The organism is Mycobacterium timonense (assembly GCF_025821985.1).
Lineage (GTDB): Bacteria > Actinomycetota > Actinomycetes > Mycobacteriales > Mycobacteriaceae > Mycobacterium > Mycobacterium avium.
The window spans coordinates 1-42,808 of sequence record NZ_JACKSY010000036.1; the positions used below are offsets into that span (position 1 = coordinate 1).

Consider the following 42,808-nt stretch of genomic DNA (forward strand, 5'->3'; position numbering starts at 1 on the left):
CTGCCTGGCGCGACGCCGTACCAACGTCCTTTACGCCCTCATCCGTGACAACCGCACCTGGCAACCCGAATCACCCCCGATCACCAAGTCGGCGGCTTGACATCTTCATTGAGAGTCCTTTCGAAGGGCCGGCGGCCGCCGGATCAGGTATTGCGGCGTTCGTCGCGGGGAATGACGAGGTCCATTGCGTCGAAGTCCCAGGTGTCGGAGGTGACGCCACTCTCGATCAGCTGGAACTTCAGGACCCGACCCATGTGGTTACGGGGCAACTCCGCGCGGATGTCGAGGTAGCGCGGGATGGCGAAGTAGGGCAGGTGTGTGCGGAAGAACTCGAAGAGCTCCTTCGGCTCCAGCGGCGCAGCTCCCGCCCGCGGCACGATGCAAGCCTTGATGTCGTCCTCGCTGAGCTCTGACTTCACGGCGTGTACCGCGACTTCGGCGACGTCGGGGTGGGCGAGGATCGCCTGCTCGAGTTCCATGGACGAGACGTTCTCCCCGCGCCGGCGCAGGGAGTCCTTTTTGCGATCGACGAAGGTGAGGTAACCGTCGGCGTCGGCGCGCGCCGAGTCGCCGGTGTGGTGCCACAGGTTGCGCCAGCTGTGGGCGGTGGCCTCGGGATTGCGCCAGTACCCCGAGAACATGCCGAACGCTCGCCGGGGACGGACCGTGATCTCGCCGACGTTGCCGAGCGGGAGCTCGCAATCTTCGTCGTCGACCAGCCGCACGTCAAAGTACGGCGATATCTTGCCGGCAGTACCAGGGCAACGCCTGTCGGACAGCCGGGTCATCGACGGGATGAGCACCTCGGTCTGGCCGTAGGTTTCCGACGACACCTGTGTGGCGAATCGCGACTCGAACTCGACCTGCTTCTCAGCGGACATCGGCAGCCACATGGCCAGCCGCAGTTTGTTCGCCGCGTCGTCCGGATGCGGTGGCTGGGCGAGGATCGCCAGGCCCATCGCGCCCGATCCGTAGATGACCGTCGCGCCCGTCTCGCGCACTCGCGCCATATGTCTCGAGGCGCTGAACCACGGCTCGAGCACCAGCGACGCACCAACGTTCAGCACGTTGGTCACCCCATAGATTTGCCCGCTGGTGTGAAACAGTTGGTAAGCGGTCAGCAGCACGTCGTCGTGCCGGATCCACTCGGCTTCGATGAGCTGACGGCTGATGTTGAGGTAGTAGCCGTTGCTCATCATGCAGCCCTTGGGTAGGCCGGTCGTGCCGGAGGTGTACATGATCGAGCAGAGATCGCCCGGCGCCAGCGGCGTCTCAACGGGCGGGTCAGCGTGCACCGTGAGCGCTTCGTAGGAAACAACCTGGACGCCGCTGCCGGGCCGCGGATCCTGCCCGGCGCCGGTGGAATCGAGTAGCACGATCCTTTGCAGCTCGGGCGACGGCTCGCGCAGCTCGCGTATCTGGTCGATACCCGCGCCGTCGGTGACCAGCGTGCTCGCACCGGAGTCGGCGAGCTGGTGCCGGAGAAATTCGCCTTTGAGGTAGGGGTTCAGCGGCACCTGCAGCACGCCCAGCTCGGCCGAGGCCAGGAACAGCAGCACGAACTCCAGGCGGTTGGGCAGCAGGAACGCGATCTGTTGGCTTTTCGCCACGCCGAGCCGCTGGAGGTTGCCGGCCACCGACTGCACCTGTTCGTATACCTGGGCGTAGGTCAGCCAGTCACCACCGCATTGCAGGAAGTTCTTCTCCGGCTGCACCTTCGCCCAGTGGCGCAACCGGTCGCGGACTGTCTGGTCCTCGACCATCGCCGTGTCGTCGATCATATGCCGGCTCCCGCTACCTGGATCTGGATGCCCGTCTTGTCGTGCACGAGCAGACCGCGATCGGCGTCCGGCGTGAACCCCGCCGCGTCCGCCGAGGCGACGACACCCGCCGGGTCCGTCACGGCGAAAGTGGTGAGGTACGTTCCCGGCCCCTGGTCGGCGAAGTAGCGGCCGGCTGGCGTGCCCGGTCTCGCTTGTGCCACCACTAGTTCCGCACTGCCCGCGTGACCGAAGGCATACCGTGCGCCGTCGAGGCCGAGAACGTCGTCGCGCAGTTTCCCCGAAGGGCCGCGGCCGAGTACCTGCGTCAACTGCGCCACCGTCACCTCGAGGTCGGGGACCACAACGGTGCGAGCGGCGACACGCACCGGAGAGTCCAGGGCGCCCGGCGCATGGGCGTCGGCGTCGCGTACCACCGACGGGAAGACCTCAAGGGGAATGAACTCCAGGAACAGCCCACCGTCGACGTCAGGCTCACGCTTGCGGCCGCCTTCACCCCAACCCAGCCATATTCGGGGGTACGGCAGGTGCTCGCAGGGGTGTTCCAGGTAGTACGGCGCCTCCGTGCCGTCCAGCCAGGCGACGGTTTGCTTGAAGTTGCGCACCGCGAGCACTGTGCCGTGAACCCGCTGGAGGCGACTCCGCCCCTGCGCCCGCTGCATCGGATCAAACGGGGCCACCCAGCACGGCTGGCCCACGGGAATCACCGGGTCGGAGAGGACGACCAGCTGCACTCGGGTGGGCAGTAAGCCCATCGACAGCGGGCTGCGATAGAAGACCGTGTCGAAGCCATGCTCTGGCAGGTGCAGCTCGCCGGTCATCGTGAGCCCGGGCAGCAGCGCCGCGAGATCGGCCGCGGTTGCAGGCAGGTCATCGACGACCCAGTCGACAGCGTTGAGCAGGGCGATGTCCGGAGCGATCATCGCGGCAGCTCCGAGGTGGCGGCTTCCGCATGAATATTCAGCTGCGAACGGTACTTGAGGAGCTCCGAGACCTGCTGTTCCATCTGGTATCCCTCCGATACACGTAGGTTTTCGACCACGTCGAGTGAGCGCTTCACCAACTCCACGGCGGTACGGTCCTTGCCCGCAATGCAGCGGGCGATGTCGAGGGCGTCAGCATCGGCGTCATCGACGAGGAACGTGATGAGCCCGCGCAGCAGTGCTTGCTCTGCCCCGAGCCGGCGCCCGGTCAGCGCCATCCACCGGACGGTGCCCTGATCGAGGTGGCGCATCAGATGCCGGGCCCCGCCCGCGCGGCCGACGTCGATTTCGGCCAGCGCGAACGACGCCGCGCTGGTCGCGACGCGGATGTCACACTGCGCGACCAGCGAACAACCGCCGCCAACGACCGGGCCGCTGAGCGCCGCGATCACGGGCACCGGGCAGGCAGCGTAGCTGGCGAGCGTGGTAGTGACCAGCCGTTGCCGGGTCTCGAGGGCAGCGGCCTCACTGAGGGGCTCTTTGAGGTCGAGGCCGGCGCAGAATATCGTCGGCAGCGACGATCGCAGCACGATGGCGTGGGGCTTGGAGGCAACGGCGTCGGCCAGTGCCTCGGACAGCTCGGCCCACGTCTGGGTGCGCAACGCGTTGACCGGCGGGCGCTCCAGACTGATCGTCGCGACGCCGTCCTGGTGGGTCGCGTGCACGTCCTCGCCCGAGAACACGACGGATGCACGTCCGTCCATGACGCTCACAGCGCCACGTCGCCCTTCAGCAACCGGTCGAGGACCTGCTTCCGCAAGATCTCGTCGGTACCGTCGGCGACGCGCAAGGTACGCAGCATCTGCCACGCCTTGGGCAGGCCGGTCTCGTTGGTGAAGCCCGCCGCACCGTGGCTCTGGACGGCACGATCGACGGCCGCTAGCCCGGCCGTGGTGGCCGCGACCTTGGCCATCGCGAGCTCTTTGCGGGCCGGCCGGCCGGCGTCGAGCCGCTGCGCAACGTCGAGGGCAACGAGTCGGGCACCGTGAAGTTCGATCGCGGAGTCGGCAAGGCCGAAGCCGATTGCCTGATGTTCGGACAAAGGGCGGCCGAACGAGTGCCGGAGGGGCGCGTAATCGAGCGACGTGCGCATTGCCCAGGTGCCGATGCCGATGGCCTTGGCGCAGTTGTAGACGCGGCCGAAACTCACTCCCTCCATGGCGACGGTCAGCCCTTTCGCCGGGTCGCCGATGACGTGACCCTCCGGCAGGAAGACGTCGTCGAAATGCAAAGTGGCCTCGTCCGAGCCGATCGTGCCGAACATCGGGTTCACGCCGGCACGAACAAAACCGGGTGTAGTGGCGTCAACGAGGAAGGAGCCGACACCACCACGGCGTGCCGCGACAGCAGCCGGGTCAGTGACTGCCACCACGATCGCCCAATCGGCGTTGGTTCCATTGCTGATCCATTGCTTGGCGCCGTTGATCCGCCAGCCGCCCTCGACGCGCTGAGCGCGGGTTCTCAGCATCCACGCGTCGCTGCCCGCCTCGGGCTCCGACATCGCGAAGCACATGCTCTGGTTGCCCGAGATCAGTCCGGGCAGCACAGCGTCTCGCACGGCCTGCGGAAGATGGCGCAGAAGTGGATTGGGCCCCTTTGACCAATGCGCCAGCGCGTAGTGCCCGAGCCAGCGCTTGGGTCCACAGTGCAGGAACAACCGCTCCCAGGCCAGGAAGGCGCCAAGGAAGCCGAGGTCGGAACCGCCGATGATCGACGGCAAGGCCATCGTGTAATAGCCCGCCGCAGCAGACCGGCCGCGCACGTGGCGCACTAGCTCCAAGACCGCGGGCGTGTAGCGGCCTTGCCGGTCGTAGACTTCACGCTGGTCATCGAGCCAGGCGTTTTCTTCGTGAAGCTGGTCGACCTCGCTGACCAGGAAGTCCTCGAGGCCATCCAGGACGGGCCCGAGGCCCCCCGCGTCGGCGTCGGAACTCATTTGATGTAGAACCCCGCGTCGACGCGAAAGTCCATGCCGGTGACGAACCGGGCGTCGTCCGAACACAGAAACGCGGCAGCATTGGCAATATCCTCGGGCTCGACCAGGCCGGCGCCAGGCAGCAGGACCGACTGGTCAAACCACACCCGCGCGTCGTCGATGGTCGGGTCATCGAGCTCAGGACGCAGCGCCCGCCAGAACTCCTGGTACTGCACCATCGGCGTGTTCACCGTCGACGGGAGGATCGCGTTGACCCGGATGTTCTTTGGCCCGAGTTCCTGCGCGAGGGTCTTCATGATGCCGAGCACGCCGTGCTTGGCAGCGACGTAGTTGCCGTACGTCGGGTAACCCTTCACACCGGCGACCGACGAGGTCATGACGATCGAGCCGCCGCGATCGGCCTCGATCATGGCGGGTACGGCGGCCTTCACCGCGTTCCAGACACCGTTGAGGTTGATGTCAATGGTGGCGTGCCATTCCTCCTCGGAGAACTCCCACATAAAGCGCGGGACTGCCATCACCCCGGCCTGAGCGATGATGATGTCGATGCGGCCGAACGCATCGAGGCCCTTGTCGACGGCGGCCTGCACCGCCACGAGGTCACGAACGTCGCCCTTATGCGTGACGACACGCCGGCCCTGCTTCTCGACCAGGTTCACCGTCTCGTCCAGATCCTCCTGGCGTGCGCCTTGGTTCCGGACGGTCGGGATGTCTTCAAGGATGTCGATGGTGACAATGTCAGCGCCCTCGGCCGATAGCTTGGCGGCATGGGCGCGGCCCTGGCCGCGCGCCCCACCGGTGACGAAGGCGACCTTGCCTTCGAACTTTCCCATCGGGCCCTCCTTCCCTGCGGTTATGGATGACCGCCACGAACGCGGCGACCCGGTGGCCGGATGACGCGCCCTGGCGTCGGGGCCTCAGTTGACTCCGGTGAGCGCGGCGGTGTTTCGGTACATGACCTTGCGGATCGACTCCGCATCATCGAGCTCAGCGGCCACCTTTTCGTAGTGCCGCGGTTCGGCGAGACCCTCAGGGTGCGGGTAGTCGGAGCCGAACAGGACCCGGTCGACGCCGATGTGCCCCACGGTTTCGAGCAGGTCGTCCTCCCAGAAGGGAGCTACCCAAACATGGTCCTTGAACTGCTGCACGGGATCGGATGCGAAGTAGTTGGGCCGCTGAAAGCCGGCGCGGTTGAGCCCAGCCAGCAGCAGCGGCAGGAACTCGGCGCCGTTCTCGACCGATGCGACGCGCACGTTGGGAAACCGCTCGAACACGCGATCGCAGGTGATCGCGCCCAGGTAGTTGCCGATGGGGCGATCGTGACCCACGGCGGTCTGCAGCGCCGGTTCGGCGACGTTGATGATGTTGCCCTGGTAGGGCAGGTATTTGTCCAGACCGGCGCCTGAGACTTCTGCGATGTGGACCACCAGCGTCACGCCGGCCTCGTCGAGTCGAGCCCAGATCGGGTCGAAGTAAGGATCGCCGGGAGATTTCCAACCGTCCGGCGTGTGCACCGCCTGCGGGCGCACGACGAAGATCTTCGCGCCGTTCTCCAGACCGAATTCGATCTCCCCAACGCACGCCCGGACGTCACCGAAGGCAAGGTAGGGCGCGGTGTAGATGCGGCGCAGGTGATCGAAACCCCAGTCGTCCAACAAGTAGCGGTTGAACGCTTTGAATGCCACACCGGCGGCCTCTGGGTCGTCCTCCAGGCCAGCCTCTATGCCCATGCCCAACGTCGGCAGCATCCACGTCCGGTCGATCTGCTGTTCGTCGAGTTTGACGATGCGCGCGTCACGGTCGATGTAGTAGTCGGGCAGCGGCTCGCGCTCGGCGAGGTACTCGCGCAACTCCTTCCTCGCCGGGTTTCCGCGGAAAAACTGCTCCATGACGCCCGGTTTGACGATCGGGTCGAACGTCGGGTTCGAGACCGTGTAGTCGACTCTCCCGGCGACGACATAGCGAGTGCGGCCGTCGATCGTGGCGACCTGGACGGTCCGCTCGCCCCAATCTTTGGGCAAGTGGCGCGTGAACGCGTCGACCGGCTCGTAATAGTGCTGGTCACAGTCGAAGAAGGCCAGTTTGTCGCCGGAACCCATATCAGCCTCCAAGAGAGTGGTGCGCCTTGTGGCTCGCGGGCGCGGACAACAGATAGTTCGTCGTGGTGATTTTCAGCACTCTAGATCGCATTCAGGTGTCCTGTCTAGACGCAACGATAGGCCCGGCGGCTAACCGCCGGGGCACGCCGCACGATCGTCCGACCGCGACATGCCATGAGGTAGATCATGGCTGTGAACTGGAGTTTTATCCTGCTTCAGCACGCCTCGGCGTGCCCGCGTCGCACCACCCTAACGGTGGGCCGATCCGCGGAGAACCCGACGCGCTGACCCAGTGATAGTATCCTATTTTAGGATATTGTGACGAAGATCCCAGGGCGTGCGCGTTGGCCGGGTAGGGGTTCGACGTCGGTCGGCGCGACATGACTTCGAAATGACATCGAAAAGACATCGAAAGGCGGCAACGCATGGCGAGGTGGTGGCCGGTGCCGTCAAAATCGGGGTCATTGGCGCGCTATCGCCCGGGCGTCAACAGGGCGCCGACCGGGACGCAATGGGCCTGTCCCGCCGATAACTTGAAGCCGGCATCCCGGGGCGGGATCGCTCCTCTGAACCAGTTGACCTGACGGCCAGAAGGTCAATGTGCCTAGCCTGCGATCCCTGCTGAACGAGCAGGGCCCCCTAATCGTCGTCGAGTGCCACGACGTCCTGTCGGCCCGCATCGTCGCGGCCCGCGGCTATCGAGCTACCTACTTGGGCGGCTCGACGGTGGCTGCGCTCAACGCTGGACTGCCCGACCACGGGCTAGTGTCCACGCGGGAGATCCTCGACCAGGCAGCCCACATCACCGCCGCAATCGACATCCCCTTGATCGTCGACGCCGACCAAGGCGGCGAGACGATCCTCAACGTGCACCGGTGCGTGCGCGACTTCGAGCATGCCGGCATCGCAGCGATCCACCTCGAGGACACCACCAACCCCAAACACCTGTTCACAGGCGACGACGAGCTCATCCCACTCGACGTCATGCGCGCCCGGATCGGCACCGCGGTTGCCGCGCGGCGCACCGACGAGTTCCTGATCATCGCCCGCACCGACGAGCGGGTCAACAAAGGCGGCATCGACGAGACGATTCGGCGCGGGCAAGCCTTCGCCGACGAGGGCGCCGATGTATTCATGGCTCCGGCGATCGGCCGCGTCGATGACCTGCGCGCGGTCATCGACGCGGTGCCGATCCCGGTCCTCGACATCAACGTGCCCGTCGAGCGCGCCCGCGAGGCGGGGCTCGCCGTCGACCTGTTCGCGGGCATCTCGCTGCCCGGACTCATGCGTGCCCAGCACGAGCTGATCGACTGCATCGAGAGCCGCGGCCGGGTCGGACGCGACGCCTACGGTGAGCCGGAAGGCTTCGCCGACCTCGTGAGCGACGCTACGTACCGTCACCTGGCGAACCGCTGGCAGACACTTGAACACTGACTGACAACCCGAAACAAAGACCCGAACAAAGAAAGGTCTCTTGCCAATGGACACCATCCTTGACGCACCGCGCGAGCTGACGTTCGACCGCCCGTCCGACGGCGTGCTCCGGCTGACACTAGACGCGCCCGGCTTGAACTCAGTGACCGCGAGTGTGCACCGTGAACTTGCCGACGTCTGGCCGGAGATCGACGCCGACCCGCTGACCCGCGTCGTACTGATCCGCGGGGCGGGCAAGGGCTTCTCCTCCGGGGGCAACTTCGACTTCATCCACTCACTGACGACTAGCGCCGAGGCGAGGACGCGTGTCATGCGCGAGGCCCGCGACCTAGTGCTCAACATCATCAACTGCAGCAAGCCGATCGTCTCGGCCATGCACGGCCCGGCGGTCGGCGCTGGTCTGGTCCTCGGCATCATGGCCGATGTCTCCATCGTTGGGAAGCGCGCCCGGCTCGTCGACGGCCACACCCGACTTGGCGTCGCCGCCGGCGATCACGCCGCCCTGGCCTGGCCATTGATGTGCGGAATGGCCAAGGCGAAGTACCTGCTACTGACCTGCGACCCGCTCTCCGGGGAGGAGGCCGAGCGCATCGGTCTGGTCAGTCTGTGCGTCGAGGACGACGAGGTGCCTGCCCGAGCGCTCGCGACCGCGCAACAGCTCGCCGGCGGCTCCCAGGACGCAATCCGGGCGACCAAGCAGGTGCTCAACCATTGGTTCCGCGCGCAAACGGGGATATTCGAGGCCAGCCTGGCCTACGAGTTCCAGCAATTCGCCGGCCCGGACGCCGCGGAAGGGCTGGCATCACATCTGGAGAAACGTAGCCCGGTTTTTCCATCGGCCGGGCGCGTCGGCGTCAGCCCGACGGGGTAGCGGCGCCGGACCTCACACGTACTCCTGGTGGGCCAGCCGCAGGCCAGGCCGTGGCCACTCGATGGCCACCACCCGTCCGCTGGCCGCAAGCGTGACGAACGCCGTGCGCAGGCCCGGGCCGCCGAAGCAGAGGTTGGTGACCGCCGGGTCGTCGACGTCGACGAACGTCATCAGCCCGCCGTCCGGGGATACCACAGCTATGCCGGTGTGCTCGCCCATCGTCGCGACGTTCACGTTGCCGTGCGCGTCGACGGCGAGCGAATCGAACAGGTGGTAGCCGCCCATACCGTGCAGTACCCGCCCGCCGTAGCGCGGCTGCCGGTGCGCGGCGTGCCGTGCCGGGTCGAGGACCCCGGGTTCGGACAGCGCGAATGCCCACAGACGGGCCGGGTTGGTTTCGGCGACGTACAGTGCTGTGCCGTCCGGCGCCAGGCCGATGCCGTTCGGCGAGTCCATGCGGGGCAACACCTGGGTCAGCGAACTGCCGTCCGCCCGCGCATAGTAGACACATCCCCACTCGCGTATCTCACCGTAGCTGTGCCCGTGATCGGTGAACCAGAAGCCGCCGGTGCCGTCGAAGACCAGGTCGCACGGCGCCCGCAGCCGGCGTTCCTGAAATGCGTCGTAGAGGACGGTGACTGCGCCGCTGGCTGGGTCGACACGCTGCACGCTTCCACCTGGCCAGTCCGTAGCGCGATCCCCCGGGAACAACCAGCCCCGCGCGGGCACCTCGCTAAAGGACAGCCCGCCGTTGTTCGCGACGTACAGCGCGCCGTCCGGTCCAAAAGCGACCGCATTCGGACCACCACCGCATTCCGCGACCACCGAGATGGCGCCCTCTCGTACCGAGACAACCCGTCCCGATTCGATCTCGACCACAACGACAGCGCCGTCCGGGCACCACAGCGGACTCTCGGGGAATCGAAGGCCCACAGCGAGTTCGGTGCCAGCCTGCGGACCAGTCATCTATGCCGCATGTACACGGTCTTTGTCTCGGTCATGGCGTCGATGCCGCCGGCGCCGAGTTCGCGGCCCAGCCCGGACTGTCTGACTCCACCGAAGCCGACGTTGCTCTGCAACTCGGCATACGTGTTCACCCAGACCGTCCCGGCGTGGATCGCCGCCGCTCCACGCAATGCACGATCCACATCGCGTGTCCATAGGGCGCCGCCGAGGCCGTAATCGGTGTCGTTGCCGATCGCGAATGCCTCCTCTTCGGTATCGAAGGGGATCACCGAGAGCACCGGGCCGAAGATCTCCTCGCGGGCGATGCGCATGTCATTGCGGACGCCGGCGAAGATCGTCGGATTCACGAAGTAGCCACGATCGCCCCAGCGGTCGCCGCCGAGAGCCAGCGACGCGCCCTCCCGTTTGCCGAGCTCGATGTAGCCGCAGACCCGCTCGAGCTGCGGGGCTGAGATTAACGGGCCCATGGTGGTGTTGGGGTCAAAGCCGTTGCCGAGCGTGATGCCGGCCTTGGTGTAGGTGATCAGTTTATCCAGCAGCGCGTCGTGCACCGGGCGTTCCACGATCAGACGTGAACCGGAAATGCAGGTCTGGCCGCTGTTGGCCCACGCGGTAGCCAGGGCGCCCTGAGCGGCTGCTTCGAGGTCGGCGTCGGCGAACACGATGTTCGGCGACTTGCCGCCGAGTTCCAGCGTCACCCGCTTGAAGCTGGCTGCGGCCGCGTGCAAGATCGCCCGTCCAGTGGCCGTCGAGCCCGTGAACGTGATCTTGTCGATGGCTCGATGCTCGACCAGGGCGGCGCCGGCGACCGCACCGGCGCCTTGCACGACATTGAACACCCCGGGCGGTACACCCGCCTCGATCGCCAACTCGGCGAGGAACAACCCTGACATCGGCGTGTGCTCGGCCGGTTTGAGGACGACGCTGTTGCCTGCAGCCAGCGCGGGTGCGACCTTCCACAGCGCTGATGTCGCCGGCCCGTTCCATGGCACGATGGCCGCGACGACGCCCACCGGATTCTTCTTCGTGAATACGAGTACGCCGTCGTCGGACGGGTGCACCGTGCCGTCGAGCTTGGACGGCCACCCGGCGTAGTAATTGAGTACCTCGTCTTGCAGACTGACGTGGTACTCGGCGACGACGCGCGGCATGCCGTTGTCAACCATGTCGAGGTCCATGAAGACTTCGCGGTTGGCCCCAACCAGTTCAGCGAACCGGCGCAGCACCGCCTCCTTCTGAAACGGTGGAAGTGTCCGCCAGCGACCGTCGTCGAACGCCGTGCGAGCCGCCGTGGCGGCGACATCGACGTCCCGCGGCCCGCTGTCGGAGGCTTCAGCAACAGCTTCTCCGGTCGATGGCTCGATGACCGGCATCGTCTTTCCGCTGACGGCAGGGCGGATCTCGCCGTAGATGAAATTCCCGATATGACGGTTCAGCTTCTCGCGCGACGCGTCGGCGATCGGCAGCGCACCGGCAATAGTGCTTGTCACAAGCGGGACCTTCCCGAACCAGAAAAGAAAACTAGTATCCTCTATTTTTGGCCTATGCTTCGCCGCTGCGTCGGGCATGTCAACGAGGGAAGCCAGCGGCCTGTGCGCCGAGCGATCAAACGCAAGACGCTCAGGTGGGCTTGAACCCCAGCTTGCGGGCAATCAGCTGGCGCTGCATCTGCGACGTGCCGGCCGTGATCGTCGCACCCCGCGCCGCCCGGAAGTGACGTTGCATCGGAAACTCCATGGAGTAGCCGTAGCCTCCTAGGATCTGCATCCCTTTATTAGCGACGTCCATAAATGTCTCCGAACCAAAGAGCTTGGCCATGGAGATATCAATCAGGGCGTCTCCTCCGCGGTCGTAGGCCCAGGCAGCCCGCAGCATGAGCACGCGTGCCGCCTCGACCACTGTGTGCATATCGGCCAACATGTGCGAGATGGCCTGAAAATCACCGATCCGCTTGCCGAACTGGACCCGATTCTTTGCGTAGTCCACGGCGTAGTCGACAACCGCGCGCGCATTGCCCACATACGCTGCCGACGTAGCGAGCCGCTCGAGCTGCAGCCCCGAAAGCAATACGTCCCAGCCGCCGTTCACAGCGCCGAGCACCTGGTCAGCGGGGATCTCGACATCCGTGAGAAGTATCTGGGTCGTGGGATACAGATGCCGACCGAGCGTCTCTATGGGGCGAATCTGGAGGCCAGGCGTGTCGTTCGGCACCAGAAAGCAGGTAATACCCTCCTGGTGGCGCACTCCCGGTGCAGTCTTCGCATAGAGACACACGGTCGTGTTCTCCACGCCGGCGCCACTGGCATAGACCTTCTCGCCGTTAAGACGCCACACGCCGCCATCATGCACTGCCGTCGTCCGCATCGCGCCGGCATCGGATCCAGCTCCGGGCTCGGTCATTGCGACGCTGAACCGACGTTCACCTCGCAGCAACGGCGACAGCCAACGCTCCCGTTGCTGCTCAGTCCCGTGATGCAGCACGTTCAGACCCATGAACAACGGAGTCCCGTAGACGCCGATCATGTCGTAACCCCAATAGCCCATGACCTCGGCGACCAGGATGAAGTCCATCACCGAGCCGCCCTGCCCGCCGTACTCTTCCGGGAAGGGCAGGCCCAGCAGGCCGGCGGCAGCCCATTCCTGCCACAACTCGTACGGATACGCACCCTCGCGGTCGAGGCGACTGATGTACTCCTCGGTAGCGTGCCGATCCATCAGCTTGCGCACCAGCTCAACAAGCGCCTGCTGCTCGTCGCTCGGCATGAAGTCGATCATGTTGGACCACCCAGGGGAATTCAGCGTCCGGTCACCTTTCCACGAAACAGTACCCTATTAAAGGGGGCTCATAGTGTGACGGCCATTGCGTTTCACGCTCCACAAGAGGCTGTTGCCACAACCTTCTTCTCTCAGTGCGGCGGACCTTTGTCCGCCTCACGGCCGTCAATGGTTGGTGCCGTGGTCTGCGGCGCCGTTGAACGTCGGGCTCCTTACGCCCATTCGGGCGGTCGGCGCTCCTGGAACGCCTCCATCGCCTCGGCGACATCTCCCGTGTACGTGCTGAGCACCTGAGTTCTGTTCTCCAGCTCCATTCCCGCCCGTAGGCTCCCCACCTCCAACTGGGACCACATGACTTGCTTAGTCATCCGGACCCCCCACGGGCTGTTCGCCGCTATCAGCGCGGCGGTCTCCAGCGCTTCGTCAAGTAGGCGATCCTGTGCCACTACGCGATTGGCCAGCCCGATCCGGACGGCCTCGTCGGCATCGACCTTGCGGCCCGTCAGCATCAGCTCGAAGGCCCGTCCGGTACCGACCGTCCGCGGCAACAGCCAGGACAATCCCAGGTCGCATCCCGACAAACCGACCTTGATGAAGGCCACGTTGAAGGTCGCGCGGGTGCTCACGATGCGCATGTCTGCGGCGACCGCCAGCGCCATCCCGCCACCGGCCGCAGGACCATTGACCGCGGCGATGACCGGTACGTGCAGATCGGTCAACGAGGTCACCGCGGTGGCTAGGTGCTCCTGGACCGCGTAGTTAAGCCGCAGCTTACGGGGGTCTTCCCAGCCGCGCGGCGTGCCGTATCCCTCGAGATCGGCCCCGGCGCAGAATCCGCGACCCGCTCCGGTGAGCACCACAGCACGGCAGTGCCGGTCGCGACGGACGGCATCGACCGCGTCGAGTAGACAGTCGATGAGCTCGCTGTTGATGGCGTTGAGGCGCTGAGGGCGGTTGAGTCGTAGCACGGTGACCCCGTCGGCGGGATACTCGATCAGCACCGCGGCGTTGGACTTTTTGCTGGCCGGCTCGTCGCCGAGCTCAGTGCTTGACATCAGACATCTCTTTGAGTGCGGCGACCAGACCCGCCCAACGTTCGGGCTCAGGTCGATAGGGCGCGTAGAGCGAGACCCGATCGATGATGTCTCCATAGCGGTCCGAGATGATCGAGGGCAGCTCGTCCACCGCGCCCCGGACCGCGAAGGCCTCGACAAGCTCGGAGGGCAGTTGCGCGCCCATCTCCTTCCACCGCCCGTCCTTGGCGAGGATCTGCATCTGCGGTTGGATCGCGCCCCATCCGTGAAGTTCGAGGACCGATCGATAGGACGGCGTCGCGGCGTAGAAGGCGATTTGCTCGCGCACCGCCGTGTCGGCCTTCTCGAGTTCGGCCTCGTCCTCCCCCGTAATCACGAACAGCGGGTACGAGAGCTCGACGTCGATTCTGCCGCGACCGGACTTGCGCAGGCCGCGTTCCAATGCGGGCAGGGTTCGTTCGCGCAGGTTGCGTTCGGTGCTGAAGCCGTGCACGAACATGCCGTCGGCCACCTCGCCGGCGACTTCGGTCATCCGGGGCCCGACGGCCGCGACAAAGATCCGCGCCGGTCCGTGGCCGCTCGGGCCCGGGTCGAAGAACGGCGTCATCAATGTGTGGCGGAAGAACTCGCCCTCGAAGTTAAGCGGTGTACTGTGCTCCCACGAGTCCCAGATCGCGCGGATCGCCAGCACCATCTCGCGCATCCGGGCCGCCGGGCGATCGAACGAGGCGCTATATCGGCGCTCGACGTGCGCCTTGACCTGCGAGCCCAGCCCGAGGATGAAGCGGCCACCAGAGTTGGTCTGAAGGTCGCGTCCGACCTGGGCGAGGTGCATGGGGCTGCGCGGAAAGGCCACGGCGATGGAGGTCCCGAGATCCAACCGCTCGGTAGTTGCCGTGGCCAGCGCTAGTGGGAAGAAGGGGTCCTGGGTTAGCTCGGCTGTGAGCAGGCCGTCGAAGCCCAACTCCTCCATCCGCCGCGCGGTTGCACCCACTTGGGGCCACGAGGGGGCGGACAGGATGCCGTCGAGCTTCACACAATCCCCTGCTCGCGCAGTGTGCGAATGTCGTCTGCGGAGTAGCCGATCTCGGCGAGTATCTCGTCGGTGTGCTCGCCGAGGGTCGGGGCATGGCGCTCGACATCGAAGGGCTGGCCGTCGACTGGCGCAGGCCAGCCGACAGTAGTGAACGGCCCGGCTACCGGGTGGACCGATTCGTGGATGATCTCGCGCGCACGCAGGTGCGGATCCTGCAAGGTCCCCTCGACGCTGTTGGCGGGGCTCAGCGGGATGTCGTACTTGGTGGCGATGTCCATCCACTCGGCCAGGGTGCGAGAGGCCATGATCGGTCGCAGTATGTGCGCCAAGTTCTTGTCACCTCCCTGGTTGCGGAAGTCCACCGGAGAATCCAAGTACTTCATCTCTCGCAGGTCGGGCCGCTCGATCACATCACAGAAGTTGTCCCAGAACTTGTGTTCGATGGCGGCGAGCAGGACGAACTTGTCGTCCTTGGTGACATAGAATGCGTACTTGGGACGCTCCATCGGGTCCTGGCCCACGGTGGGAGGCAGGTTGATCCCACGATCGGTGCGCGCACGGTTCCACAAGCACGAAGCATCCAGCGACTGCACGGCCAGGGTGGCGTCGGTGCCCGACGAGTCGATGTAGCAACCCTTGCCGGTCTCGTTGCGGTAGTTCAACGCGGCGAGGGCGGTGAAGGCGCCGAACAGCCCGCCCATCAGTGGGCCGTCGACGTACCCGGGGAAGTTCAAATCGCTTGGCTCTACGGCCTCCTGGACCAGTCCGTCTTCGCGTACCTTCAGCTGTGTCGAACCGGCGGTGGCGCCCATCATGTAGCCGTGGACTGGGATCTGACCGTAGGGACCGCGGGTGCCGAATCCGTTGGTCTGGCAGTAGATGATGTCGGGCTTAACTGCGCGTTGGGCCTCGTAGCCCACGCCAAGCCGTTCGCACGCATCGCCGGCGAACCCGTCCACGAAGATGTCGATGGTGGGCAGGATCTTGTAGAAGACCTCGCGTCCGGCGTCGGTACGCAGGTTTAGCGTAATGCTCCGCTTATGCCGGTTGATCAACATGTGAGTTGTGCTGTGACGCGGGGCCATCATGTCGCCGAGGTCACGGATGTAGTCTCCGATTCCGGGCTGTTCGATCTTGATGCTTTGTGCGCCCAGGTCGCCGAGCAGGCGCCCCGCCTGATCGCCGGTCGGCAGCACCGTGCATTCCAGCACACGCACATTCCGCAAGAGCTCGATCATGACACCATCCTTGGGGTCTGTTGGGGACCTACCGTCCCGCCGTCATTTGTTAGCCACCTTGCCGCGCCACCGCGGGCACAGTTCGGCGTGGCGGTCATCGCGCGATGCTGACCGGCGGACTCGCCGGGCCGCCGGCACACGAGGGCCCGGTATTCGGGAACGAAGCCCGGCTCGACCTCGAAGCGACCCGCGGCGACGATCGCCTTGAGGCCGGCCGTCATCTCCCGTGGGCGAGGTGTTCGCCGAGGCACCGGTGGATGCCGGCCCCGAACGCGGCATGGCCGGAGATGTTTTTGCGCGCAACGTCGAGTTCGTAGGGGTTGAGCGAGCTTTGCCGGATCGCGATTAGTCGCGGCGCAGTTGAGCAGGACTCGATCACTGGCCTTCATGGACAGCCGCTCAATTCGACGTCCGCGGCAAGCGTGCGGGCCCCCCGTCGGGACGGCGGACTCGTACCGGAGAGACTCCTCGACCGCGCGGTCAATCATGTGGTCGTCGACCTCGCGCAGGCTGTCCCGCAAGTCCGGGTTGGAGGCCAGCTGGTAAGCGAGGTCGCCGCCATCCCAGCCATGATCATCAGGTTGATCACTTCGATGCGTTGCTTCTCGGTTAGTTCCAAACCGTCCTCACCGGTCAGGCCGAGGTGCGCGATGGTCCCAGCAAGGTCGTCGCGGCGGCCCTCCGATCGACGTTCCTGGAGAAGGTCGACGCAGAACTTGAACAACTTCGGCATCTCCTCCCCCGCTCGTTCCGGCTGGGTGTGCAGGACTTCGAGGACGTCGAGCACCCAGCCAATCTCCGACTCCTCCTGCTCGAAAAATGACTCGAAGAACACCAGCGGCGGTAGCACATTGACGAAGTCGGCGACGAAGTCGCAGGTGCCCTGCTCGACGCAGCGCGTCATCACCCGGTCGATCTTTTCGGTGATCCCGGCCTCCTCGCTTCGCAACGCTTCCGGCGTGACGAACGAATTGAGCATCCGGCGAATCCGTCGTTGCAGTGGAGGGTCGGTTTCCAGGGGGATCTGCGGCAATACGTCCAGATCGAACTGCACTGGGATGGCGCCCGCGGAGTTGATCAAGGCTCGTGGGTTCGTCGCTGCGGCCATGACGTCGGTGTAGTTGTTGACCACCTAGAAGCCGCGATCGCCTCGCTCGTGCCACACCTGATCGCTCCAGCCGGCCGGGCACGACTCCCGAAGTGCCTTGATCCGCGGCCAGAAGTCGCGGGCCAAGGCTGGGTCTAGTGGGCTGAATCCCGCGGCCTTGCAGCCAGCGTCGCGGATCCCCGCCGAGGCTCCGTCCATCACCTGTCCCATTCCTGCATCCCGATGTTCGAAGTCAACTGTGGGTTGTACTCGATGTGCGGTGGCGTCTAGGTCACGGCGGCGCAATCTAATCTAAATTTGATCCAATTCTATGTACACTTCGAAACAAGTCAAGGCCTGTGCGGTCTATGGCGGATACAGCCCTGCAAGACCGCATAAGCTTTCGATATCAGCCGACGACCAACGCGGAACGAAACACCGGCCAAGTCTGTTCTACAGTCAGAAATTACATAGAAAACAAGGACGCTTAGAACTCCGGGTGGCTCCGCGAGGCGGCACCGGTCAACCACGGGAGATGGCGTTACGCGCGCAGTCCCTGACTGGCTTGAGCGACGAGGAGCAGCAGTTCGCCGACGTCGCATACAAGATCGCGTCGGTCTACGCCAACCGCTCGTTCGGCGACCACGACGCCATCGACGCCTATTGGGACGACTGCCGGAAGGCGGGTATGTGCGGCCTTGGTGTGCCCGAGGAGTACGGGGGCGCTGCAGAGGACCTGTTTCCCTTGGTGCTTGCAACCGAGCGCACTGCGCCCATCGGAAAATACCGCACCGCGCCCCCCGAGTGATCTACGCATCGTTCGAATCCATTAAGAACTCACTTGTAGCCCACCAGTATTGACTACTGAATCAAACGCAGCGTAGATTCGCGTCAATTCGCCACCGACGACAGGGGCCCTCGTGTGCGCAGCGGTTCCGCCGGCCTTCGACCTGGCTGGCAAAGTCGCCCTCGTCACCGGTGGTAGCCGCGGCCTTGGTCGCTCGATCGCCGGAGCGCTGGCCGCCGCCGGCGCTGAGATCGTCATCGTCAGCCGTAAGCAGGAGTCCTGTGAGATCGCTGCGAAGCAGATCGCGGAGCAGGCCGGGGTACGCACAATGGCCCGCGCGTGCCACGTCTCGCACTGGGAGGACATCGACGGCCTGGTCGACGCTGTTTACGAACGCTTCGGGCGGGTCGACGTGCTGGTGAACAACGCCGGGAAGTCCCCGCTCTACGAATCCCTGCTCGACATCACCGAGGAGATGTGGAACTCGGTGCTCGGCGTAAACCTCCTCGGGCCGTTCCGCCTCTCAACGCTGATCGGCACACGCATGGTCGAGGCAGGCGGTGGCTCGATCATCAACATCTCGACTGTCGGTGCGGTGTTGGCCGAGCCGTCGTACCTGCCGTACGCAGCCGCAAAGTCCGGCCTCAACACCATCACCCGCGCCTTCGCCAAGTCCTTCGCCCCCACCGTACGGGTCAACTGCATCATGCCGGGGCCATTCCACACCGACGTCACGGCCAGCTGGTCGAAAGACCAAATCGCCCGGATCTCGCGGAGCCTCCCCCTCGGTCGCGTCGGCGACCCTGACGATATCAATGGAGCCGTACTCTGGCTTGCGGGCGCCGCCTCGGCTTACGTCACAGGACAGGTATTCGCAGTCGATGGCGGGATGGGGGCATGACCCCGGCCAAGCGGGCCGCCGCCACATCACTCGACGAAGACGAACTCCGCGACCGCCTGGCCGCCGGTCTTGCCGGACTGGGCGCGCGCCTCCACGAGCTGAGCCTCCTGCCTGCCGCAGCGGGCGGCGGCAACTCGGGCATCACCTGCCTGGCCCGGGCCAGCGGTGGCGGTCTCGGCGAGCGCCTCATCGTCAAGGTCGCTCCACCCGGCCTCGAACCGGTCCGCAACCGCGACGTCATGCGTCAGGCCCGGTTGCTGCGGGCCCTGGGACGGGACGGTCGCGTGCCAGTGCCAGACGTCGTCCTCATCTCCCCTGGTGACCCGCCCGCGCTACCGCCGGCGGCCGTCACGCGTTTCATCGAGGGCGAGGCGGTCGAACCGGGCCTGGAGCCCACCCGACCCCCGGCCGAAATCGTGCGGTCCCGCGCGCTCGCGGCGGCTCGCTTGCTCGCCGTCCTCCACAGCCTTGACGCCGCGGTCCTTGGCCTGGACGGCGAGGCGACGATCAGCCTGAGTGACGAACTGGACAAGTGGGCCCGTGCCTTCGCCTCTGTGGAGCCCGCCCACCAAGCAGGGCACAGCGCGATCCTTCCGCTGCTGGTCGCAAGCATGCCCGAACCGGTCCCGGCCGCGATCTGCCACGGCGACTTCCGGCTTGGCAACATACTGTGCTGGGGTCCGGACATCGCGGCTGTCATCGACTGGGAGATCTGGTCACGCAGCGATCCACGACTCGACCTCTCCTGGATGCTGTGGATCAGCGACCCGACCCATCCAAGCGCCGTTGGTCCGGTCGCGGGCATGCCTTCGGCGGATGAGCTTATCGACGCTTATGTCGACGCCGGCGGACACCCGATCGGGCGTCGGGAACTCGTCTGGTTCCGGGCGCTGACGTGCTACAAACAGGCCTCCACAGTGGCGCTGCTAGCCAAGCACGGCCGGCGAAAACACGACGGCAGCGCGCCCGCGTTCGAGGCGCTGGCCCCCCAACTGATCGCCCGAGCACGGACACTGCTCGAAAGCCACGGCACCGTGATATGAGCTGGGACTTCGCCACCGACCCGGACTTTCAGGTCAAGCTCGACTGGGCCGACCGTTTCGTCCGAGAAGATGTCGAGCCGCTCGATCTGGTCTTGCCCGGCCGCCGTTTCGACATTCCATCCGCCCGAGTTCGGTCGGTCATCGAGCCGCTCAAGCAGCGGGTCCGCGACGAGGGACTTTGGGCCGCGCACCTTGGTCCCGAACTCGGCGGCAAGGGCTTCGGCCAGCTCAAGCTGGCCTTACTCAACGAGATCCTCGGCCGCTCAGAATGGGCGCCGGTGATCTTCGGGACAATGGCTCCCGACACCGGCAATGCAGAGATCCTCGCCCACTACGGCACCGAAGCACAGAAGGCCACCTATCTGCAACCACTGCTGGACGGCGAAATCTTCTCGTGCTTCTCAATGACCGAGCCCCACGGCGGATCGGACCCCACGCAGTTTGTCACCAGCGCCGCTCGCGACGGCGAGGGCTGGGTGCTCAACGGCGAGAAGTTCTTCTCCTCCAACGCCAAGACCTCGGCGTTCCTCATAGTTATGGCGGTCACGGACCCTGATGTCCCCGCCTACCAGGGCATGTCGATGTTCCTCGTCCCGACGGGCACCCCAGGCGTGAATATATTGCGCAACGTAGGGCACAGCGGCACGCCGATGAACTCCGGCATCCACGGCTGGATCCGGTACGAGGACGTCAGGCTTCCGGGCGACAGCATCCTCGGCGGTCCAGGCCAGGCGTTCGTAATCGCGCAGACCCGTCTCGGTGGCGGTCGAATCCACCACGCAATGCGCACGATCGCTCGTTGCACACAGGCGATGGACATGATGTGCGAGCGCGTGCTGAGCCGCAGCACCAAGGGAACCCTGCTGGCCGAAAAACAGCTCGTGCAAGCCGCGATCGCCGACTCCTGGATTCAGATCCAGCAATTCCGGCTCCTCGTGCTTCACACGGCGTGGCTCATCGACCAGAACACTACCGCCGGTGCACGCTGCGAAGTCGCGGCGTGCAAAGTGCTGTGCGAGCATGTGCTGCACGACGTCGCTTGGCGGGCGATGCATCTTCACGGAGCGCTGGGCATCACCAACGAAATGCCGCTGATGCCGCTGATCCAGGAGGCCGCAACGATGGGCCTCGCCGACGGGCCCACGGAGATCCACAAGGTAACGGTGGCCCGGCAGGTCCTTCGTGACCACGCACCCCATGACGGACCGTTCCCGTCCACGTGGCTACCGCCACGCATCGCCGCAGCCCGTGACCGATATGCTGACCTCCTTGGACCCGAAATGGTCGATCTATGATCGAAAGTCCCAACACACCTGCGGTACAGACGTTCATCGCACCGGCTGCGTCGTGAGTGAACACCTACGCGCTCCGCCTCTTCGACGCGTCGGCACTGATCTCTGACACCGCATATACGCTCGCATCCGCTGCGAAGTTTCCGCGATGGTTATATCCAGCGACCGCCTTGACCTGGGGGCCATGTGCCAAGGATTCGGTAGGTCTCATTGTTGGTCATTGCGAAGCCGTCACAATCAGAGGTTCTGGGCGCCGACGGGACCCCTGGCGACGGAACTAGAGAGGCGGTGGTGGTCACCATGAGCGAGGGCGTCCGCATGCGCAAGGCCGATCGTACGCGCAAACGCATCCTCGACGCCGCCGCCGAAGTGTTCCTGGACCGGGGCTACGGCGGCGCGGGGCTACGCGACATCGCGACCGCCGCGCAGATGCAGGCCGGCAGTCTTTACTACCATTTCTCTTCGCGCGACGAGCTCGTCATCGAGGTGCTGCGTGCCGGGCAGGACCTCATCAGCGGTGCCGTCACCGAGCGCCTCGCCGGCCTGCCGTACGGCGCCAACGACCTCGACCGCTTGCGAGTGGTGATGCGTGCCCACGTCGAGTCGCTCGCCGCCCAGGGCAACTACACCGCAGCGGCCATGCGTCTCCTTGGAACGGTGCCGCCGGAAATCCACCACCAGCAACTCAACGCCGCCCGCGGCTATGGCGACCTGTGGCGCGACCTGATTGCCGCCGCGCAGTCCTCAGGCGTGGCCCGCCGTAACCTGGACCCCGGGGCGATACGGATGCTCATGATCGGCGCGTTGAACTCGGTTCCCGACTGGTACCGGCTCGACCGGCAGACCCTCACCGGCGACCGGCTCGCCGACGAATTCACGACCGTCTTCCTCGACGGCCTGGCCACGGTGCACCGACCGCGTCGCCACGTCGACGTGCCCCAGCTCGAGGAACCTGGACGGACCTCGAAACCGCCGGGACGCGGGGCGACTACCCGCTCTCGCATCCTGGCCAGTGGAGCTGACGCCTTCCGCGAGAAGGGCCTCGACGACACTGCATTCGTCGACGTCGCCGAGGCAGCCGGGCTGCAGCGGGGTAGCCTGTACTACCACTTCACCTCCCGTGACGAGCTGGCTGAGCAGCTCCTCCGCGATGCCTGGACGCGCACGGCAAGCGTGGTGCGACGCGCGGTTGACCGGCTCCCTAACGACGCCTCCCCGGTCGGTCGCCTCGAGACAGCGATCACCGCGCATCTGCTCTCCCAGCTGAGCGAGAGCGGCTACACGGCAGGCCTCGTCCACGTGTTGGCCCGGGTGCCGCAGGACGTCCGCCGGCAGAGCCTGCGCCGCGAGCGCTCATACCTGAGCTACTTGCGCGGCCTGGTGTTCGATGCGGTCGCGGCCGGCGAGCTGCGTGCTGGCATTCATTCGCGGACGACGGTGCTGATCCTGATCAGCGCGATGAACTGGTCGATCGAGTGGTTCGAGCCGAGCGGGAGCCTTTCGCCGGAGCAGCTCGCTGACCAGATGCTCACGTTGGTGCTTGACGGTTTGGGCACCGCCCAGGCAGGTCGCGGCGAAACCTGATTCGGGCGCGCCGCGTCGTTGGTACGCGTGGTCGGCAATGGTGGTTTCATCCTCGCCTTTACTGAAACCACACCGGCTACCAGCACCGCTACACATCAATCGTTGTTGTGCGATCAACCCTGTAGGCGTTCATCCACCCGGAATGGGGCTGAACGCGACACCTGGCAGCGGCGCGAAGTGGTGGATCTCGATGGTACGGCGGCTGATGCGCCACCGCCCCGGCTGGCGCGAGAACTCGTCGTGGTAAGTGGCCGCGACGACGATCGCAGTGCCGTCGGGGGCGCTGCCCTGGAAAGTCAGGTTCGACAAACCGGTCGCCGTATCCGCTCCCGCCTCCACGTCGAGCACGAGGTTCACTGTCCAGTGGTGCAGCGTGGAGAAGACCGGCCACATCGACTCTTTGAGGCCACGCTCGATGTTGGCCAGACCGGTGTAGCTGCCGAACGGGCCGCCGGTGTCCCAAGTCGCGTTCTCGTCCCAGACGGAAAGGAAGCGTTCGAGGTCGCGCCGGTCGATGCCGTGGCAATAGTCGTATACCAGGCGGGTCAGGGCTCGCTCGGTCTCGAGCCGCTCCACACGTGCCTCCAGGTCGGCCATCAGGCCATCCCTTCTGTTCGGAGACGGGGGAACCGCTCCATGTAGGGGACGAACGCCGCGCGCACCTTGTCTTCCGTAAGGCCGCACGATTCGAGGGAGTACGAGTGCTTGCCGAACTTGTGCTGCGGGTTGTCTCGCTCCCAACGGGCGAAGGCCTTCTCAGCCTCGGGCGTAAGGGTGCGTCCGTGCTGGTCGTAGATGCGGCCGATGACGTCAATGGGGTTAGCGACAATGTCGTCGTAGTAGATGTCCACGATCCGTGGGTCATCACCGAGGCGGTCACGCTGCTCAAGGCCCTTTACCATCTCGGTGGACCACAGCTCGAGCATCACGGGGCCGACCTTGCGGGGGTCGACCGAGTTGCCGAAGAGCCCCCAGAAGATCTCGAAGAGCCGCACGAAGGACGGCACGACCACGGTTGGCTCGCGGTGGCAGAAGGCGATAGTCGCACGGGGAAACGTCGCCAGGATGGGCTCGATGCTGCCGACGTGCGTTGGGGACTTGAGCACCCACGGACGGTGCCGGCGTCCGCCGTCCTGCCACTGCATGTAACGCAGGATGCCGGCGAGGTAATCGTAGTTGGGACGCTGGTCGCGCGCCTGCACCCGCTTGACGAAACTCGGGATGTAGCCGACGCTCCCGCCGGCGAGGTGGTTGAAGGTGAGCCACAGCAGCAGCGAGTCCTCGTCGGGCTCGTCGGCGATCCACGGGTGGGCGGCCATGAACTCGGGAGACTGGGATGCGAGCGCCTCGACGTATTCACGGGCGATCGCGATGCGAGGGTCAGGTTCCCCGGGCACGGCACCGGGCAACGGCGCCACGTTGAGCAGACGCCAGAACGTGAGTTTCTGGACACCGGGGTCGGTCGAGAGCATCCGCTGCAGCTTGGTCGTCCCGGTGCGGAAGAGTCCCGCGACGACGATCGGGTCGCTGACGTCCTCGGCCGCGATCTGGGGGTGTGTGGCGAGGTGGGCGTGGTAACGGAGTCTGTTAACCAGCAGCCCGTGCACGAGGTGCTGCAGGCCCAGGCCGCCCACCGGGTTGATATCCGCCTCGGTGCTGAGTGCGTGGAGATACGCGCGTACGTCGTCGGTGAATCCGGGGTCTCCAAAGTCGTCCGAACCCGCCTCGGCCACCGCCGCGGCAATCCGGTTGTCGGCGTCGAAGTCGGCCACGGGCATCTCCTGCACCGTCTGCTCTGCCATGCGATCTCCCTTGATCGACTGGGTTGGAGATTTGGGATGAAGACTGTCGCGCGGTTGTAAGTTACTCCGTTAATCGCCGTCCGAGGGTAAAAATCAGCGTAGATTTTGAATTTCAATCCGCGAACACGAAGGGAAGGCATAGTGGCAGAGACCGGTGTGGGGTTCGAAAAGCTATTAGAAGAACTGGCGACAACCTTCGGTGAAGTGGGCCGGCGCGTGGTGTTTGGGGATCCCCGCTTCGAAGAAGGGCCTTTCCATCGCGAGGCCGACTTGCTCCGCGGCGAGGCCCTGCGCTATTTCACGCGGTTGTTCGCCGCAGGCCTGACCGCCGAGGTCGAGTTTCACAACCCGGACTACCCCAACCTCACGAGCTTCCTCACCCCGTGGCTCAACTGGGGCTACCCCAACCCCGACGGCCGCTACCACTGGACGATGCTCTCCGGCGAGCACACCTATCGCGTGTGGGGCAACCGCGGGACCCACCGCCTCCTCGACATCGAGGTGTGGGAAGGCGACCTCTCCAACATGAACCTGTGTTCACCCATCGGCGGCTACCGCCACATCTACGGCGGCAAAACCGACCTGGATATCGCCGACGACGGTTCCTTTGAGGTCATCCTCAGCCGCGAGGCGCATTCGGGTAATTGGGTACCATTGCCCGAACAGACGGGCCACATCTACATCCGCGAGTGGTTCTATGATCTCGCCACCGAGCAGCCGGGCTCGTACTTCATCGAGCGCGTCGGTGCCACCTATCCTCCGCCCGCGCCGGTCGCTGCGGACTACGACGCCGCCTACCGCCGGTTGATCGACTTCCTGCGAAGCCAGCCAGATTTCCTTCAGCGTGGCATCAACATGCACTACGACGCGCCCGAGGATACCGTCGCGTTCCCACCCAACCTCCTGACAATGGACTCCGGCCGCGAGGTCGCGTTCCGCAACCAGGTCTATGCCCGCGGCACCTTCGAATGCGAGCCCGACGAGGCAATCATCATGGAGGTCGAGCCGCCCAAGGCGCAGTACTGGCTGTTCGTCCTCATGAGCAACTTCTGGGAGCACTACGACCGCCGGGGCCGACAGATCTCGATCAACGGCAGCGAGGCCGTCCTCGACAGCGACGGCAAATTTCGCGCGGTCATCAGCCACACCGATCCCGGCGTGCCCAACTGGCTTGACACGTACGGCCACGTGCAGGGCCTAGTGGGCGGTCGCTACAACTGGACCGAGACGGTGCCCGAGCCGACCTTAAAGAGGGTCAAGGTCGCCGAGCTCTTCGATCACCTGCCGGCGGACACCGCGCGCATCACCCACGAAGAGCGGCAGGCCGTTTTGCGCAGCCGGCTCATCAACGCCCGCCGGATCGGCATCGACGCATGACCGTAGGGCTCTCTTATCGTCCTCGGCGGCGCGGCTTCGGGTGGACCGCAGCCGACATTCCCGATCTCACCGGCACCACTGCCCTTGTTACAGGCGCGAATTCCGGTATCGGCCTCGAGACTGCAGCGGCACTCGCCGCCGCGGGAGCTCGGGTCATGCTCGCATGTCGCAATCAGACCAAGTCCGTGGCGGCTACAGAGGTCATCCGTGAGCGGTACGGCGCGGCGCAATTAGACCTCATCCACATCGACACCTCCGACATCGACACTGTGCGCGCCGCGGCGGTGGAGGTCCTGGACCGCACCGACCGCCTCGACCTGCTGGTCAACAACGCGGGTGTGGCGTGGCCGCCGTACGCCCTGAGCCCACAAGGTGTGGAGATGCAGCTGGCGACGAACTTCCTCGGCCACTTCGCACTCACAGGACTGCTCCTAGACCGTATGCAAGCCGCCCCCGCCGCACGTGGCAATGTCAACTTGAACTGGCCCCAGTGGGACGGCCAGATTTGGCCCGGCGGCCGGTCCAGGTGGTTAGCCCCAGAAGATGCCGGTGGGGTCTTTGTCGATTTCGGTGAGCAGGTCGGCGATGCGGGCCGAGGGGTGGAGCAGGTCGTAGCGGTGGAATCGCTGGTGGCGGTCACGCCAGTAGAGGGTCCAGGTTTTGGTGGTGGCGGTGTAGCGCAGTCGGGCGATCGGGAAGCTGATCCAGTCCGGGCCGAAGTCTTCACGCCAGGGCGGGCGATGCTCGGTGATGGTCAGATGCCTGGACGCTACCTCGCATTCGAGGCGTACTTCGTGGCGTGCTTCGTCGGGAACTCTTGCCGCGCACCAGCGTTGCACGCGTGCGACGTCAAGTTCGGGCAGTGCCATTCTGATTACCAGCGGGGTTGGCCGGCGGCGGTGGTGAGGTGGTCGTAGGCGGTGTCGAGTTGTCGTTGGCGCCGGCGGTTGGGTTCATGGTTGGCTTCGGCGGCCAGGGAATCGATCAGGTTGTCCAGTTCGGTGTCGGTGATCGTGAGGTGAAGTTCGTTGTGGTGGGTGCGGATGGCGAAAACTGCTCGCTGGCAGTCGTGGTCGAGGAACGGCAGGGTCCGCAGCACCGCGGCGGTGTCGGCGTCGACGACGATGTGGCGTACGGGTTCTGCCGCGCTCAACTGCTGGCAGCGTAGGTCGTAGATCGAGGTGGCCCAGTTGCTGATGGTGCCGTCATCGGCGCAGTGGCTGCAGCACCAGTTGATGGGGTGATCGGGTTGGGTCCAGCGCACGACGATGCGGCCGGGGCAGGCGCGGTGGGCTGGCCGGCGCCGGCACGGCAGGGCGGTTTCCCATCGGGTGTGCGCGTCGCCGGCCGACGCGGCGGCGACGATGGCGCTGAGGTGCTCGGCGAGCTTGCGGGCCGGCCCCGGGGTCTCGGGTCCCAGGTCGAGGAAGTGGTGCAGATCGGCGACCAACATGACCTGGTCACTGTAGCCGCCGTGGGGTGTCGGGCGTGGGTCAGCTGCTGGTCGGTTCGGTGGCGGTGCGGGTGCGTCGTTTGCGGGCATGGGCCAGCCGGTAGGAGGTGGTGCCGGTTTCGATGATCTGCCCGGCGAAGGTCAACCGGTCGACGATCGCCGCGCACAACCGCGGGTCGGTGAACGTCTTGGTCCACGAGGAGAACGGTTCGTTGGAGGCGATCGCTACCGCCGAGCGTTCTTCGCGTTCGGTGAGCACCTGGAACAACAGTTCGGCGCCCCGGCGGTCCAGTTGCAGGTAGCCCAGCTCATCGATTAGCAGCAGGTCGACCCGGCCGTAGCGGCTGATGAGCTTGCTCAGTTGGGCGTCGTCGGCGGCTTCGACGAGTTCGTTGACCAGCTTGCTGGCCAGGATGTAGCGGACCCGGTAGCCGGATTCGGCGGCCAGGGTCCCCAGGCCGATCAGCAGGTGGCTCTTGCCGGTCCCGGAGTCCCCGATCAAGCACAGCGGTTCACCGGCCTTGACCCAGGCCAGGCTGCCCAGGGTTCCGATGACGGCGGGGTTGATCGCCGGGTTGGCCTCAAAGCTGAACTCCTCGAGCCTTTTTGGTCGGGAAAACCCCGCATCGTGCACGCGGCGGGCAGCGCGGCGACGATCCCTCTCGTCGCACTCGGCGATCACCAACTCCGATAAGAACCCCAGATAGGACTGCTGTTCGCGTTCAGCGGCCGCGGCGATCTCGGCGAAGCGGTCACGGATCGTGGGCAGTCGCAGCATTCGGCAGCCCTGCTCGATGGCCGCGAGCGCGGCTTGCTCGGTGACATTGCGCCGCGCAGTACTCATGAGGTTTCCCAGCCCAGCAGGGCGTCGTACTGGTCGACCGAGGGCAGCGCACGCGTATCGAGAAGACGGTGCTCGGCCAGCACCAGCACCTGCCCACCGGGCCCGCCCACGGAATCGGTGAGGCTGCCGCCGCGGCGGTGTTCGGCGGCTTTGCGTGCCTCCAACGCGACCACATCGGCGTTGGTGGCGCCAATCGACAATGCGGCGGCGATCCCGGCGAGGACATCGGCGTGGTCGAGATGGCGATGCAGCAGCAACACCGCCACCAGCGCCCGGGTGCCCGCCGCGTCACCGTGAATCCGCCGCGCTGCCGCCCACCAGGCGTCGTGCTCGGCGGTGAACACCTTGGCCGCCCGCGCCTGCAACAAGGCGGTGGCCCCGGGCAGAGCGCCGGGTTTGCGGGCCAGGATCTCCAGATAGTGATCCAACTCCAGCACTTTGGTGCCCTTACCGACCGCCCGCGGATGCCGTGCAACCACGCTGGTGCGGTCATAGACGGTGACGTGCGAGGCCGACAGTTTCACCCGGAGCCGATGCCCGATAAACCGGGCCGGCACCGAATACTGATTGCAGCGCACCATGATCTGGGCATACCGGTCCACCCGCGGGGTCAACGACAGGGCCGTATCGAACGGTTCATCGGTAATCGGCTGCAACACCAGCTTCTCGGTCTGCCAGTCCTGCCCAACAGTGTTGGTGCGGTTGGCGATCCGACGCCGATCATCAGCATCATCAGCCGCAGCCAGCATCTCGTTGAGTTCGTCGATCGACTCGACCACCGGCATCGGTACGCAATGGGTGCGGCGAAACCGTCCGCCTTCACCTTCCACACCGCCCTTTTCGTGGCTGCCCTCGTGCCCGGGCTGGCAGTACCAGGCTTCGAAACCGTAGTGCGAGCGAAACGCGACCCAGCGCTCGCTCTCCTGGCGGGAGCGCCCGAACAGCACCTGCTTGACCGCGCTGTTGAGGTTGTCGTAGCGGATCTTGTCGACCGGCACCCCGCCCAAGCGGTCGAACCCGTACACGTGGCCTTCCAGGAAGGCCTCTTGGCCCTGGGTCGCGAACGCGCGATGGGCCGCCCGGCCCGAGAATGACAACCGCATCGTGAACAGCGCGGTCGTGGTCTTCACCCCGGCCAGCACCACCCACAGATCGTGGAAGTCGACCTCGGCTTCGGCGCCGGGACGATACGTCTGCGGCACGAATCCCGCTTCCAACGCGCGGCCGGCCTCAGCGGCGATCTGCGGGCGCCGCTTGCGGACATGATCACGCACCGTCGAATACGACAACCCGGCCGCGTCGCGCTCATCGACTAGCCGCGCCAAAACCCTTCGGGCGGTGTGCCGTTGCTTCTTCGGGGCGTCCAAATCCGAGCGCAGCATCTCATCAATGGCGGCCCTGAACGGCTCCAGCCGCGGCGCCACCCGCGCCGGGACTTTACGTGCCGGCGGCACCGCCGAAGCCAACGCCTGACGCACCGTCCGCCGGTGCACCCGATGCTTATCGGCCAGCGCACGGATCGACAACCCCTCAACCCGATGATCCCGGCGGATCACCGCGAACTGCTCCACCTTCGACCTCACCCTCCAGACCCCCACCTTCGTCACCACGCGATCCGGGCCATCCGGAACGCACGTGATCACCGTCAGCTGGGGCCAATCCACGTCGTCATAACCAACGCGGCGTGTCGTGAAGACGGGGCCAAATCAGACCGTCACACCTGCACACCCGCGACCACACAGGTGGAGCCACTTCAAACCGTCCACCCGGGGCCATGTCAGGCTGTCACAGCCACGCACGCGTGGTCTCGCTCACCAGCCTCGCCCACCACGTCGGGCGCCTGCGCCTCGATGACCTCGCGCTCGCGCGGCGCTACCGGCCGTTCGCGGCCTACGCACAGTCCAAGCTCGCGATGGTGTCGTTCACCATCGAGCTGCAGCGCCGCCTCGAGAAGGCTCGCTCCCCGATGAGGGCGCTAACTGCGCATCCGGGCGGCTCGCGCACCGAGCTGCTGCGCAACGAACTTCCCGGGGCGCGCCAGGCCATGATGCGCAGGGTGGGGCAGTTCCAAAGCGCCGCGATGGGAGCGCTGCCGACGCTGCGGGCCGCGACAGACCCCGACGCCCCTGGTGGCGCCTGCTTTGCTCCGAGTGGATGGCTGGAGCTCACGGGCAACCCCGACGTCGGCCGCGTCAGTAGGCGCTCCCGGGACTCTAGGCTTGCCGCGCGGTTGTGGCTGACCGCCGAGATGGCTACGGGGGTGCGTTTTCCGCTGCCGGACTGACGTGCGCACATGCGCGTCAGGCTGCCGTGATAAGGGGCGATGCCAGGCGAACTCACCTGTGTGCACGCCGACGGCGGTAGGCGCGGTTATAGCGAGCACGCGCAAAATCCGACCGTCACGTACACGTGGGATCCGCCTCGCGGGGTCACATCACCCTCCAGGACGCCGCTCGCCGATACGGTCAGTCGCACAGCGCGCGGCTTGCGGGCGCTGACAAGTGCTTGACCTGATTGATCGAGGTAGTGGACTTGCCTAATTCTAGCTAGATGCCGTCCAACGACCTGTGCACCGCGACGGCGATACTGCGGACGATGGCCGCCGTGGACCCGCAGCACCCGACGGTGGGCCAGGGCTCCCTCATGTTGGCTTCTACCGGGTGCAGCGCGTCATGCGCTGGGTCAACGACGAAGGCTTGGCATGAAATTCGGCACCTGTGTCCGAAACGGAGCAAGGCCTGCGAGGCATTGCTGGGCGTCGGTTACCACCAGAGTTCGGTGACTGACTCGATGAAACGGTGAACTGAGCTGCCGAGTCAGATTGAATATCCGCCGTCGACGCGCAGGGTCTGCCCGGTGACGTAGGCCGAGCGGGGCCCGGCCAAAAAGGCCACCACGTCGGCGAGTTCCTCGGGCGAGCCGAATCGCCGCATCGGAATCGCCCGTCGCGCCGCCTCTAGGGCCTTTTCGTGGTAGTCGCCGCTGTCGATCAGGTCCTCCAGCACCCCGGCCGCGATCACCCCCACGCCCACGCAGTTGGCGCGCACACCATTCTTTGCTTCCTCGGCAGCGATGGCCCGCACCAACTGTTCGACGGCGGCCTTGGGTGCCGCCGAGAGCAGATCCCGGGTGGCATAGCGTAGCAACGCCGTCGTCACGAGGGCAACGATCGAACCCCGGCTAGCCCGCAGCCGCTCGATCGCAGGTTGCAGCAGGTTAAAGCACGCTGCGGCGTCTGCCCAGAGCTGATGGGCGAACTGCTGCGACGTGATCTGGGCGGTGTAGTCCATCGGGATGGACGGTCCGGCGGCATAGATCACTGTGTCTAGCCCTGGCACACCGCGAACCAATGCGGCCGCGGCGTCAGCGTCGGTCAGGTCCACCTGGTGCACCCACGCCTTGGCGCCAACATTGCGCACCGCCTCAGCTGTGCGTTCGGCCGCCTCGGCGTCGCGTCGGTAGGTCAGCGCGACATCGAATCCGTCCCGGGCCAGCGCCCGGCAGATCGCCGATCCAATACCACCGCTGCCACCGGCTACCAGGGCCGATCGTTCATCCATGTGCGACGCCCTCTCCCCGCAGCTGGGCGTAGCCGGTCATCACCGGCTCACCGTGCTGATTGACCGTCGACACCTCCAGCTCCACCACGCGGGACCCGTCTTGGTCCTCGATCGCGCTGACGGTGGCATTCGCGGTCAGCGTGTCACCGGGCCAGACCTGCCGCTTGAAGCGCACCCCGAACCCGCTGAGTTCCCCATCGTCGATCCACCCGGTGATAACCTTCGCCGTGAGCCCCATAGTGAGTTGTCCGTGGGCAATGACGCTGGGGTAGCCAGCCACCTTCGTGGCGTACACCTCGTCGGTGTGCAGCGGGTTGTAATCGCCCGACGCGCCCGCATACATCACGATCTGGGTTCGGGACAGTTGCTCCACCACCGTTGCCTCGTGTCGATCTCCGATCGTCAATTCGGCGAGCTTCACGGCTTGACCGCCCGTTCGGTGATCACCCGCACCCGCCGCGCCGTCACCGCGAGTTCCCCACGCTGGTTAACAAAGCGGGTGATCTCCTCCGAGAACTTCAACTTGCCCCCGCGTGCACTGCTCTTTTCCCATGTCTTGCCGGGTTCCCGCGAGACAGTCAAGACATCACCGGGGCGCAACGGGACATGGAACTCGTAGTGCTGCTCGGCATGCAAGCTAGTGCCGCTCCCCGACGAGGCCGGTGCGAAGCCGGGCCCGCGGCCCGAGCCGTTCCACGCAACGCCTGGCCTCGGCCGGTAAGGCCACTCGGGGTCGAACTGCGCCGCGCTGGCCACAAATGTCGGAGGCGCGACGACCCCGCCACGTCGGCGGGTGCTCTCGTGGTCCTCGTCGAAATAGATCGGATCGTCATCGCCCAGCGACCGCGCGAACATCAGGATGTGCCCACGTTCCACGGGGAATCGGAAGGTGCCCGCATCTGGTTCTGGTGCCAGCGCTTCGGCAACCATCAGCGCTGCCCATCGGGCACTCGGGGCTCGCGGGGCAGCCCTAACACAGTCTCGCCTATGATGTTGCGCTGTACTTCACTGGTGCCGGCGTAAATCGTGCCGGAATGTGCAACCAAGAATGCATCCTGCCAGGGCCCCAGAGCGTAGTCGGCCCCGGGTGGACGCACCATCGCGGCCGGACCCGCGATCTGTAGGGCCAGTGCCCCCAGCCGCAAATGGTATTCGCTCCACGCTAGCTTCCACGTCGACATCTGCGGTCCGGGTTGCCCGCCGGCGGCGACCTCGGCCACAGTTCGTTCCCAGCTACTGCGCATGACGGTCACCTGGGTCTTCGCCCAGACCAGCTCGCGACGCACCACAGGATCGCGATGGCACCCTTGTTGTCGCGCGAACGCCACCAGTTGTTCGAGCTCACGTTCGCGGGCCTGCAGCACCATCGTGGTCGCGCGCCCGGCTCCCCCGCGCTCGAATCCCAGCGTGGACTGCACGACCTGCCAGCCCTTGCCTAGTCCTCCGATCACCCCCGACAGCGGGGCCTTCGTGCTGTCGAAGAAGACTTCGGCGAACTCCTCGGCGCCGGTGATCTGCCGGATCGGGCGAACCTCGATGCCGTTGTGCCCAGGCGTGAACTCGGTGATCGCATAGGACAGTCCGCGGTGCTTCTTGGCCGCCGGGTCGGTGCGGCACAGCACGAAAATCATGTTTGCCGTGGTGAAGCGGGAGGTCCAGACCTTCTGTCCGGTGATCAACAGGCGGTCGCCTTCCACGACCCCGCGGGTCCGCACCGACGCCAAGTCCGATCCTGATCCCGGTTCGGAGAATCCCTGGCAGTAGCGGTGCTCCCCGGAGATGATCCGCGGCAAATAGTAGGCCTTTTGTTCCTCAGTGCCGTGCAGGATGATCGAAGGACCGACCATCGATTCGCCCTGCACCCGATCCACGCGCGGCACTCCGGCGCGATAGAACTCTTCGTCGAGGATCGTCATCTGCGGCGCATCCCAGCCGCGGCCGCCGTATTCGATGGGCCACGCTGGACAGATCAGCCGCGCCTCAGCACACCGCTGCTCCCATTCCTGGAACAACGGATGGGCGTGGGCGCTGGCGAGTTCGGATTCGCTTTGCAGGCTGCTCACCGAACCGGGCAGGTCAGCCCTTAGGCGCCAGTCGATCAACTCCGTCAATCCCTCGGGAGTGTTTTCGCCGATCCAGTCGCGAAGCTGTGCCCGCAGCTCTTTAAGCGGGACGTCGAGGCTTCTCACTGAGAGACCGTTGCGGGTTCACGATCCGCGTCCGCATCGACCGCACATCCCGCTAACGCTCGCACGGTGCGCGATACGCACGGCCTGCCGAGGTGCTCGGCCATCCACAGGCTGATCGAGACCAATGCGTCGAGGTCGACTCCCGTGTCGATGCCCAGACCCTCCAACATCCACACCAGATCCTCGGTGGCCAGGTTCCCCGCTGAACTGTCCGCGAACGGGCACCCCCCCAGTCCGCCCGCCGAGCTGTCGATGGTCGTCACCCCCGCCTGCAACGCCGCCAGCACGTTGGCCAACGCCTGTCCGTAGGTGTCGTGGAAATGCACGCTGATCGACCCGACGTCGATGCCCGCGGCTACCACCGCATCGATGAGCGCCCGGACCTGGCCGGGAGTGCCGACACCAATCGTGTCGCCCAGCGCCAGCTGCGTGCAGCCCAGCTTCATCATCCGGGTGGCGACGTCGACAACCTTCGCGATGGGCACCGACCCCTCCCAGGGATCCCCGCAGCACATCGATACGTAGCCGCGCACACTGGCGCCGGCCTCCCGCGCCCTCTCCACTACCGGCGCAAACATCGTTAACGACTCGTCAATGGTGCGGCCCAGGTTGCGCTGCGAAAACGTCTCGGTCGCGCTGCCGAACACGGCGATATCGCGAACGCCGCGACTGAACGCCCGGTCCAGCCCACTCACGGTGGGAACCAGCACGGGGTAGCGTTGGCCGGCGCTAAGGTCCAGGGCGCCGATGACGCTTTCGGCGTCCGCGAGTTGCGGTACCCGGCCCGGGTGTACGAAACCGGCCGCCTCGATGGTCTGCAGCCCAGCGAAGCCGAGTCGCTCGATGAATTCGACCTTGACGTCGGTCGGGATGAGGCCCGTTTCGTTTTGCAGTCCATCTCGTGGGCCCACCTCATAAATGGTCACCCGTTCGGGCAGACCCGTGGCCCGAACCGGGCTAGGCATGCGCATCACCATCGGGCGCCTCACACCACTCCGCGGCCGCGCAGTGCCGCAACGTCGTCGCTGCTGTAGCCGATGTCGGCGAGCACTTCGCCGGTATGTTCGCCCAGCGCGGGCGCCGGGCGGCTGGTGTCGAAGGGTTGACCGCCGACCGGTGCCGGCCAACCGGTGCTGGTATAGGGCCCAGCCACCGGGTGCTGCGAGTGGTGCACAATTTCGCGGGCCACTAGATGCGGGTCGGTCAGGGCGTCGGTCTTTGAATTTGCCGGGCACAACGGGATGTCGTACATCCGGGCGATGTCCATCCACTCCGCGGCCGTGCGGGAGCGGAAAACAGGGATCAGCTCGTCGAGCAGGTCGGCTCTACCCCCGTCAGCGAAGTCGACCGCGAACGTCTTGTTCTGCGCGTCCAGTAAATCCTCGCGGTCGATCGCCCGGCAGAAGTTGTCCCAGAACTTGTGCTCAATGGCGGCCAACAGCACAATTTTGTCGTCCTTGGTTTGGTAGTAGGTGTACTTCGGGCGCCGCCGCGGATCCAGCCCGACCGGGGGCGGGGGGTTACGCCGATCGGTGATGCGATCCCGGTTCCAGGCCAACACGGCATCGAGGCTCTGATTGGCCAGCACCGCATCGGCTCCGGCAGCATCGATGTAGCAACCGTGTCCGGTCTGGTCCCGGTAGCGCAGCGCGGCGGCTGCGGTCAGGGCGGCATACAGCGCAGTCGACAGCGGCCCGTCGATGGAACCCGAGAAGTACAAACCCTGCGGATGCACGACCTCGGTGACCACGCCGTCATCGGACACCTGCAGCTGCGACTGCCCGGCCACAGCGCCCATCATGTATCCGTGCACGGGGATTTGGCTGTAGCTGCCACGCGTCCCGAAGCCGTTGGCCTGACAGTAGATGATGTCGGACTTGACCTCACGCTGTGCCTGGTAGCCGATGCCGAGCTTGTCGCATGCGTCGCCGGCGAACCCGTCAACGAAGATGTCGGCGGTAGTGAGCAGCTCAAAGAAGATCGCGCGCCCCTCGTCGCTGCGCAGATTCAACTCGACGCTGCGTTTGTTGCGATTGCAGAACAGGTGAAAGACGCTGTTCTGGTCGGTGATGCGATCCCCCAGTTCGCGCAGGTAATCGCCGGTGCCGGGCCGCTCAATTTTGATGACATCGGCGCCGAGGTCGCCGAGCAATCTGCTGGTCTGATCGCCGGTGGGCAACATCGCGCACTCGAGCACACGGATGCCCTCCAACAGTTTGATCATGCGGCGTAGCACTCCTTCCAGCGGCTGACCCACTCGCCCCGGATTCTAACCTAATCCAGATTCGAGTCAATGGGACTTCTTTGTCCTGCGACCCCACTCGATAGCCATCACCGCAGCTCGAAGGCCGACTGCTGCGGTGATACTCACAGTCCCTCCCTCCGATGTGCCGACCGAAACTCGCATAGAATCGGCAATCATGTGGGAGAGCCGGGTTCGGGGAGACTGGAGTGTGGAGAGCACTGATGGCTAATGGACGCCCGCGGCCCGGCAAGAAAGGCGTGGCGACCCGGGCACGCATTCTGGATTCCGCCGCCCTGATATTTCGCAATAAAGGCTATGCGGGGACCCGGTTATCCGATGTTGCCGCGGCCGCCAACACCCAGGCTGGCAGCCTCTACTATCACTTTCCCTCGCGAGAAGAACTCGTCGAAGAAGTGCTGCGGGTCGGCCAGGAACGCACCAGCGGTTTTGTTAGACGGCGCGTCGCCGCCCTACCCGGCGACGCCTCGGATCTCGACCGGCTCCGCGAGGCGATTTCCGCGCACCTGGACTCCGTTCTGGAAATTGGTGACTACACAGCGGCGACGATCAGAATCATTGGCCAAGTTCCCGATGACATCCGCAAACGCCGGCTTCACGAACAACGCGAATACGGCGAATTCTGGCGTTCGCTGGTCAACCACACCCATGCCTCAGGCGAATTCCGCACCGACCTCAACAGTTCGGCGCTGCGGATGCTGCTGCTCGGCGCGATCAACTCAGTGCCCGATTGGTTTCGCCCGCGCCGGGACGGAATGTCCACGGCCGAGCTGAAAGCTCAGGTCGATTCACTGTTTCTCGAGGGTCTCGCGGTGCATCGCCAAGAGACCCGGTCGATCGACAAGAGTCTCGCCGCTGTCGCCGCGGCCGAGGACAAGGTCCTTCGCCGAAGCCGGGAGGACGGCACCAAGGCCGAGGGGGCCCAACGAATCCTCGATGCTGCTGCCAAGGTCTTCCGGGAAAAAGGCTACGCCGGCACCCGGCTGGCCGATGTGGCGGCAGCCGCCGGCATCCAGACCGGCAGCATGTACTACTACTTCAAGTCGCGTGAGCACCTTGTGGTCGAAATGGTGCTGGTGGCCTGGAAACGCACCGACGATCTGGCCCGCCTCAGCGTCGACGCACTGCCCGCCGATGCCACCGCGGTGGATCGGTTCTCCACTGCGCTGACCGCCCACCTGCTGTCCGTGCTGCGAAATACCATGTACACCTCGGCGTTGGTCCGCATCCTGGGTCAAATCCCCGACAGCGTTCGTGACCAGACCGTCACGTATCAGCGGGCCTACTTGGAATATTGGCGCGGTCTCATCGAGGACGCTATAGCCTCCGGTGAGATCAGAACCAACATTGACCCCTCGGTCACCACCATGTTGCTCACCGGCGCTTTGAACTGGGCCGTCGAGTGGTACCGCCCCGACGGCCCCTTGAGCCCCGAAGATCTGGCAGGCCAGGTCGCTACCCTGGTATTCGATGGTGTCACCAAGATTCCCGCCGAGAGCAGCCAGCCGAGCTCGCCCACATCCGTGTAACCGGCAATCACCCCGGGTACGCCCTCGTTTCAGTCCTGGTGCGTGGCCAGCGTGATACTGGGTTACCCGCCTTCCCCACGCTTCCGCAGCAGTCAACCGGCAGGGCGCGCGCAGATTCGGGTGTCGGCTACAGACCCAAGTCACGTCCGATGATGTCCTTCATGATCTCGGTGGTGCCCCCGAAGATGGTCTGAATTCGGGTGTCCACGTAGTCCCTGGCGACCTTGTACTCGTTCATGTAGCCGTAGCCGCCGTGCAGCTGCACGCACGCGTCGACGACTTTCTTCGCTAATTCCGTGCACCACCACTTCGCCTTCGCGGCCTGCACCGCGCTCAACTCGTCGTCCACCACGGCCCGTAGGCATCGGTCGATATACTGCTCGGCGATGTCTAACTCGGTGTCCAGCTCGGCCAATACAAACCGGTTGTGCTGGAAACTGCCGATCGGTTGGCCGAACGCCTTGCGGTCCTTGGCGTATCGCAAGGTCTGCCGCCATGTTTCACGGGCACCGGCGACCGCGCCGATCGCGATGGACAATCGCTCCGAGGGCAGGTTGTGCATCAGGTGGTAGAAGCCGCGATTCTGCTCGCCAATCAGATTGGTTCCCGGGACCCGCACGTTATCGAAATGCAGCTCAGCGGTGTCCTGGGCATGCTGCCCCATCTTGTCTAGCTTGCGTCCGCGGCTGAAGCCCTCCATACCGCGCTCGACGGCCAGCAACGAGAACCCTTTGTGCCCCGCCTCGGGGTCAGTACGGGCTACCACGATCACCAGATCGGAGTTAAAACCTGCTGAGATGAATGTCTTGGAGCCGTTGAGAATCCAGTCTCCACCGTCGCGTGTGGCGGAGGTCCGGATGCCAGCCAGGTCGCTGCCGGCCCCGGGCTCACTCATCGCGATGGCGCCGATGATCTCACCGGTGATGTAACCGGGCAGCCAGCGGGCCTGCTGCTCCTGGTTGGCCAGCGATTTCAGGTAGGGCCCTACGATGTCGTTTTGCAAACTCAGCGCCGGGGTCGCCGAGCCGAACCTAGCCAGCTCTTCGACGATCACGGCGTTGAAGCGAAAGTCGTCGGATCCGCCGCCGCCGTATTTTTCGGGCAAATTGAATCCGATCAGCCCGTACTTGCCGGCCTCCAGATACGCGGCGCGGTCCACGAGCCGTTCACGTTCCCACTTCTGCGCCTGGGGCGCCACCACCTGCTCGATGTATTGACGCGTCGTCTGCCGCAGCTGTTCATGTTCGGGTTCGAAAACCAGTCGCTTCATTCAGATGCCTTCCCACCACGATGTGGCTTTTCGGTGATCGCAAGCGGTCGTTGTCAAGTCTTGTCAATGCTCCAACATGTGTGGCGACGGCGATAGCCGGCTTGTCCATCACGGGTCGCAAGCAACCGCGGAGACTCCCACTGACCGCGGCCCCCGAATGAGCGGGGTTCTCGCCGGCGGCCATCAGAGCAGCTGCCTCGATGCACGGGCATTCGCCGACGGCGCGGTTCATCGCGGCCGTTGAGCGCCTTGCGCGTACCAGGCCGGTCGCTCGCAATCGCGAGCTCGCCCAGCTCGTCCGCCAGCGCTACGGGTTCGGTGATAGCGCCGGTCACAGCAGTTCCAGAATGGTCGCGTTGGCCTTGGCCGCCCTCGCACATGGTCTGTAGACCGTAACGAATGCCCTTATCGCGCATGTGGTAGAGCATCGTGGTCATGATGCCCGCACCCGAGGCCCCCAATGGGCGATCGAGTGCGATCGCGCCGCCGTTGGGGTGGAGGTTCTTCTCATCAGCACCAAGCTCAGCCACGTTGCGCTGCCCGATCGGCGATCGCACCGCCGCAACGATGACGGCTTCAGCCATGACTTTGTCCTCCGTGTGTTTCTCCCCGCAAATCCTACATTGAACTCTAACCAGAATTAGATTAGATTCCGTGATTATGCTGTCCATCGAAGGCACCCTGTGACCGGCGTGGTGGCGTGCGCCGCGTACCTGCCCTACCACCGTCTGCGGCTGAGTGAAATCGGATCGGTACTGGGCGGCGCCCAACCCTCCGGTACGCGTTCGGTGGCCTCCTACGACGAGGACACCACCTCGATGGCCGTCGCGGCCGCCCGCTCCGTTTTGCACGGCCTTCCGCGGGCGTCGGCGCCGCCGCGGGTCTACTTCGCCACCACCCAACCTGCCTACCTCGATAAGACCAATGCATCAGTGATTCATGCCGCTGTTGGTCTTCCCCGCGCCACTTTGGCCGTCGATCTCGGCGGTGCACCACGCTCAGCAGTCGGTGCGCTCTTGGCGGCCGCCGATTGCCCCGAGGGCGCGCTGGCTCTGCTGGCCGACATCCGCACCGGCCTGCCCGGCAGCGCCGACGAAAAACAGGGCGGCGATGCCGCGGCGGCAGTCCTGTTCGGTCCCGGCACCGTCGAGCGTCCCGTGCTGGCCGAACTGATCACCAGCGCCTCGGTCACCGACGAATTTCTTGATCGCTGGCGATCCCCAGGCGCTCCGACCTCGCGGGTATGGGAGGAGCGGTTCGGCGAGAACATCTACGTTCCGCTAGCAATGGAGTCGTTTTCCGCCGCGCTCAAGCAGGCCGACCTGACACCCAACGACGTCGATCACCTGATCGTGTGCGGCCTCTCGCCCCGGGCTAACCGCCAATTCGCTGCGGGCAGCGGCGTTGCACGTGAGGCTCTCGCCCCCGACCTGACCACAGCGATCGGCAACCCAGGAACCGCCCAACCTGGCGTCCTGCTTGCCGACGTGCTCGAACGCGCGAAAGCTGATCAGATCATCGCGCTTGCGGTGCTGGCCGACGGCGCCTCGACGCTGATCCTGCGCACCACCGAGGCCCTAGCAGCCCATCAACGGTCGGCGCCCACGGTGGCCGATCAGATCGCCGCCGCCAACGACTCACTCAGTTACGGCACCTTTCTCACCTGGCGGGGAATGTTGCGGCGTGAACCACCGCGCCGACCCGAGCCCGACGCCCCCGCCGGGCCGCCCAGCCATCGGTCCGAGAATTGGAAGTACGGCTTCGTCGGGTCGCACTGCGAAGAGTGCAGCACCGTTCATTTGCCGCCGGTCCGGGTGTGCTTCAAGTGCGGCGCCGCAGACCGTATGCATCCCCAACCGATGGCCGACACGCCCGCACGGGTGGCCACCTATACCGTCGACCGGCTCGCCTACACGCCCAGCCCGCCGATGATCGCGGTGGTCGTCGACTTCGACGGCGGCGGCCGCTTCCGCTGCGAACTCACCGACGCCCGTCCTGAGGTTGCGATCGGGGACGCCGTCGAAATGACTTTTCGGCGGCTAACCACATCTCAGAGTGGCGTACACAATTACTTCTGGAAGGCCCGCCCGGCCCGTCGCAACACCGAGGAGAGCTGACATGGCCGTACACGGAATCTGTGACCGAGTCGCCATCATCGCTATGGGCTGCACCGATTTCGGGGAACACTGGGACCGCTCAGCCGACGACCTATTGATCGAGGCTGTAAACGGCACGGCCGCAAGCGCTGGGCTCACCCCGCGCAACATTGACGCGTTCTGGTTGGGAACCTACATGTCCGGCGTAGCAGGACTGAGCCTGAGTCGGCCGCTGCGCTTGCACGGCAAGCCAGTCACCCGGGTAGAGAACATGTGTGCCACCGGCTCGGAAGCACTGCGCAACGCGTGCTACGCCGTAGCCAGCGGCGCCTACGACACCGCAATGGCGGTCGGCGTCGAGAAGCTCAAAGACTCGGGCTTCTCCGGTCTGCTGCGCCATTCCATACCCTCTGACGGCACCGGCGGCACCCTCGGAACCACCAGCGCACCAGCCAATTTCAGCTTGCTAGGCCCCGCCTACGCCAAGAAGTACGGAGTCGACCCCGCTGAGCTCAAGGACGTCATCACCCACATCGCCTGGAAAAACCACCACAACGGCGCCCGCAACCCCCGCGCACAATTCCGCAAAGAGGTGTCCCCGCAGACGATCTCCAGCTCACCGCTGGTCGCCGGACAGCTCGGGGTGTTTGACTGCTCAGGCGTTTCCGATGGCGCCGCCGCCGCGATCGTGGTACGCGCCGAAGACGCCCACCGCTACACCGACAAACCGCTGTACATCAAGGCGCTGTCATTGGTTTCCGGAGCCGCGGACGGCAACGTCGACCAGGCTTACGACTTCACGACATTTCCGGAGGTCGTCGCCTCGGCACACAACGCCTACGCCGAGGCCGAACTCACCGACCCGCTGGCCCAGATCGCGATGGCAGAGGTACACGACTGCTTTACCGTGACCGAGCTCATCCTCATGGAGGATCTCGGCTTCGCCGAGCGCGGCACTGCCTGGAAAGCAGTGCTGGCGGGCACATTCGACCTCGATGGCACCCTACCCGTTAATCCCGACGGCGGCCTTAAGGCATTCGGTCACCCCGTCGGCGCCAGTGGACTGCGAATGCTCTTCGAGTGTTGGCTGCAGCTGCGTGGCGAAGTCACCGATGGCCGTCGGATTCAAACAGTCGCCGCCGGCAAGAACATCGGCCTGACCCATAACCTGGGCGGCGGACCCGGCGAATGCGTCTCCTTCGTGTCGCTCGTCGGCACCGAACCCAACTCCTGACCCCTCCCCGATCGCAGAGAGGTCGACGCGGCGAGATATATCGCCCGTAGCGAGACCCTCGGCCGCGCACGGCGCGGTGGCGTCCGGTGTCCAGGATGGAGACCCGGCCGGGCGCGTCACCGCTCGTAACCATACCGGCCACCCATCCTTGAGCGAGCTAATCATCGTTTGCTATCAGCAGGTGCCGCTTCATCAACCACGCCTGCATCTGTGCAGTTTTCGAGCAATGATCAGAACCTGTGGATGAGCCTCGGGGTGGGGGCGTGAAAGTGGGCGCACCTTCCCGAGGATGATCTGAATGTCAGTAGGTCCGATCATGAGCCGGCGTTGGCGCGCTGGTTCGG

Annotated in this window: 39 protein-coding genes and 2 pseudogenes; 14 read left to right on the top strand and 27 right to left on the bottom strand. The window is 65.3% G+C overall.

Annotation, left to right across the window (positions count from 1 at the left end; all coding sequences use genetic code 11):
* Nucleotides 1-143: 143 nt before the first annotated feature.
* The 6 genes from H7I87_RS09995 to H7I87_RS10020 form a co-directional block, all read right to left on the bottom strand.
* A complete protein-coding gene (locus H7I87_RS09995) occupies nt 144-1,781 on the bottom strand; it encodes an AMP-binding protein (protein WP_083071564.1) in 1,638 nt (545 codons plus the stop codon).
* Nucleotides 1,778-2,704: a VOC family protein gene (locus tag H7I87_RS10000; RefSeq protein WP_083071565.1), complete on the bottom strand. Its 927-nt coding sequence runs from the start codon at nt 2,702-2,704 to the stop codon at nt 1,778-1,780. The genes H7I87_RS09995 and H7I87_RS10000 overlap by 4 nt, the downstream gene beginning before the upstream one ends.
* Nucleotides 2,701-3,468, bottom strand: a complete 768-nt coding sequence (locus H7I87_RS10005; protein WP_225342606.1) for an enoyl-CoA hydratase-related protein — start codon at nt 3,466-3,468, stop codon at nt 2,701-2,703. Before H7I87_RS10005 ends, H7I87_RS10000 begins: the two co-directional genes overlap by 4 nt.
* 5 nt (nt 3,469-3,473) lie before the next feature.
* Entirely contained in the window at nt 3,474-4,700 is a 1,227-nt protein-coding gene (locus tag H7I87_RS10010) for an acyl-CoA dehydrogenase family protein (protein WP_083071567.1), read from the bottom strand.
* Entirely contained in the window at nt 4,697-5,533 is an 837-nt protein-coding gene (locus tag H7I87_RS10015; RefSeq protein ID WP_083071568.1) for a mycofactocin-coupled SDR family oxidoreductase, read from the bottom strand. Before H7I87_RS10015 ends, H7I87_RS10010 begins: the two co-directional genes overlap by 4 nt.
* Nucleotides 5,534-5,617: 84 nt before the next feature.
* Nucleotides 5,618-6,799, bottom strand: coding sequence for an amidohydrolase family protein (locus H7I87_RS10020; RefSeq protein WP_083071569.1), 1,182 nt, complete (start codon nt 6,797-6,799; stop codon nt 5,618-5,620).
* Nucleotides 6,800-7,399: 600 nt separating this feature from the next.
* Between H7I87_RS10020 and H7I87_RS10025 the strand changes: the two genes are divergently transcribed.
* Nucleotides 7,400-8,233: an isocitrate lyase/PEP mutase family protein gene (locus H7I87_RS10025; RefSeq protein WP_083071570.1), complete on the top strand. Its 834-nt coding sequence runs from the start codon at nt 7,400-7,402 to the stop codon at nt 8,231-8,233.
* A gap of 46 nt (nt 8,234-8,279) precedes the next feature.
* The gene (locus H7I87_RS10030; RefSeq protein ID WP_083071571.1) at nt 8,280-9,104 is read left to right on the top strand and encodes an enoyl-CoA hydratase/isomerase family protein; all 825 of its coding nucleotides are present in this window, start codon (nt 8,280-8,282) and stop codon (nt 9,102-9,104) included.
* A 12-nt stretch (nt 9,105-9,116) separates the two neighbouring features.
* Here the strand turns inward: H7I87_RS10030 and H7I87_RS10035 are convergent, their stop codons facing one another.
* The 6 genes from H7I87_RS10035 to H7I87_RS10060 form a co-directional block, all read right to left on the bottom strand.
* On the bottom strand, nt 9,117-10,070 hold the full coding sequence (locus H7I87_RS10035; RefSeq protein ID WP_083071572.1) for an SMP-30/gluconolactonase/LRE family protein: 954 nt from the start codon (nt 10,068-10,070) through the stop codon (nt 9,117-9,119).
* Nucleotides 10,067-11,638 carry an aldehyde dehydrogenase family protein gene (locus H7I87_RS10040; RefSeq protein WP_208618399.1) on the bottom strand — a complete coding sequence of 524 codons (1,572 nt, stop codon included), beginning with the start codon at nt 11,636-11,638 and terminating at the stop codon, nt 10,067-10,069. The genes H7I87_RS10035 and H7I87_RS10040 overlap by 4 nt, the downstream gene beginning before the upstream one ends.
* Before the next feature lie 52 nt (nt 11,639-11,690).
* The gene (locus H7I87_RS10045) at nt 11,691-12,845 is read right to left on the bottom strand and encodes an acyl-CoA dehydrogenase family protein (protein WP_083071574.1); all 1,155 of its coding nucleotides are present in this window, start codon (nt 12,843-12,845) and stop codon (nt 11,691-11,693) included.
* 212 nt (nt 12,846-13,057) lie between these two features.
* On the bottom strand, nt 13,058-13,900 hold the full coding sequence (locus H7I87_RS10050; protein ID WP_083071575.1) for an enoyl-CoA hydratase/isomerase family protein: 843 nt from the start codon (nt 13,898-13,900) through the stop codon (nt 13,058-13,060).
* Entirely contained in the window at nt 13,887-14,915 is a 1,029-nt protein-coding gene (locus H7I87_RS10055) for a TIGR03617 family F420-dependent LLM class oxidoreductase (RefSeq protein ID WP_083071576.1), read from the bottom strand. The genes H7I87_RS10050 and H7I87_RS10055 overlap by 14 nt, the downstream gene beginning before the upstream one ends.
* Entirely contained in the window at nt 14,912-16,153 is a 1,242-nt protein-coding gene (locus tag H7I87_RS10060) for a CaiB/BaiF CoA transferase family protein (protein ID WP_083071577.1), read from the bottom strand. The genes H7I87_RS10055 and H7I87_RS10060 overlap by 4 nt, the downstream gene beginning before the upstream one ends.
* Before the next feature lie 226 nt (nt 16,154-16,379).
* Here H7I87_RS10060 and H7I87_RS10065 point away from each other — a divergent pair, with 226 nt between their 5' ends.
* On the top strand, nt 16,380-16,502 hold the full coding sequence (locus H7I87_RS10065) for a hypothetical protein (RefSeq protein WP_264002660.1): 123 nt from the start codon (nt 16,380-16,382) through the stop codon (nt 16,500-16,502).
* 135 nt (nt 16,503-16,637) lie between these two features.
* Here H7I87_RS10065 and H7I87_RS10070 read toward each other — a convergent pair whose 3' ends face one another.
* Nucleotides 16,638-17,261, bottom strand: coding sequence for a cytochrome P450 family protein (locus tag H7I87_RS10070; RefSeq protein ID WP_208618400.1), 624 nt, complete (start codon nt 17,259-17,261; stop codon nt 16,638-16,640).
* Nucleotides 17,262-17,805: 544 nt separating this feature from the next.
* Between H7I87_RS10070 and H7I87_RS10075 the strand changes: the two genes are divergently transcribed.
* From H7I87_RS10075 to H7I87_RS10095, 5 genes are all read left to right on the top strand, one after another.
* Nucleotides 17,806-18,048 (top strand): acyl-CoA dehydrogenase family protein, encoded by a 243-nt coding sequence (locus tag H7I87_RS10075; protein WP_167380295.1) that lies wholly within the window; start codon nt 17,806-17,808, stop codon nt 18,046-18,048.
* A gap of 112 nt (nt 18,049-18,160) precedes the next feature.
* Complete coding sequence (locus H7I87_RS10080) at nt 18,161-18,928, top strand: SDR family NAD(P)-dependent oxidoreductase (protein WP_083071579.1); 768 nt, start codon at nt 18,161-18,163, stop codon at nt 18,926-18,928.
* Nucleotides 18,925-19,971, top strand: coding sequence for a phosphotransferase family protein (locus tag H7I87_RS10085; protein WP_083071580.1), 1,047 nt, complete (start codon nt 18,925-18,927; stop codon nt 19,969-19,971). The genes H7I87_RS10080 and H7I87_RS10085 overlap by 4 nt, the downstream gene beginning before the upstream one ends.
* A complete protein-coding gene (locus H7I87_RS10090; RefSeq protein ID WP_083071581.1) occupies nt 19,968-21,266 on the top strand; it encodes an acyl-CoA dehydrogenase family protein in 1,299 nt (432 codons plus the stop codon). The genes H7I87_RS10085 and H7I87_RS10090 overlap by 4 nt, the downstream gene beginning before the upstream one ends.
* A 297-nt stretch (nt 21,267-21,563) precedes the next feature.
* Nucleotides 21,564-22,847, top strand: a complete 1,284-nt coding sequence (locus H7I87_RS10095; RefSeq protein WP_139800148.1) for a TetR-type transcription factor C-terminal domain-containing protein — start codon at nt 21,564-21,566, stop codon at nt 22,845-22,847.
* 129 nt (nt 22,848-22,976) lie between these two features.
* On the opposite strand, the gene H7I87_RS10100 is transcribed toward H7I87_RS10095, so the two are convergent.
* Complete coding sequence (locus H7I87_RS10100; protein ID WP_083071583.1) at nt 22,977-23,444, bottom strand: nuclear transport factor 2 family protein; 468 nt, start codon at nt 23,442-23,444, stop codon at nt 22,977-22,979.
* Entirely contained in the window at nt 23,444-24,649 is a 1,206-nt protein-coding gene (locus tag H7I87_RS10105) for a sulfotransferase family protein (protein ID WP_083071584.1), read from the bottom strand. Before H7I87_RS10105 ends, H7I87_RS10100 begins: the two co-directional genes overlap by 1 nt.
* A 141-nt stretch (nt 24,650-24,790) precedes the next feature.
* On the opposite strand from H7I87_RS10105, the gene H7I87_RS10110 reads away from it, so the two are divergent.
* Together H7I87_RS10110 and H7I87_RS29155 are read left to right on the top strand one after the other, a co-directional pair.
* Complete coding sequence (locus H7I87_RS10110; protein WP_083071585.1) at nt 24,791-26,026, top strand: DUF1214 domain-containing protein; 1,236 nt, start codon at nt 24,791-24,793, stop codon at nt 26,024-26,026.
* Nucleotides 26,023-26,466, top strand: a pseudogene (locus H7I87_RS29155) (SDR family NAD(P)-dependent oxidoreductase); the annotation flags it as partial. The gene H7I87_RS10110 and the pseudogene H7I87_RS29155, both read left to right, overlap by 4 nt.
* A gap of 90 nt (nt 26,467-26,556) precedes the next feature.
* Here H7I87_RS29155 and H7I87_RS10120 read toward each other — a convergent pair.
* From H7I87_RS10120 to istA, 4 genes are read right to left on the bottom strand one after another with little or no spacing between them, the layout of a single operon-like run.
* Complete coding sequence (locus tag H7I87_RS10120) at nt 26,557-26,895, bottom strand: DUF3024 domain-containing protein (RefSeq protein ID WP_083071586.1); 339 nt, start codon at nt 26,893-26,895, stop codon at nt 26,557-26,559.
* Nucleotides 26,896-26,900: 5 nt separating this feature from the next.
* Entirely contained in the window at nt 26,901-27,479 is a 579-nt protein-coding gene (locus H7I87_RS10125; RefSeq protein ID WP_083071587.1) for a hypothetical protein, read from the bottom strand.
* A 40-nt stretch (nt 27,480-27,519) separates the two neighbouring features.
* A complete protein-coding gene (gene istB, locus H7I87_RS10130) occupies nt 27,520-28,323 on the bottom strand; it encodes an IS21-like element helper ATPase IstB (protein WP_083071588.1) in 804 nt (267 codons plus the stop codon).
* Complete coding sequence (istA, locus tag H7I87_RS10135; RefSeq protein ID WP_083071599.1) at nt 28,320-29,906, bottom strand: IS21 family transposase; 1,587 nt, start codon at nt 29,904-29,906, stop codon at nt 28,320-28,322. Before istA ends, istB begins: the two co-directional genes overlap by 4 nt.
* Nucleotides 29,907-30,097: 191 nt before the next feature.
* On the opposite strand from istA, the gene H7I87_RS10140 reads away from it, so the two are divergent.
* A complete protein-coding gene (locus H7I87_RS10140) occupies nt 30,098-30,607 on the top strand; it encodes an SDR family NAD(P)-dependent oxidoreductase (protein WP_264002663.1) in 510 nt (169 codons plus the stop codon).
* Nucleotides 30,608-31,139: 532 nt separating this feature from the next.
* Here the strand turns inward: H7I87_RS10140 and H7I87_RS10145 are convergent.
* Genes H7I87_RS10145 through H7I87_RS10170 form a run of 6 tightly spaced genes read right to left on the bottom strand, consistent with a single transcriptional unit; the run spans nt 31,140 to nt 36,296 of the window.
* Complete coding sequence (locus H7I87_RS10145; RefSeq protein WP_083071591.1) at nt 31,140-31,883, bottom strand: SDR family NAD(P)-dependent oxidoreductase; 744 nt, start codon at nt 31,881-31,883, stop codon at nt 31,140-31,142.
* Nucleotides 31,876-32,304 (bottom strand): MaoC family dehydratase, encoded by a 429-nt coding sequence (locus H7I87_RS10150; RefSeq protein ID WP_083071592.1) that lies wholly within the window; start codon nt 32,302-32,304, stop codon nt 31,876-31,878. Before H7I87_RS10150 ends, H7I87_RS10145 begins: the two co-directional genes overlap by 8 nt.
* Entirely contained in the window at nt 32,301-32,813 is a 513-nt protein-coding gene (locus tag H7I87_RS10155) for an FAS1-like dehydratase domain-containing protein (RefSeq protein WP_083071593.1), read from the bottom strand. Before H7I87_RS10155 ends, H7I87_RS10150 begins: the two co-directional genes overlap by 4 nt.
* The gene (locus H7I87_RS10160) at nt 32,813-34,072 is read right to left on the bottom strand and encodes an acyl-CoA dehydrogenase family protein (RefSeq protein WP_083071594.1); all 1,260 of its coding nucleotides are present in this window, start codon (nt 34,070-34,072) and stop codon (nt 32,813-32,815) included. The genes H7I87_RS10155 and H7I87_RS10160 overlap by 1 nt, the downstream gene beginning before the upstream one ends.
* Nucleotides 34,069-35,037: a hydroxymethylglutaryl-CoA lyase gene (locus H7I87_RS10165; RefSeq protein WP_225342600.1), complete on the bottom strand. Its 969-nt coding sequence runs from the start codon at nt 35,035-35,037 to the stop codon at nt 34,069-34,071. The genes H7I87_RS10160 and H7I87_RS10165 overlap by 4 nt, the downstream gene beginning before the upstream one ends.
* Before the next feature lie 20 nt (nt 35,038-35,057).
* Nucleotides 35,058-36,296 (bottom strand): CaiB/BaiF CoA transferase family protein, encoded by a 1,239-nt coding sequence (locus H7I87_RS10170; RefSeq protein ID WP_083071601.1) that lies wholly within the window; start codon nt 36,294-36,296, stop codon nt 35,058-35,060.
* 242 nt (nt 36,297-36,538) lie between these two features.
* Between H7I87_RS10170 and H7I87_RS10175 the strand changes: the two genes are divergently transcribed.
* Nucleotides 36,539-37,864, top strand: coding sequence for a TetR-type transcription factor C-terminal domain-containing protein (locus tag H7I87_RS10175; RefSeq protein ID WP_225342601.1), 1,326 nt, complete (start codon nt 36,539-36,541; stop codon nt 37,862-37,864).
* 127 nt (nt 37,865-37,991) lie between these two features.
* On the opposite strand, the gene H7I87_RS10180 is transcribed toward H7I87_RS10175, so the two are convergent.
* Together H7I87_RS10180 and H7I87_RS10185 are read right to left on the bottom strand one after the other, a co-directional pair.
* Nucleotides 37,992-39,134: an acyl-CoA dehydrogenase family protein gene (locus H7I87_RS10180; RefSeq protein WP_083071596.1), complete on the bottom strand. Its 1,143-nt coding sequence runs from the start codon at nt 39,132-39,134 to the stop codon at nt 37,992-37,994.
* A gap of 331 nt (nt 39,135-39,465) precedes the next feature.
* Nucleotides 39,466-39,655 (bottom strand): annotated as a pseudogene (locus tag H7I87_RS10185) (acetyl-CoA C-acetyltransferase); the annotation flags it as partial.
* A 162-nt stretch (nt 39,656-39,817) separates the two neighbouring features.
* On the opposite strand from H7I87_RS10185, the gene H7I87_RS10190 reads away from it, so the two are divergent.
* Both H7I87_RS10190 and H7I87_RS10195 read left to right on the top strand, forming a co-directional pair.
* Nucleotides 39,818-41,251: an OB-fold domain-containing protein gene (locus H7I87_RS10190; RefSeq protein ID WP_083071597.1), complete on the top strand. Its 1,434-nt coding sequence runs from the start codon at nt 39,818-39,820 to the stop codon at nt 41,249-41,251.
* Between the two features lies 1 nt (nt 41,252).
* Entirely contained in the window at nt 41,253-42,464 is a 1,212-nt protein-coding gene (locus H7I87_RS10195; protein ID WP_083071598.1) for an acetyl-CoA acetyltransferase, read from the top strand.
* The last annotated feature ends 344 nt before the right edge of the window (nt 42,465-42,808 follow it).

Excerpts from the sequence above, each read along its gene's own strand:
- H7I87_RS09995 (WP_083071564.1), bottom strand. The coding sequence starts at position 1,781 with ATGATCGACGACACGGCGATGGTCGAGGACCAGACAGTCCGCGACCGG.
- H7I87_RS10000 (WP_083071565.1), bottom strand. The coding sequence starts at position 2,704 with ATGATCGCTCCGGACATCGCCCTGCTCAACGCTGTCGACTGGGTCGTC.
- H7I87_RS10005 (WP_225342606.1), bottom strand. The coding sequence starts at position 3,468 with ATGGACGGACGTGCATCCGTCGTGTTCTCGGGCGAGGACGTGCACGCG.
- H7I87_RS10010 (WP_083071567.1), bottom strand. The coding sequence starts at position 4,700 with ATGAGTTCCGACGCCGACGCGGGGGGCCTCGGGCCCGTCCTGGATGGC.
- H7I87_RS10015 (WP_083071568.1), bottom strand. The coding sequence starts at position 5,533 with ATGGGAAAGTTCGAAGGCAAGGTCGCCTTCGTCACCGGTGGGGCGCGC.
- H7I87_RS10020 (WP_083071569.1), bottom strand. The coding sequence starts at position 6,799 with ATGGGTTCCGGCGACAAACTGGCCTTCTTCGACTGTGACCAGCACTAT.
- H7I87_RS10030 (WP_083071571.1), top strand. The coding sequence starts at position 8,280 with ATGGACACCATCCTTGACGCACCGCGCGAGCTGACGTTCGACCGCCCG.
- H7I87_RS10035 (WP_083071572.1), bottom strand. The coding sequence starts at position 10,070 with ATGACTGGTCCGCAGGCTGGCACCGAACTCGCTGTGGGCCTTCGATTC.
- H7I87_RS10040 (WP_208618399.1), bottom strand. The coding sequence starts at position 11,638 with ATGCCCGACGCAGCGGCGAAGCATAGGCCAAAAATAGAGGATACTAGT.
- H7I87_RS10045 (WP_083071574.1), bottom strand. The coding sequence starts at position 12,845 with ATGATCGACTTCATGCCGAGCGACGAGCAGCAGGCGCTTGTTGAGCTG.
- H7I87_RS10050 (WP_083071575.1), bottom strand. The coding sequence starts at position 13,900 with ATGTCAAGCACTGAGCTCGGCGACGAGCCGGCCAGCAAAAAGTCCAAC.
- H7I87_RS10060 (WP_083071577.1), bottom strand. The coding sequence starts at position 16,153 with ATGATCGAGCTCTTGCGGAATGTGCGTGTGCTGGAATGCACGGTGCTG.
- H7I87_RS10070 (WP_208618400.1), bottom strand. The coding sequence starts at position 17,261 with ATGGCCGCAGCGACGAACCCACGAGCCTTGATCAACTCCGCGGGCGCC.
- H7I87_RS10085 (WP_083071580.1), top strand. The coding sequence starts at position 18,925 with ATGACCCCGGCCAAGCGGGCCGCCGCCACATCACTCGACGAAGACGAA.
- H7I87_RS10090 (WP_083071581.1), top strand. The coding sequence starts at position 19,968 with ATGAGCTGGGACTTCGCCACCGACCCGGACTTTCAGGTCAAGCTCGAC.
- H7I87_RS10095 (WP_139800148.1), top strand. The coding sequence starts at position 21,564 with ATGAGCGAGGGCGTCCGCATGCGCAAGGCCGATCGTACGCGCAAACGC.
- H7I87_RS10100 (WP_083071583.1), bottom strand. The coding sequence starts at position 23,444 with ATGGCCGACCTGGAGGCACGTGTGGAGCGGCTCGAGACCGAGCGAGCC.
- H7I87_RS10105 (WP_083071584.1), bottom strand. The coding sequence starts at position 24,649 with ATGGCAGAGCAGACGGTGCAGGAGATGCCCGTGGCCGACTTCGACGCC.
- H7I87_RS10120 (WP_083071586.1), bottom strand. The coding sequence starts at position 26,895 with ATGGCACTGCCCGAACTTGACGTCGCACGCGTGCAACGCTGGTGCGCG.
- H7I87_RS10125 (WP_083071587.1), bottom strand. The coding sequence starts at position 27,479 with ATGTTGGTCGCCGATCTGCACCACTTCCTCGACCTGGGACCCGAGACC.
- istB (WP_083071588.1), bottom strand. The coding sequence starts at position 28,323 with ATGAGTACTGCGCGGCGCAATGTCACCGAGCAAGCCGCGCTCGCGGCC.
- H7I87_RS10140 (WP_264002663.1), top strand. The coding sequence starts at position 30,098 with ATGTCAGGCTGTCACAGCCACGCACGCGTGGTCTCGCTCACCAGCCTC.
- H7I87_RS10145 (WP_083071591.1), bottom strand. The coding sequence starts at position 31,883 with ATGGATGAACGATCGGCCCTGGTAGCCGGTGGCAGCGGTGGTATTGGA.
- H7I87_RS10155 (WP_083071593.1), bottom strand. The coding sequence starts at position 32,813 with ATGGTTGCCGAAGCGCTGGCACCAGAACCAGATGCGGGCACCTTCCGA.
- H7I87_RS10165 (WP_225342600.1), bottom strand. The coding sequence starts at position 35,037 with ATGCCTAGCCCGGTTCGGGCCACGGGTCTGCCCGAACGGGTGACCATT.
- H7I87_RS10170 (WP_083071601.1), bottom strand. The coding sequence starts at position 36,296 with ATGATCAAACTGTTGGAGGGCATCCGTGTGCTCGAGTGCGCGATGTTG.
- H7I87_RS10175 (WP_225342601.1), top strand. The coding sequence starts at position 36,539 with ATGGCTAATGGACGCCCGCGGCCCGGCAAGAAAGGCGTGGCGACCCGG.
- H7I87_RS10180 (WP_083071596.1), bottom strand. The coding sequence starts at position 39,134 with ATGAAGCGACTGGTTTTCGAACCCGAACATGAACAGCTGCGGCAGACG.
- H7I87_RS10195 (WP_083071598.1), top strand. The coding sequence starts at position 41,253 with ATGGCCGTACACGGAATCTGTGACCGAGTCGCCATCATCGCTATGGGC.